59 protein-coding genes (2 of these 59 cut by a window edge) are annotated in these 55,582 nt (G+C 62.1%); 22 read left to right on the top strand and 37 right to left on the bottom strand.

The genetic code is table 11. The features are described 5' to 3' along the window. The 5 genes from Q0X62_RS08920 to Q0X62_RS08900 form a co-directional block, all read right to left on the bottom strand. Nucleotides 1–321 carry the 5' portion of a MerR family transcriptional regulator gene (locus tag Q0X62_RS08920; RefSeq protein ID WP_297734321.1) on the bottom strand. It extends 132 nt beyond the left edge of the window, so 321 of the gene's 453 nt are visible here — the first part of the coding sequence; it begins with the start codon at nt 319–321; its stop codon lies off the left edge, out of view. Between the two features lie 29 nt (nt 322–350). Continuing rightward, nucleotides 351–656: an integration host factor subunit alpha gene (locus tag Q0X62_RS08915; RefSeq protein ID WP_297734319.1), complete on the bottom strand. Its 306-nt coding sequence runs from the start codon at nt 654–656 to the stop codon at nt 351–353. A 97-nt stretch (nt 657–753) separates the two neighbouring features. Beyond that, the gene (locus Q0X62_RS08910; protein ID WP_297734316.1) at nt 754–1,731 is read right to left on the bottom strand and encodes a beta-ketoacyl-ACP synthase III; all 978 of its coding nucleotides are present in this window, start codon (nt 1,729–1,731) and stop codon (nt 754–756) included. After that, complete coding sequence (gene plsX, locus Q0X62_RS08905; RefSeq protein ID WP_297734313.1) at nt 1,728–2,786, bottom strand: phosphate acyltransferase PlsX; 1,059 nt, start codon at nt 2,784–2,786, stop codon at nt 1,728–1,730. Before plsX ends, Q0X62_RS08910 begins: the two co-directional genes overlap by 4 nt. Nucleotides 2,787–2,882: 96 nt before the next feature. Beyond that, a complete protein-coding gene (locus tag Q0X62_RS08900; RefSeq protein ID WP_297734310.1) occupies nt 2,883–3,416 on the bottom strand; it encodes a ubiquinol-cytochrome C chaperone family protein in 534 nt (177 codons plus the stop codon). A 117-nt stretch (nt 3,417–3,533) separates the two neighbouring features. Here Q0X62_RS08900 and bamE point away from each other — a divergent pair, with 117 nt between their 5' ends. After that, the gene (bamE, locus tag Q0X62_RS08895; RefSeq protein ID WP_297734308.1) at nt 3,534–4,028 is read left to right on the top strand and encodes an outer membrane protein assembly factor BamE; all 495 of its coding nucleotides are present in this window, start codon (nt 3,534–3,536) and stop codon (nt 4,026–4,028) included. An 841-nt stretch (nt 4,029–4,869) separates the two neighbouring features. Continuing rightward, entirely contained in the window at nt 4,870–5,271 is a 402-nt protein-coding gene (locus tag Q0X62_RS08890; protein ID WP_297734305.1) for a hypothetical protein, read from the top strand. 6 nt (nt 5,272–5,277) lie between these two features. Here the strand turns inward: Q0X62_RS08890 and Q0X62_RS08885 are convergent, their stop codons facing one another. The 10 genes from Q0X62_RS08885 to glyA form a co-directional block, all read right to left on the bottom strand. Further along, nucleotides 5,278–7,371, bottom strand: a complete 2,094-nt coding sequence (locus Q0X62_RS08885) for a sodium-translocating pyrophosphatase (RefSeq protein ID WP_297734299.1) — start codon at nt 7,369–7,371, stop codon at nt 5,278–5,280. A 199-nt stretch (nt 7,372–7,570) separates the two neighbouring features. Further along, a complete protein-coding gene (locus Q0X62_RS08880) occupies nt 7,571–8,092 on the bottom strand; it encodes a hypothetical protein (protein ID WP_297734296.1) in 522 nt (173 codons plus the stop codon). Between the two features lie 39 nt (nt 8,093–8,131). Continuing rightward, nucleotides 8,132–9,097 (bottom strand): thiamine-phosphate kinase, encoded by a 966-nt coding sequence (gene thiL, locus Q0X62_RS08875; RefSeq protein WP_297734293.1) that lies wholly within the window; start codon nt 9,095–9,097, stop codon nt 8,132–8,134. A 3-nt stretch (nt 9,098–9,100) separates the two neighbouring features. Then, nucleotides 9,101–9,583 carry a transcription antitermination factor NusB gene (gene nusB, locus Q0X62_RS08870; protein WP_297734290.1) on the bottom strand — a complete coding sequence of 161 codons (483 nt, stop codon included), beginning with the start codon at nt 9,581–9,583 and terminating at the stop codon, nt 9,101–9,103. Nucleotides 9,584–9,585: 2 nt separating this feature from the next. Then, a complete protein-coding gene (gene ribH / locus Q0X62_RS08865; protein ID WP_297734288.1) occupies nt 9,586–10,014 on the bottom strand; it encodes a 6,7-dimethyl-8-ribityllumazine synthase in 429 nt (142 codons plus the stop codon). Further along, nucleotides 10,011–11,132 carry a 3,4-dihydroxy-2-butanone-4-phosphate synthase gene (ribB, locus tag Q0X62_RS08860; RefSeq protein ID WP_297734286.1) on the bottom strand — a complete coding sequence of 374 codons (1,122 nt, stop codon included), beginning with the start codon at nt 11,130–11,132 and terminating at the stop codon, nt 10,011–10,013. The genes ribH and ribB overlap by 4 nt, the downstream gene beginning before the upstream one ends. A 15-nt stretch (nt 11,133–11,147) precedes the next feature. Next, a complete protein-coding gene (locus tag Q0X62_RS08855) occupies nt 11,148–11,753 on the bottom strand; it encodes a riboflavin synthase (protein WP_297734283.1) in 606 nt (201 codons plus the stop codon). Further along, nucleotides 11,753–12,328: a RibD family protein gene (locus tag Q0X62_RS08850; RefSeq protein WP_297734280.1), complete on the bottom strand. Its 576-nt coding sequence runs from the start codon at nt 12,326–12,328 to the stop codon at nt 11,753–11,755. The genes Q0X62_RS08855 and Q0X62_RS08850 overlap by 1 nt, the downstream gene beginning before the upstream one ends. Further along, nucleotides 12,325–12,810, bottom strand: coding sequence for a transcriptional regulator NrdR (nrdR, locus tag Q0X62_RS08845; RefSeq protein WP_297734277.1), 486 nt, complete (start codon nt 12,808–12,810; stop codon nt 12,325–12,327). The genes Q0X62_RS08850 and nrdR overlap by 4 nt, the downstream gene beginning before the upstream one ends. A gap of 9 nt (nt 12,811–12,819) precedes the next feature. After that, complete coding sequence (gene glyA / locus Q0X62_RS08840) at nt 12,820–14,127, bottom strand: serine hydroxymethyltransferase (protein WP_297734274.1); 1,308 nt, start codon at nt 14,125–14,127, stop codon at nt 12,820–12,822. A gap of 270 nt (nt 14,128–14,397) precedes the next feature. Here glyA and Q0X62_RS08835 point away from each other — a divergent pair, with 270 nt between their 5' ends. Then, nucleotides 14,398–14,820 carry a MucR family transcriptional regulator gene (locus tag Q0X62_RS08835; RefSeq protein ID WP_297734271.1) on the top strand — a complete coding sequence of 141 codons (423 nt, stop codon included), beginning with the start codon at nt 14,398–14,400 and terminating at the stop codon, nt 14,818–14,820. A gap of 10 nt (nt 14,821–14,830) precedes the next feature. Here the strand turns inward: Q0X62_RS08835 and Q0X62_RS08830 are convergent, their stop codons facing one another. From Q0X62_RS08830 to Q0X62_RS08805, 6 genes are all read right to left on the bottom strand, one after another. Next, on the bottom strand, nt 14,831–15,058 hold the full coding sequence (locus tag Q0X62_RS08830; RefSeq protein WP_297734268.1) for a hypothetical protein: 228 nt from the start codon (nt 15,056–15,058) through the stop codon (nt 14,831–14,833). Between the two features lie 28 nt (nt 15,059–15,086). Further along, nucleotides 15,087–16,310: a 5-aminolevulinate synthase gene (gene hemA / locus Q0X62_RS08825; RefSeq protein ID WP_297734265.1), complete on the bottom strand. Its 1,224-nt coding sequence runs from the start codon at nt 16,308–16,310 to the stop codon at nt 15,087–15,089. A 132-nt stretch (nt 16,311–16,442) separates the two neighbouring features. Further along, nucleotides 16,443–16,934: a MarR family transcriptional regulator gene (locus Q0X62_RS08820; protein WP_297734262.1), complete on the bottom strand. Its 492-nt coding sequence runs from the start codon at nt 16,932–16,934 to the stop codon at nt 16,443–16,445. A gap of 102 nt (nt 16,935–17,036) precedes the next feature. Next, complete coding sequence (gene mmsB, locus Q0X62_RS08815; RefSeq protein WP_297734260.1) at nt 17,037–17,930, bottom strand: 3-hydroxyisobutyrate dehydrogenase; 894 nt, start codon at nt 17,928–17,930, stop codon at nt 17,037–17,039. 63 nt (nt 17,931–17,993) lie between these two features. Continuing rightward, nucleotides 17,994–19,052 (bottom strand): enoyl-CoA hydratase/isomerase family protein, encoded by a 1,059-nt coding sequence (locus Q0X62_RS08810; RefSeq protein ID WP_297734257.1) that lies wholly within the window; start codon nt 19,050–19,052, stop codon nt 17,994–17,996. Nucleotides 19,053–19,106: 54 nt separating this feature from the next. Further along, complete coding sequence (locus tag Q0X62_RS08805) at nt 19,107–20,243, bottom strand: isobutyryl-CoA dehydrogenase (RefSeq protein ID WP_297734254.1); 1,137 nt, start codon at nt 20,241–20,243, stop codon at nt 19,107–19,109. A gap of 134 nt (nt 20,244–20,377) precedes the next feature. On the opposite strand from Q0X62_RS08805, the gene hemB reads away from it, so the two are divergent. The 6 genes from hemB to Q0X62_RS08775 all read left to right on the top strand — a co-directional run bounded on the left by hemB (nt 20,378) and on the right by Q0X62_RS08775 (nt 25,079). Continuing rightward, the gene (gene hemB, locus Q0X62_RS08800; protein WP_297734251.1) at nt 20,378–21,358 is read left to right on the top strand and encodes a porphobilinogen synthase; all 981 of its coding nucleotides are present in this window, start codon (nt 20,378–20,380) and stop codon (nt 21,356–21,358) included. A 672-nt stretch (nt 21,359–22,030) separates the two neighbouring features. Next, nucleotides 22,031–22,357 carry a hypothetical protein gene (locus tag Q0X62_RS08795; RefSeq protein WP_297734248.1) on the top strand — a complete coding sequence of 109 codons (327 nt, stop codon included), beginning with the start codon at nt 22,031–22,033 and terminating at the stop codon, nt 22,355–22,357. 130 nt (nt 22,358–22,487) lie between these two features. Then, complete coding sequence (locus Q0X62_RS08790; protein WP_297734245.1) at nt 22,488–23,636, top strand: PLP-dependent transferase; 1,149 nt, start codon at nt 22,488–22,490, stop codon at nt 23,634–23,636. Between the two features lie 164 nt (nt 23,637–23,800). Then, nucleotides 23,801–24,289: a GNAT family N-acetyltransferase gene (locus tag Q0X62_RS08785; protein WP_297734242.1), complete on the top strand. Its 489-nt coding sequence runs from the start codon at nt 23,801–23,803 to the stop codon at nt 24,287–24,289. 132 nt (nt 24,290–24,421) lie between these two features. Continuing rightward, complete coding sequence (locus tag Q0X62_RS08780; protein ID WP_297734239.1) at nt 24,422–24,772, top strand: hypothetical protein; 351 nt, start codon at nt 24,422–24,424, stop codon at nt 24,770–24,772. 16 nt (nt 24,773–24,788) lie between these two features. Then, entirely contained in the window at nt 24,789–25,079 is a 291-nt protein-coding gene (locus tag Q0X62_RS08775) for a hypothetical protein (RefSeq protein WP_297734236.1), read from the top strand. Here Q0X62_RS08775 and Q0X62_RS08770 read toward each other — a convergent pair. Genes Q0X62_RS08770 through Q0X62_RS08760 form a run of 3 tightly spaced genes read right to left on the bottom strand, consistent with a single transcriptional unit; the run spans nt 25,063 to nt 27,091 of the window. Then, the gene (locus Q0X62_RS08770; protein ID WP_297734232.1) at nt 25,063–25,692 is read right to left on the bottom strand and encodes a trimeric intracellular cation channel family protein; all 630 of its coding nucleotides are present in this window, start codon (nt 25,690–25,692) and stop codon (nt 25,063–25,065) included. The genes Q0X62_RS08775 and Q0X62_RS08770 overlap by 17 nt on opposite strands. Continuing rightward, nucleotides 25,689–26,216 carry a hypothetical protein gene (locus Q0X62_RS08765; RefSeq protein ID WP_297734229.1) on the bottom strand — a complete coding sequence of 176 codons (528 nt, stop codon included), beginning with the start codon at nt 26,214–26,216 and terminating at the stop codon, nt 25,689–25,691. The genes Q0X62_RS08770 and Q0X62_RS08765 overlap by 4 nt, the downstream gene beginning before the upstream one ends. Further along, nucleotides 26,213–27,091, bottom strand: coding sequence for an NAD(P)-dependent oxidoreductase (locus tag Q0X62_RS08760; protein WP_297734226.1), 879 nt, complete (start codon nt 27,089–27,091; stop codon nt 26,213–26,215). Before Q0X62_RS08760 ends, Q0X62_RS08765 begins: the two co-directional genes overlap by 4 nt. Before the next feature lie 61 nt (nt 27,092–27,152). On the opposite strand from Q0X62_RS08760, the gene Q0X62_RS08755 reads away from it, so the two are divergent. Then, a complete protein-coding gene (locus tag Q0X62_RS08755; protein WP_297734223.1) occupies nt 27,153–29,477 on the top strand; it encodes a penicillin acylase family protein in 2,325 nt (774 codons plus the stop codon). On the opposite strand, the gene Q0X62_RS08750 is transcribed toward Q0X62_RS08755, so the two are convergent. After that, the gene (locus tag Q0X62_RS08750; protein ID WP_297734220.1) at nt 29,459–29,923 is read right to left on the bottom strand and encodes a flavin reductase family protein; all 465 of its coding nucleotides are present in this window, start codon (nt 29,921–29,923) and stop codon (nt 29,459–29,461) included. The two genes, Q0X62_RS08755 and Q0X62_RS08750, sit on opposite strands and share 19 nt — an antisense overlap. 101 nt (nt 29,924–30,024) lie before the next feature. Here Q0X62_RS08750 and Q0X62_RS08745 point away from each other — a divergent pair, with 101 nt between their 5' ends. From Q0X62_RS08745 to Q0X62_RS08710, 8 genes are all read left to right on the top strand, one after another. Next, complete coding sequence (locus tag Q0X62_RS08745) at nt 30,025–30,948, top strand: flagellar motor protein MotB (RefSeq protein WP_297734217.1); 924 nt, start codon at nt 30,025–30,027, stop codon at nt 30,946–30,948. Between the two features lie 308 nt (nt 30,949–31,256). Continuing rightward, nucleotides 31,257–33,098, top strand: coding sequence for an SLC13 family permease (locus Q0X62_RS08740; RefSeq protein ID WP_297734215.1), 1,842 nt, complete (start codon nt 31,257–31,259; stop codon nt 33,096–33,098). A 43-nt stretch (nt 33,099–33,141) separates the two neighbouring features. Then, on the top strand, nt 33,142–33,906 hold the full coding sequence (locus tag Q0X62_RS08735) for an arginyltransferase (protein WP_297734212.1): 765 nt from the start codon (nt 33,142–33,144) through the stop codon (nt 33,904–33,906). 35 nt (nt 33,907–33,941) lie between these two features. After that, complete coding sequence (locus Q0X62_RS08730; RefSeq protein ID WP_297734209.1) at nt 33,942–35,063, top strand: TRAP transporter substrate-binding protein; 1,122 nt, start codon at nt 33,942–33,944, stop codon at nt 35,061–35,063. Between the two features lie 2 nt (nt 35,064–35,065). Then, nucleotides 35,066–35,845, top strand: a complete 780-nt coding sequence (locus Q0X62_RS08725; RefSeq protein WP_297734207.1) for a TRAP transporter small permease subunit — start codon at nt 35,066–35,068, stop codon at nt 35,843–35,845. A 3-nt stretch (nt 35,846–35,848) separates the two neighbouring features. Continuing rightward, complete coding sequence (locus Q0X62_RS08720) at nt 35,849–37,441, top strand: TRAP transporter large permease subunit (protein WP_297734204.1); 1,593 nt, start codon at nt 35,849–35,851, stop codon at nt 37,439–37,441. Between the two features lie 9 nt (nt 37,442–37,450). Continuing rightward, nucleotides 37,451–38,572 (top strand): AI-2E family transporter, encoded by a 1,122-nt coding sequence (locus tag Q0X62_RS08715; protein ID WP_297734201.1) that lies wholly within the window; start codon nt 37,451–37,453, stop codon nt 38,570–38,572. A gap of 104 nt (nt 38,573–38,676) precedes the next feature. Further along, nucleotides 38,677–39,078, top strand: a complete 402-nt coding sequence (locus Q0X62_RS08710; protein WP_297734198.1) for a hypothetical protein — start codon at nt 38,677–38,679, stop codon at nt 39,076–39,078. Nucleotides 39,079–39,214: 136 nt separating this feature from the next. On the opposite strand, the gene Q0X62_RS08705 is transcribed toward Q0X62_RS08710, so the two are convergent. Continuing rightward, on the bottom strand, nt 39,215–39,949 hold the full coding sequence (locus Q0X62_RS08705) for a WYL domain-containing protein (protein WP_297734196.1): 735 nt from the start codon (nt 39,947–39,949) through the stop codon (nt 39,215–39,217). An 88-nt stretch (nt 39,950–40,037) separates the two neighbouring features. Between Q0X62_RS08705 and Q0X62_RS08700 the strand changes: the two genes are divergently transcribed. Continuing rightward, entirely contained in the window at nt 40,038–40,397 is a 360-nt protein-coding gene (locus Q0X62_RS08700; RefSeq protein WP_297734193.1) for a VOC family protein, read from the top strand. A gap of 8 nt (nt 40,398–40,405) precedes the next feature. Here Q0X62_RS08700 and Q0X62_RS08695 read toward each other — a convergent pair whose 3' ends face one another. The 3 genes from Q0X62_RS08695 to parC form a co-directional block, all read right to left on the bottom strand. Further along, complete coding sequence (locus tag Q0X62_RS08695; protein ID WP_297734191.1) at nt 40,406–41,431, bottom strand: M48 family metallopeptidase; 1,026 nt, start codon at nt 41,429–41,431, stop codon at nt 40,406–40,408. A 3-nt stretch (nt 41,432–41,434) separates the two neighbouring features. Further along, nucleotides 41,435–41,986: a LemA family protein gene (locus Q0X62_RS08690; protein ID WP_297734187.1), complete on the bottom strand. Its 552-nt coding sequence runs from the start codon at nt 41,984–41,986 to the stop codon at nt 41,435–41,437. A 76-nt stretch (nt 41,987–42,062) separates the two neighbouring features. Beyond that, the gene (parC, locus tag Q0X62_RS08685) at nt 42,063–44,339 is read right to left on the bottom strand and encodes a DNA topoisomerase IV subunit A (protein ID WP_297734184.1); all 2,277 of its coding nucleotides are present in this window, start codon (nt 44,337–44,339) and stop codon (nt 42,063–42,065) included. 221 nt (nt 44,340–44,560) lie between these two features. Between parC and Q0X62_RS08680 the strand changes: the two genes are divergently transcribed. After that, complete coding sequence (locus tag Q0X62_RS08680; protein ID WP_297734180.1) at nt 44,561–45,892, top strand: S41 family peptidase; 1,332 nt, start codon at nt 44,561–44,563, stop codon at nt 45,890–45,892. A 426-nt stretch (nt 45,893–46,318) separates the two neighbouring features. On the opposite strand, the gene recO is transcribed toward Q0X62_RS08680, so the two are convergent. Next, nucleotides 46,319–47,047, bottom strand: coding sequence for a DNA repair protein RecO (recO, locus tag Q0X62_RS08675; RefSeq protein ID WP_297734178.1), 729 nt, complete (start codon nt 47,045–47,047; stop codon nt 46,319–46,321). 118 nt (nt 47,048–47,165) lie between these two features. Beyond that, a complete protein-coding gene (locus tag Q0X62_RS08670; protein WP_297734175.1) occupies nt 47,166–47,639 on the bottom strand; it encodes a hypothetical protein in 474 nt (157 codons plus the stop codon). A 258-nt stretch (nt 47,640–47,897) separates the two neighbouring features. Between Q0X62_RS08670 and Q0X62_RS08665 the strand changes: the two genes are divergently transcribed. Continuing rightward, entirely contained in the window at nt 47,898–48,455 is a 558-nt protein-coding gene (locus tag Q0X62_RS08665; RefSeq protein ID WP_297734172.1) for a hypothetical protein, read from the top strand. Further along, on the top strand, nt 48,452–51,898 hold the full coding sequence (locus Q0X62_RS08660) for a hypothetical protein (protein ID WP_297734169.1): 3,447 nt from the start codon (nt 48,452–48,454) through the stop codon (nt 51,896–51,898). The genes Q0X62_RS08665 and Q0X62_RS08660 overlap by 4 nt, the downstream gene beginning before the upstream one ends. A 19-nt stretch (nt 51,899–51,917) precedes the next feature. Here the strand turns inward: Q0X62_RS08660 and era are convergent, their stop codons facing one another. The 6 genes in view from era to Q0X62_RS08630 are tightly spaced (each overlapping or abutting the next) and all read right to left on the bottom strand, a layout consistent with a single transcriptional unit that may run on beyond the window. Next, nucleotides 51,918–52,862, bottom strand: a complete 945-nt coding sequence (era, locus tag Q0X62_RS08655) for a GTPase Era (RefSeq protein WP_297734166.1) — start codon at nt 52,860–52,862, stop codon at nt 51,918–51,920. Further along, a complete protein-coding gene (gene rnc, locus Q0X62_RS08650; protein ID WP_297734163.1) occupies nt 52,855–53,541 on the bottom strand; it encodes a ribonuclease III in 687 nt (228 codons plus the stop codon). Before rnc ends, era begins: the two co-directional genes overlap by 8 nt. Continuing rightward, entirely contained in the window at nt 53,534–53,962 is a 429-nt protein-coding gene (gene acpS / locus Q0X62_RS08645) for a holo-ACP synthase (protein ID WP_297734160.1), read from the bottom strand. The genes rnc and acpS overlap by 8 nt, the downstream gene beginning before the upstream one ends. Then, a complete protein-coding gene (locus Q0X62_RS08640) occupies nt 53,959–54,702 on the bottom strand; it encodes a pyridoxine 5'-phosphate synthase (protein ID WP_297734157.1) in 744 nt (247 codons plus the stop codon). The genes acpS and Q0X62_RS08640 overlap by 4 nt, the downstream gene beginning before the upstream one ends. Continuing rightward, a complete protein-coding gene (pyrE, locus tag Q0X62_RS08635) occupies nt 54,699–55,283 on the bottom strand; it encodes an orotate phosphoribosyltransferase (protein WP_297734154.1) in 585 nt (194 codons plus the stop codon). The genes Q0X62_RS08640 and pyrE overlap by 4 nt, the downstream gene beginning before the upstream one ends. Next, on the bottom strand, nt 55,280–55,582 hold the end of the coding sequence (locus Q0X62_RS08630) for a bifunctional (p)ppGpp synthetase/guanosine-3',5'-bis(diphosphate) 3'-pyrophosphohydrolase (protein ID WP_297734151.1). The gene runs 1,929 nt beyond the window's last position; 303 of the gene's 2,232 nt are visible here — the last part of the coding sequence; its start codon lies off the right edge, out of view — the gene reads right to left on this strand; it ends in the stop codon at nt 55,280–55,282. The genes pyrE and Q0X62_RS08630 overlap by 4 nt, the downstream gene beginning before the upstream one ends.

The following is a 55,582-nucleotide window of genomic DNA, read 5'->3' as shown; positions in this document are numbered from 1 at the left end:
CGCAGCGTCAATGGCAAGGGCATCGCGAGGCTGAACGGCCTCGCCCACACCCATCGACATCACCGCAGCGACCCCGTGATCCTTGAAGTATTTGCGGGCGCCCTTGATCGTGTAGCCATCCTCATAGAGGAGGCGTTTCACACCGCGCAGCAATTGCAAATCCTGGGGCCGATAGAAACGACGACCGCCCGCACGCTTGAGCGGACTGATCTGGGCAAATTTGCTTTCCCAGAAACGCAGGACATGCGCCGGGATTTCCAGTTCCTCAGCAGCTTCGCTGATGGTCCGGAATGCGTCTGCAGACTTTTTGGTGACCGACATGCGCCCTTCGCGTCAGCCTGCGGGCTGCCCTAATCCTTGGACAGAGCCGAGTCGACGCGCTCCTTGAGAACTTGCGACGGTTTGAACACCAGAACGCGACGCGCCTCAATCGGCACCTCCACCCCGGTCTTCGGATTACGTCCGACACGTCCACGCTTGTCCCGCAACAGGAAGGAGCCGAACGAGGAGAGCTTGACAGACTCACCTCTGGCCAGCGTATCCGACACCATGCCCAGCACGGACTGCACGAGATCGGCCGATTCCTGACGTGACAGCCCCACCTCTCGGTAGACCGCTTCCGCCAGATCTGCTCGCGTCAAGGTTTTGTCTGACATAGCTATCCCCACAAAGACGAGATCAGGCTACGCCCCACAGGCGGGTCAGGTCAACGCCAAGGTCTTGGTTAAGTGCGAGAAACCGGTCGCGACCTGTTCAAAATCGTGCGAGCGCCGCTCCCCAGGTGAATCCGCCGCCCAGTGCTTCCATCAAAACCAGGTCGCCGCGCTTGATGCGCCCGTCCTGCACGGCACGGTCGAAAGCCAGCGGCACCGAGGCCGCAGATGTATTGCCGTGATCGGCAACGGTCGAAATGACTTTTTCCGTTGGAATAGAAAGCTTTCTCGCCACACCTTCAAGAATTCGCTGATTGGCCTGATGGGGTACGAACCAGTCAATGTCCTCGATCGAGACGCCGGAACGCTTGGCGATCGTGGTCATGGATTCAGAAATATTCGTGATCGCGTGACGGAAGACCTGATTGCCGACCATGCGCAAATGTCCGACCGTCCCGGTCGATGATGGGCCGCCATCGACATGGAGCAAATCCTTGAAGCGACCATCCGAACGCAGATAGGTGCCCAGGATTCCCGAACGCTCGGCGCCCTCACCCGTGTCGGCCGCCTGCAAGACCATCGCGCCAGCGCCATCACCAAAGAGCACGCAGGTTGAGCGATCCGTCCAGTCGAGAATGCGCGACATGGTCTCTGCGCCAACCACCAGAGCGGTCTTGGCCTGGCCGCGGGCCAGCATATTGTCGGCCATGGCGAGCGCGTACACAAAGCCTGTGCAGACCGCCTGGACGTCGAACGCCGCCCCCTTCATCGCCCCGAGCCGGGCTTGCAGCATGGTGCCAACCGAAGGGAAGGTGAAATCCGGCGTGGTGGTGGCGACCACGATCAGGTCAAGATCGTCAGCCTCCAGTCCGGCGTCTTCGAGGGCCCGCCGCGCGGCGCGCTCGGCCAGGTCACAGGTCGTGATGCCCTCACCTGCGATATGGCGCTGACGAATACCCGTCCGCTCGCGAATCCAGCTGTCACTGGTATCCACCATGGCGGAGATCTCATCATTGGTGAGGATCCGCTCGGGCAGATAAGAACCGATTCCGGCGATACGCGTACTCAACTCGGTCATGAGGCTGCCGCGACTTCCTGCTCTTCTTCAAAACTGGCGAATTTGTCGAGATTGGCGCGGATCTGGGCCATGAAATCGCTTTGGGCCATCACATAAGCCAGGCCGAGCGCGGAGGCGAAACCCTCACCGTCCGCGCCACCATGTGATTTCACCACAATCCCCTTGAGACCCAGCAGCACACCGCCATTGATATAGCGCGGATCCATGCGCTGCCGCAGGCGCTCAAGCGCCCCGAGCGAGAGCAGTCCGGCTGCAAGCTTGGCCAGAAGCGAGCTGGTCAGCGCTTCACGCACCCAGCCGGCGACCAGTCGAGCAGTGCCTTCAGCCGTTTTCAGCGCAATATTGCCGGTAAAACCGTCGGTGACGACGACATCAATGCCCCCGGCCGAGATGTCATTGCCTTCGATGAAACCCTTGTAAGCGATATCCAGGCCCGATTTGCGGATCAGCTGATCTGCTTCACGAACCGTGTCATTTCCCTTGAGTTCTTCCTGGCCAACATTGAGCAGACCAACCGACGGCGAATCCCCGCCGAACACAGCACTGTGATAGGCCTCGCCCATGATGGCGAACTCGACCAGCTGGGTGGCGCCGCACTGCACATTGGCGCCCACATCGAGCACGACGGTATGCCCTTTCGGCGTCGGCCAGTTAGCCGAGATGGCCGGGCGATGGACGCCCTTCTTCATGCGCAGGATCACCTTCCCGATCGCCATGAGCGCACCGGTATTGCCGGACGACACAATGGCCCCCGCCTCGCCCGCCTTCACACTCTGGATCGCATTCCACATCGAGGACCCGCGCGCCCGGCGCACGGCTTCACTCGGCTTGTCCGTCATCTGGACCAGCGTGTCAGTGTGTCGCAATTCGCAGACGGCGGCGACCTTCGGATGCTTCGCCAGAAGTGGCGCCAGCTGCGCCTCGTCGCCATGAAGCAGATAGTTCGCCTTGCGGTCCGGCCAGCGTTTGAGCGCATGGCCGATACCCTCGACGACCGCCTCGGGTCCGAGATCTCCGCCCATGGCGTCGACCGAAATCGTGGGGATAGCTGTCATGAGTAGCGGTGCAATGTCCCTCGCAAAGGCGCGCTGCGCCGAAAGCCCGCGGAACTTAGACCATGACTCAAGCAATGCAAGGCAGCAAGACGGCGATCAGACCGCCGGAAAGACAGGAGAGAGGCCGCCGATCAACGCTGCCCCGCCTTGTGCCTGCAAGGCTTGAAACGCCGAGTTGACGTATAGGGCAAGGGCTGGCGCCCGCGGATCATCGGGCTCGGCATTGAAAACATTGCGCGCAAGCACCGCCTGCAATTCATCCGGCTGGTCATGGCGCGCGGCCTCGCGCAGTGCTTCGGCACGACCATAGAACCCCTCGGCCATAAAGCGTATTTTCTTGCCAACACCCGAGTCGCCCACCCCCATCTCGCGCATGGCCGCATCGAAATCGTCAAACATCGTGTCGAAAAGCGCCTGGCTCAGCCGGGTCGGGTCCTCACCCTCTTCCGATTTCAAGGTCAGCACGACGAGCGCGCAGTGCAGGATAATCATCTCGAACCGGCCTTCGACTGTGTCCGGAACGCCCAGCCGGGCATAAAAACCCGGCCTGCGGGCCGCCGCCACCACATCGCGATAAAGCGCTTCAGCGCGCAGCTTCTCCGGCTTGCGGCCGAAAAGACGGTTCAACATGCGATCCGCTCTCCCAAGAATTGGCGCTTGAAGCTAAGCTCGCCCTTGGTTAGGTCAAGACAACGCCGCACGCGTCATCAAGTCGCGCGTGGCAGACCCATCTCGCAGGAGTTCCTGATGAAGCGTCGCGTTAGCCTTACAGTCCTGATTGCCGCCTGTGCAATCGGCGCCTCGGCCTGCAATCCCGTCCTGCGTTCGCATGGCTATCGCTACACCACCCAGGACGTCCCGGAGATCCTGGTCGCTGAAGACACCGAGTCCTCAGTCCTGTCGCGCCTTGGCAATCCGTCGACGCGCGGAACCTTTGAGGACAATACCTGGTATTACATCTCCGCCACTCGCGAGAGCCTCGCCTATCTGCGGCCGGCCACTCGTGATCGCCGCATCATTGCCGTCACCTTCGACGCGAATGGCGTGGTCTCCGAGGTGTCCGAATACGGGCTGGAAGACGGCCGCGTCGTCGCCTATGCCGACCGCGAGACGCCGACGCGGGGCCGCGAACTCACCTTCCTGGAACAGCTTCTCGGCAATGTCGGACGCCTGCCGTCCGAACAATTCGGCGGCGAGCAGAACCTGCCTGGCGGCGCCGGTGGACCGCGTCGCGATCAGTAGATCGGCAAGCAAGTATCATCGCAACAAAAGCCCTGACCAATCGGTCGGGGTTTTTTGTGGGTGGATGTATTCACTCCGACTCCAGGCAGAGCGGTCGCCTGGATGACTGGACGCCATGCGCCGATAACCGATCGCCCCCTCGAGACGGCGCATTTCCCAACACCCCGTCATCCCCCGGATCGCGGCCCTGCCGCGACCGGAGAATGACGGTAATTTAGGATTTCGTGTATCTTTGTCATCCCGGGCGAATGAGGTGCGAAAGCAGGCCGCAGAGCCGGGATGACCAATACGCCTGAAGTCAAAACTTATCCCCGCCCTACGCCCCCATAACCGTCATCCTGACGAAAGTCAGGACCCAGTCTCGCAGGCGCGATTTCGCCCAGCATGGCAACAGCTTGCGTCGCAGTCTGGGTCCCGATTGCCATCGGGATGACGGTGTGTGGGGTGGGGATAGGGATAAACCTTATCCACCCTCCTTCCGCCCCATCACATAATCCTCCCGTTCCCAGGCCATCTTGAGGCTCGGACCGGTTATCCGGGGGTTTGGGAATAGCGGAGCGCATCCGGTTTGGCGGGGCTGACCACCATCAGACCCGGTGCGGCCGCCGATGGGACTCGCGGCACAACGATTGACCGCCCTGATCCCGTCGGCTTCGATTCGGGGGCTGGAAGGCAACCCGGGAAAACTCCGCGTGCGGGATGCTTGTCGTGGCTACCGTTATCAAATCAGCGCTTTATCGGCCTCGGCCGGTATCCCGCACTCCCTCTCTACCCAAAACGCCAGGCGGTGACGCCGTGGCGACCAGACGCTCGTCCACACACCGGAAAAGAAGGAGTGAGCATGCGCAATCGCAGGCATACACGGCGCCGCAAGGCACGTCACAACACAGGAAGGTCAACACCCTGCGGGGTCACACGGCCCGCTGCCGATTCCGCGAGGGATGTCGATCCGGATGACCATCCATTGTGGGAGCGCGATGAGGTTGGCGAGGATTGTACCGCCATTGAGTTCGCCCGCACCGTTGGACAGGCTCTACCCGCGCCACGCAGCGTCATTAGCTGGGCGCTTGCCGGCCAGGCAGAGCCACACGAGGCGGTCATACCACGCGAGGAAAGCCTGATCTGGCGGGCCTGTCAGGCCGCCTTTGACAATGCCGAAGCACTCTGGCTGGCACGCCGTGCAGAGCGCGCAAAAAGAAAGAGCCCCGGCCAGAGGCCGGAGCTCTTCCCGGATCAGAATTGATCCTGCCTAGTGAGCCAGCACGGCCAACAGGAGCAGGGCCACGATATTCGTGATCTTGATCATCGGGTTCACGGCCGGACCAGCGGTATCCTTGTAGGGGTCACCGACGGTGTCGCCGGTCACGGAGGCCTTGTGGGCTTCCGAGCCCTTGCCGCCGTGATGGCCGTCTTCGATATACTTCTTGGCATTGTCCCAGGCACCGCCGCCGACAGTCATGGAGACCGCGACGAAGAGACCATTGACGATCACGCCCAGCAGCATCGCACCGACCGCGGCCAGGGCTTGCGACTGGCCGGCAATCAGGTCGATCGCGAAGTAGAGCACGATCGGGGACAGAACGGGCAGAAGCGACGGCACGATCATCTCGCGGATCGCCGCCTTGGTCAGAATGTCCACGGCGCGGCCATAATCCGGCTTCGCCTTGTACTCCATGATGCCCGGGATTTCCTTGAACTGCCGGCGAACCTCAGTCACCACGGCGGTCGCCGCACGCCCCACCGCCATCATCGACATGCCGCCGAAGAGGTAAGGCAGAAGGCCACCAAAAAGCAGACCGACGATCACATAGGGATTTTCCAGCGAGAAGTCCGGCTGGATACCCAGAAGGTGCTCAACATCCGTCGTATAGGCCGCAAACAGGACCAAGGCGCCCAGACCGGCCGATCCAATGGCATAACCCTTGGTGACAGCCTTGGTCGTATTGCCCACGGCATCCAGCGTGTCGGTCGTATTGCGCACGCTTTCGTCGAGCCCGGCCATTTCCGCAATGCCGCCGGCATTGTCGGTCACCGGACCGAAGGCATCGAGCGCCACGATCAGACCGGCCAGGGCCAGCATGGTCGTCACCGAGATGGCAATGCCGAACAGGCCCGCCAAGGCATAGGTACCCAGGATGCCACCGATGATGATCAGGGCCGGCAAGGCCGTCGATTCCAGCGAAACCGCGAGGCCCTGGATGACATTCGTGCCGTGTCCGGACTCGGACGCCAGGGCGACCGACTTCACCGGACGATAGCCCGTCCCGGTATAGTATTCGGTGACCCAGATAATCGCGGCTGTGACGACCAGACCAATCAGGCCGGACCAGAACAGGTTCATCCCGGTAATCATCTTGCCGTTCACTTCAGCGATATCGCCCATGCCGATCGTGAAATCGGTGACGAAGTAGAGCGCACCGATCGACAACACACCGGCAACGATCAGCCCCTTGTAGAGCGCCCCCATCACATTGGTGCCCTTGCCAAGGCTGACAAAGAAGGTGCCGATGATCGAGGTCACGATACAGGCTGCTGCAATCATCAGCGGATAGAGGACCATCGTCGTGGCCAGCCCGCCGGTGAAGAAGATTGCTGCCAGCACCATGGTGGCAACGACGGTCACCGCATAGGTCTCGAACAGGTCAGCCGCCATGCCGGCACAATCACCGACATTGTCGCCGACATTGTCAGCGATCGTGGCCGCATTGCGCGGGTCGTCTTCGGGAATGCCGGCCTCGATCTTGCCGACCATGTCGCCCCCGACATCCGCACCCTTGGTGAAGATACCGCCACCAAGACGGGCAAAGATCGAGATCAGCGAAGCGCCGAAACCGAGCGCGACCAGCGAATCGATAATGATCCGACCGTTCTCTTCACTGCCGAGCACCAGTCCCATCGGACCGGTGAGCACCCAGTAATAGCCCGCCACACCCAGCAGGGCGAGACCGGCAACAAGCATGCCCGTGACCGCACCGGAGCGGAAGGCGACCGCAAGCCCGGCCGCCAGGCTCGTGCTGGCAGCCTGGGTCGTGCGCACATTGGCGCGGACCGAGACCAGCATGCCGATAAAGCCGGCAGCGCCGGACAGAACGGCCCCGATGGCGAAACCGAGTGCAACCTGCCAGCCAAGGAATACGGCAATCAGGATACAGACGACGACGCCGACAATGGCAATGGTGGTGTATTGACGTTTGAGGTAGGCGTTCGCGCCTTCCTGAATGGCCGATGCGATCTCCTGCATCTTCTCCGTGCCTGCGCTCGCACTCATCAGACGCTGGGTCTGAACGACCCCGTAGATGATGGCGAGAACAGCTGCCGCAATGGCCAAAAAAAGCATGTTCATGGATTCCAGCCCCGTTTGTTCACTTCGTTGTGGTCTCGGAAGGAATACGGGAAAGCACGCGCGTGTGACCACGCCGACCTTAGACAACTTCCCCGCATTTGTTCTTATTGTTGGGGAGACTATGCCCAAAGCATTGGGGCGGTGCAACACGCACTCTTTATCAAGTCAAAACATTGACTTGCTGCGCTGCAATACAGAATTATCGGCGAAAAAGCCGGGTATCGGCCTGGCGAATCTCGATGCGCTCGATCGCACTCGCGCCATAGTGCTCACCGAGCGCAGCCAGCCAGACCTCGACAGCGCGGTCATTATCAAGACCGGTGCCCTCTTCGTTGGAGACAGGCGTGCGGTAGGCCGCCCGCACCGCAGCGTCCAGCGCGTAATGCGCATCATCACGGACGTCCCAGAGATTGTGGCCGGCCGCGACGCGAACCCGGATCTGCACATAGGCGTATCCGGTGAGGTGCCCGTGACTGGACAAGGGGGCAACTACCGTCGGCATGGTGAAGCTTCGTGGATCGTCTTCCTCCACCTCATCCTCTTCCGGCTCGTCCTCTTCGGACCCGGCGCGGTTGAAAAGGGTCAGGAAGCGATTGCCTCGACTGCCTTCATCGTTGGATCCGCCTCCGGATTCCGCAGGCGGTGCGACGAGGCTGAAAGCCGGTGCGGGCAACAAGCCTGCCAGAAAAATTACAGCCACAAGGGCGACGACATTACGCATGAAAGCCTCTCAGTCCGCGGGCAGACTGCCAGCTTTGCCTCAAAAATGCGTAAATCCGCCGCGGTCAGGCGCGACAACCTCGCCCAACCCATTCCGCAGCTGGATACCACTCCCCTCCGCAACGCGGCCGATCCGGGTCAGGGGGAGATCGAGACCAGCGCCGATTGCGTCAATTCGGGCCCGGTCGCCGGGCGCCGCCGTGAAGGCGAGCTCGTAATCGTCTCCACCAGCAAGCAGGCGCAGGACATCACCCTCCGGCGATGCCAGCCAGGCCGAGCCCGCGCTTGACAGCGGAACGGCATCGATCTCGATGTCCAGCCCGCATCCACTCGTCCGGGCGATGTGGCCGAGGTCGGCAATCAGCCCGTCTGAAATGTCGATAGCACTACTGGCCACTCCGCGCAGGGCCTCACCAAGTGCCAGGCGCGGCTCGGGCGCCGTATAGCGGATTAGACACTCCGCCAGCGACTCAGCCCCTGTCTCCGCTGCCATGAGACCGAGAAAGCCATCGCCGATCTGTCCGGAAATCCAGACATCCTCACCGGCACATGCACCACTGCGGGTTAGCGCGGCGCCGCTCGGCACGGCGCCAATCAGCGTGAGGCTGATGGTGAGTGGCCCCGGCGTTGCGGTGGTGTCACCGCCGACAAGAGCGAGCCCGAAACGCGATTGCTCCCGGTGCAAGCCCGCCAGGAAAGCTTCGCGCCATTTGGCATCGAGCGAGCGCGGCCAGGACAGGGCTGCCAAATAGTGGCGCGGCGAGGCACCCATGGCAGCCAGATCGGAGAGATTGCTGCGCAAGGCCCGGCTGGCAACGGTTTGGGGTGTGTCCTTGTCGCGAAAATGAACGCCCGCGATCAGGGTGTCACAGGCCAGGACCAGGCTCTCACCCGGCGCCGGGTCCAGCAGGGCCGCGTCATCTGTGAGACCAAGGGCAACGGGATCGCCCTCACTCAGCGGCACGAGATGCCGCCGGATGAAGTCGAATTCGCCGTCGCCGGCCATGGCTCAGAATTCGTCCGGGCGCGCGTCGCGAGCCGCCCGGTCAAAGGCGGCATTGATGAATTTCGGCTCGGAGCCCTCGAAAAAAGCATTGGCGATCTCGATATATTCATCAATCACCACGCGGGCCGGAACATCCTTGCGATGCAGCAGCTCAAACCCGCCGACACGCAGAATGGCCCGGACCGTCGAGTCGAGACGCTCGAGGCGCCAGCCTTCAGCCAGCAAGGCATCCATGGCCGGATCGACCTTGGCCTGCTTTTCGACAACACCGCTCACCAGACTCTCGAAGAAATCCTCATCCGCCTCGACATATTCCGCTGCTTCATGATCACCGCCGAAACGATGATCACGAAATTCGCGGATGACGGCCGACGCACCTTGACCACTGATCTCCATCTGATAGAGCGCCTGGACAGCCGAAAGGCGGGCAGCCCGACGAAGACGGGCCCGGTTTTCCGATGCGGATTCCTTGCTGGCTGCAGCCATGGTCATGCGCTCCTGAAGCGGTTGCGCAGCTCGATCAGCATCATTGCTGCATTGGCTGCATCCGCGCCTTTATTCTTGTCGATCGCGCGCTTCAAGGCCTGGGCGCGGTTCTCGACGGTCAGGATACCATTACCAACCGGGATGGCCCGCAGGTTCAAATCCATGATTCCACGCGCCGATTCACCGCAGACATAGTCGTAGTGCGAGGTCTCGCCACGAATGACACAACCCAGCGCGACATAGCCGTCATAGCCGGCGCCAGCCTTCTCGGCCTGGGCAATCGTGCCGGGGATTTCCAGCGCACCGGGAACCTCGACGACGTCGAAAGCAAAACCCTTGGCTTCGATGGCCTCCTGCGCGCCCTTGATCAGCGCGTCGGCGATGTCGCGGTAGAATGTGCCCGCGATGATCAGATATTTCGGCGCGCTCATGCGTCACCCTCCGGAAAATGCCGCTCTTCGCGGATGGACAGACCATAGCCCTCAAGCCCGACAATCGTTTGCGGCTTGGTGGTCAGGAGAATCATGTCGCGCACGCCAAGATCCAGCAGGATCTGCGCTCCCACACCGTACTCACGCAGACGCCGCGCCTCGCGCTCATTCTGCGGCAGGCTGGGATGGGCGCCCAAGCGTTCGATGATCGCCGTGTGCGAGGTCTCGCGGATGAAGACCATGACCGCCGGGCCCTCCGCCTCGGAGATCGCGCGAATCCCGGCTTCAACTTTCTCGCCGCGTGGGCCGCTTTCATGCAGGACATCGTCGACGAAGCTCACCTTGTGCATGCGCACAGTGGTTGGCTCGTCTGTGTTCGGCTCACCCTTCACGAGGGCAACATGCTCGGATCCATCCAGCGTATTACGGAAGACGACGAGCTTGAACGGGCCGCCGAATTGCGAGGAGAATTCGCTCTCCAGACGGCGTTCGATAAAGCGGTCATTCTTGCGACGATAGGCAATCAGATCAGCAATCGTTCCGATCTTGAGGCCATGCAATTGGGCGAAAGCAACGAGATCGGGCAGGCGCGCCATCGACCCGTCCTCATTCATGATTTCGCAGATTACCCCAGCCGAACCGGCGCCGGCCAGGCGCGCAACGTCAACGGAGGCCTCGGTATGGCCCGCCCGCACAAGTACCCCGCCATCACGCGCCACCAGCGGGAAGACATGACCCGGCGTCGCGATGTCATCAGCGCCTTTGGACGGGTCGGTCGCGACTTCAATCGTGCGGGCCCGGTCATGGGCGGAAATACCGGTTGTCACACCCTCACGCGCCTCGATCGAGGTGGTGAAGGCCGTCTGGTGACGCGAGCGATTATCGCTCGCCATCAATTTCAGGTCGAGTTGGTCGACACGTTCCTGGCTCATGGCGAGACAGATCAGGCCACGGCCATGCTTGGCCATGAAATTGACCGCATCCGGTGTGGCAAACTTGGCCGGTATGACCAGATCACCTTCATTCTCGCGGTCCTCGGCGTCGACGAGGATGAACATGCGCCCATTGCGCGCATCCTCGATAACGTCCTCGATAGGGGAAAGTGGGATGTCGCTCACGCGCGTCTCCAAATATCAGGCCGGCGAGAATTCGCTCAGACGGGCGGCGTAGCGCGCCATGAGGTCAACCTCAAGATTGACGTGTGCGCCAATTTGCAGCGCGCCGAGTGTGGTGACCTCCGCCGTATGCGGGATGATCATCAAATCAAACGTGTCGCGGGTGACCGTATTGACGGTCAGCGAGACCCCGTCGACCGTGATCGAGCCCTTGCGGGCTATGAATCGATTGAGATCCGATGGCGGCCGGACGGAAAGAATGAGCCATTCCCCCTCCTCGCGCCGATCTACCACCTCTCCGACGCCGTCGACATGACCGGTGACGAGGTGCCCGCCAAGCTCCTCGCCCATCGCCAGGGCGCGCTCGAGATTGACCGGGTCGCCAACCTTCCATTTGCCCAGCGTGGTCAGGCGCAACGTCTCCGGGGACACCTCAACGGCGAACCTGCAACCATCTGTCGTCCGGCGCTTCTCCACAACGGTAAGGCACGCACCGGCATGGGCGATCGAGGCTCCCAGCGCGATTCCATCAGGCTCGTAGGGCGCGTCGATCTCGAAGCGGCGCACGCCCTCCCCGGAGATGGCGCAAATGCAGCCTTTGGCAGTAACGATTCCGGTAAACATCAACCCGTCCGTTCGTAGGTTTCCTGCAGATCGACGCCGCGCTCCACGACGCTTGTCCGCCTGAAAATGGGGGCTGCGTCGAGTGTCTCAAGGCCAAGAGCTGCGAGAACCGGTAATCCGTCACCGCCCAGCACTATTGGCGCCCGAAACCATTCGATACAATCCACCAGTCCGTCGCGCACGGCAGAGGCCGCAATCGCCGCGCCCGCCTCGATCATCACGCGCTCACGGCCAGCCATGGCCCGAGCGAGATCTCTGTACGGAACCAATGTGACGGACCGGTCTCCCCCCTTGAAGACCCGCGCGGTCGCCGGCGTCCGCCCCTGACTGTCCATGATGATGATATCGGGTTGACGCTCGCACCCGCCTTCGGGGCGCGCCGTCAATTGTGGGTCATCCGCGAGGATGGTGCCAATCCCCGTGAGAATTGCGTCATGCGCCGCACGCATGCGATGCACCACGGCGCGACTCTCGGGCCCCGTGATCCATTGCGAGGCGCCGTTCGCCAGTGCGATCTTGCCGTCGAGCGAAGTCGCCAGCTTCAATGTGACACGCGGACGCGCCGCGGCGCTCATTCGTTGTCGTCTTCGCTTGTACCGAAATGCGCGCTCAGCGCTTCATCGGTGATGAATTCACGGAAGTCCTCGACCTTGTGGAAATCCTTGTAGACCGACGCGTATCGGACATAGGCGACCGCATCAAGATTCTTCAGGCCTTCCATGACCAGCTCGCCAACCCGGTCAGAGGTCACATCGGTCTCACCGGTCGACTCCAACCGCCGGACAATGCCTGAAATCATCTGGTCGATCCGGTCCGGCTCGATATTGCGCTTTTGCATCGCCAGCTGGATGGACCGGTTCAGCTTGTCACGGTCAAACGGGACCCGCCGCCCGGACTTCTTCATTACGGTCAGCTCACGCAATTGCACGCGCTCGAACGTGGTGAAACGGGCGGCACAGGACGGACATTGCCGCCGACGACGAATGGCATTCCCGTCCTCTGCCGGACGGGAATCCTTCACTTGGGTATCGGGATGACCGCAAAAAGGACAACGCATGCGGGTATCTTAGGCCAGTTCTGGATAGATGGGGAAGCGCGCAGTGAGCGCTTTCACCGTCTCGCGAACCTCGGCCTCTATTTCCGCATTGCCCTCGGGCTGATCCACAAGTGCATCAAGCACCTTCACCATCAGCTCACCAATCTGCGCGAACTCCGCCTCGCCAAAGCCGCGCGTCGTGCCGGCCGGCGAGCCGACGCGCAGGCCGGATGTCACCGTCGGCTTTTCAGGATCAAAGGGCACGCCGTTCTTGTTGCAGGTGATATAGGCTCGCTCGAGGGCTTCTTCGGCGATATTGCCCTTGAGCCCCTTCGGGCGCAGGTCAACCAGGGCCAGATGGCTGTCAGTCCCGCCCGAGACGATGGCATAGCCCCCATCGGTTATCGCCTTGGCCATCGCCTGACAATTGGCGACCACCTGTTTGACATAATCCTTGAACTCGGGTTGCAGGGCTTCGCCGAATGCGACCGCCTTGCCGGCGATGACATGCATGAGCGGACCGCCCTGCAGGCCGGGGAAAATAGCCGAGTTGAACTTCTTGCCGAGGTCGAGATCGTTGGACAGGATCATGCCGCCTCGCGGGCCGCGCAAGGTTTTGTGGGTCGTGGTCGTGCAGACATGGGCGTGCGGCATCGGATTGGGATAGACCCCACCGGCCACCAGGCCCGCGACATGCGCCATATCGACCATGAGATAGGCCCCGACCTCGTCGGCGATCTTGCGGAATTCGGCAAAATCGATCTCGCGCGGATAGGCCGACCCACCGGCTATGATCAGCTGCGGCTTGACCTCATGCGCCTTGGCGCGAACCGCATCATAGTCGATGCGCGCATCACGCTCGCGCACGCCATAGCTCTCCGCCTTGAACCATTTGCCCGACATGTTGGGGCGTGCGCCATGCGTCAGGTGACCGCCGGCATCAAGGGACATGCCGAGAATCGTGTCGCCCGGCTTGAGCAGAGCGAGAAAGACGCCCTGGTTGGCCTGACTGCCGGAATTCGGCTGGACATTGGCATACTGGGCCCCGAAGAGCGCTTTGGCGCGCTCGATGGCAAGTGTCTCGACAACATCGACATGCTCGCAGCCACCATAATAGCGGCGGCCCGGATAGCCTTCGGCGTATTTGTTCGTGAGCGGCGAGCCTTGCGCTTCAAGAACCGCCCGAGAGACGATGTTCTCAGACGCAATCAGCTCAATCTGGCTTTGCTGGCGTTGAATTTCCTCATGGATCGCGTGGGCGACATCGCGATCGCTCTCAACGATTGATCGGGTGAAGAACGGGTTTTGCTGTCCGGCTTCGCGCTGGGTATCGGGCATGACGCTTCCTCATCACATTTGCCTCGTGTGATAAGGTGCTGCTCGGACTGGGGCAAGCGGACAATTGGCGTGTCTGCAGACCAGATCACCCCCACATGCCCCCAATCGAATTACTTGAGCAATTCTACCTGCGCTGTCACAACTGAAATATATTCAACCGCACTCTCTTGAACTCGACATCAAGTCATAATATCGATCGTTCATTGCAATAATGAATGAAGTCACTACGTGTGACGAAAGCAAGACAGTGTTTCCGGAAAGGTTCTGTAAATGGCCGATGACATGCTCCCCGATATCGACAAGGAAGAGTTGCTGAGGATGACCACCGATGTCGTCGCATCCTACCTCTCACACAATTCCATGCCGGCCGATAACGTGCCTGATCTGATCAAGTCAGTGCATGCGACAATGAAGGAAGTCTCCGAGTCGGAAGTCAAACCGGAGCCGAAGACCAAGCCGGCGATTGCCGTATCCAAATCGGTTGCTGACGACTACATCGTTTGCTTGGAAGACGGCAAAAAACTCAAGATGCTCAAGCGCTATCTGCGCTCCCAGTACAATATGTCGCCAGATGATTACCGCCGAAAATGGGGCCTGCCATCGGATTACCCGATGGTCGCGCCAGCCTATTCGCGCAAACGCTCACAATTCGCCAAGGATATTGGCCTGGGACGCGGCAAGAAAGACGGCTAGCTGGCCCGACCTAGACTTCAATGCCGCGACGGCCGGACCCTGGGTCCGGCCGTTTCTTGTTGACCGCTTCCCGCTTGAGCTTCCAGGCCAGCTTCGCCCGCGCGAGGACATCAATGTCCGCGCGCGGGGTCTTGGCGGGCACCTGGAAAACGACCTCCTCGGCAGTGGCACCGTCAATGGCCGCCACGCGCAAGGCATTTCCAACTCGCTGGATTTCGACGAATATTTCGCCGGCCATTGTCCGACCTCGCTCGGGCAGACTGAATTCAGGCCCGGGCCACCCCGGTCTGTTCGCACGCCCGCTCCCAGACATCATCCAGTGCCTCGATGAGCTGGTCAAACATTCCATCGTCGTGTAGCGGGCTGGGCGTCAAGCGGAGGCGCTCCGTTCCCCGGGGCACAGTCGGATAATTGATCGGCTGGACGTAGACACCATGCTCTTCGAGCAGCATGTCGGAAATGCGTTTGCAAAGCACCGGATCGCCCACCTTGATGGGAACGATATGGGTCTCGGATTCCATCACCGGGTAACCGGCCTCGGCGAGGCGCGCCTTCAAGGTCGCAGCGCGCTCCTGGTGCGACTCGCGCAGATGATGCGCGGCCTTGAGGTATTCGACGCTGGCCCGCGCACCGGCGGCCAGGGCCGGTGGAAGGGCGGTGGTGAATATGAAACCGGGCGCCATGGAGCGGATAGCGTCGACAATCGCGCCGTCAGCAGCGATATAGCCCCCCATCACGCCAAACGCCTTGCCCAGCGTGCCTTCAATAATGTCGATCCGGTCCATCAGGCCTTCACGTTCGGCAATGCCGGCGCCGCGAAGACCGTACAGGCCAACGGCGTGGACTTCGTCGAGATAGGTCAGCGCGCCATATTTGTCGGCGAGGTCGCAGACGGCTTCCAGAGGGCCGATATCGCCGTCCATGGAATAGACCGACTCGAAAGCAATGACTTTCGGCGCATCGGCCGGTGCGGCGGCCAGCAATTCTTCCAGATGTTCGAGATCATTGTGACGCCAGATGCGCTTTTCGCAGCGCGCCCCTTTCACGCCCTCAATCATGGAGGCGTGGTTGAGCTCGTCGGAGAACATGATCAGGCCGGGCAGGATCTTTCCCAGGGTCGACAGCGTCGCCTCATTCGCAATGTAACCGGAGGTGAAGAGCAGCGCCGCATCTTTCTGGTGCAGATCGGCGAGCGAGCGCTCAAGCTCGACATGATAATGGGTGGTACCGGAGATATTGCGCGTGCCGCCGGCACCTGAGCCAACATCATCGATCGCCTTTTTCATCGACTCCACGACGCAAGGCACCTGGCCCATGCCAAGATAATCATTGGAACACCAGACCGTAACGTCGCGGACCTTGCCCTCGTCAGAGCGCCAACGCGCGACGGGGAACTCACCCTTGCGCCGCAGAAGATCGGCAAAGACGCGGTAGCGACCTTCAGCCTTCACACGACGGACGGCATCCTGAAACGCGGTTTGGTAATCCATGGGGCGGGCCTTTCACGACGATCACTACATGCCAACCGGACGGTGAGTCGACGTATAGTCCGTAATCACCCGTCCGTATAATGGACGAAGCGCCGCACCCAATGGATTTTTTCATGAACAGTTGGACAGGCCCTACATCCGGAAACGGATGTGATCAGCCCAGAAGCGTTCGATCCGTGCCAATACCGTATTCATGGCCGGCAATTGCTCGACATCAACACCGCCGACCGGGTTCAGCGACGTTCCCTGCCGCTCGAAAAGCTTGTTCAAATGAGCACAGACAGCGAAACCGCTATCGGTCAGGCTGACCCGCACGGCACGGCGGTCCACCGCCGACCGCTCATGACGGATATAGCCGGCATCGACGAGCTTCTTGAGATTGTAGGACACGTTGGAGCCCAGATAATGGCCCCGCGTCCGCAGCTCACCTGCCGTCAATTCCTGGTCGCCGATATTGAACAGGAGCAGGGCCTGCACACTGTTCAGATCGTCCAGCCCCTCACGGTCGAGCTCATCCTTGACCACATCAAGCAGCTGTCGGTGGAGGCGTTCCACCAGTTGAAGAAGCTCAAGATAATCGGAACTCGGCGCCGCTTCCGGTGCCACGCTTTCTGCCATCGCCATCACACACACTCCACCCGATCTTTGATGATCGTTTTTTACGTTCAGTGCGGACTGTAATGTGAAAGCGCAAAAATCCCCTTAACAGGGCCGTTCAAATTGAAATCAGCGGTTTTCCCAGCTTCCATCCAACAGCTTGTAGATGCCGGAAAAGTCTGACGGACCGCCGCCCAGATTGTCGAACATGGCGTAGAGCGCTTCAGCCTGGGCGCCCAGCGGCGTGGTCGCTCCGGCGCTTTGTGCCGCGTCCTGCGCAAGCTTGAGATCCTTGAGCATCATGGCCGTGGCGAAGCCCGGCTTGTAGCCGTTATTGGCCGGTGTGGTCGGGATCGGGCCCGGGACCGGGCAGTAGGAGGTCATCGACCAGGACTGGCCGGACGCCTTGGACGCGATGTCGAAGAAATTCTGTTGGTCCAGGCCCAGCTTCTCGGCCAGGGCAAAGGCTTCGCAGGTGCCGATCATGGTGATCGCCAGCAGCATGTTGTTGCAGATCTTGGCCGCCTGGCCGGCCCCGACTTCACCGGCGCGGATGACCGCCTTGCCCATCGCGTCGAGAATGGGTTCCGCCGCTGCGAAATCGCCTTCACTGCCACCGACCATGAAGGTCAGCGTGCCGCCCTGGGCCGCTGCGACGCCTCCGGAGACCGGGGCATCGACAAAGCGGAAACCCTTCTCCACGGCCAGACCGCCGACATGGCGGGCACTGTCGACATCAATGGTCGAGCAATCGAGGAAGAGCGTGCCCGGTGCCGCAGCGTCAAAGATCTGGCCTTCATAAACAGCGCGTACATGCTTGCCGGCGGGCAGCATGGTGACCACGGCCTCGCTGCCGGTCACCGCATCAATGGCGGAGTTGGCTGGCTTGGCGCCCTGCTCCACGGCCTGAGCTATGGCGGCGGCGCTGAGATCGAAGGCGTGCACCTCATGCCCGGCCTTGACCAGATTGGCGGCCATGCCGGAGCCCATGTTTCCAAGTCCGATAAAGGCGATGCGGGCCATGTTTTCTCTCCCCGGGGATCGTGGTGTTCTTTGTGATGTCTTTGTAGTGATATTTGTCAGCGTCTAGGCCGTGTCTTCGAGAAAGCTCATCTCGTGAGCGTCATCGAGTGGCGCGAAGGCTTGCTCGATCTCGCTATCATCCGCGGCCGGCGACCAGTTCGGCGACTGGTCCTTGTCGATGATCACCGCGCGGACACCCTCGTAGAAATCCGTCCCCGTCAGGCACCAGCTCGACACGCGCAAATCCTGACGCATCACATCCTCGAAAGAGAGATCGCCGCCCTTGCGCAAACAAGCCAAGGTAAGCTTGAGCGCCGTCGGGGATTTGCTTGCCAGGATTTTTGCCTGCTTGGCCGACCAGCCATCCCCAGCCCCGTCGATGCGCGCCGTGATCTCGTCGACACTGTCACCGGCAAAGGCTGCATCGATGAGACCGCGTGTGACCGACAGATCGCTGTCACCGGGATCACCGGAGAATTCCTCCAGCAGGACTTCCAGCGATTCTTCGCCGGTCAGATCCGCGTTTTCGAGCGCTTCGACAAGCGCGTCATACTGGCCCGACGGGCAGTAATGCGTGGCCAGACCGGCGGCGACACAATCGGGGGCTTTCAGGCGGGCGCCGGTCAGGCCCATCCAGGTGCCGATCTCGCCGGCAAGGCGCGGCAGGAAATAGGCGCCGCCGACATCGGGGTGAAAACCGATCCCGGTTTCGGGCATGGCGAACATCGTGCGATCACCGGCGACCCGGTGCGAGCCGTGCACCGAAACCCCGACGCCGCCGCCCATGGTGATGCCGTCGATCAGCGCGACATAGGGTTTGGGATAGTGGTGGATCAGCGTGTTGAGCCGATACTCGTCGCGCCAGAACAGCCAGGCCTGGTCGTCGCCCGCCTTGCCACTGTCATGCAGTTTGAGAATGTCCCCGCCGGCACAAAACCCCTTCTCGCCAGCCCCGTCGACCACGATGACCTGCACGCTGTCATCATCACGCCAGGCCTCCAGCGCCTCGATCATCGACAGGCACATGCCATGGGTCAGCGCATTGAGCGCCTTGGGACGATTGAGCGTGATCCGGCCAACCTGGCCAATCTTGCGGGCGATGATTTCGGGTTCGTCGGTCATGGTGATCCCTGATGTCCTGGCAATACAAATGTCACGGAGCGGCTTTGCCACCCCCTACTTCATCACATCCTTGGCAATAATCACGCGCATGATCTCATTCGTACCTTCCAGGATCTGGTGGACGCGGAGATCGCGGACGATGCGCTCAAGCGGGTAGTCCTTGAGATAGCCATAGCCGCCATGCAGCTGCAGCGCCTGGTTGGCGACGTCGAAACACGTATCGGTCGCGAACCGCTTGGCCATGGCGCAATACTTGGCCGCGGACGGGTCGCCGGCATCAATGGCAGCAGCGCCGCGATAGAGCATCATGCGTGAGGCTTCCAGCTCGGTCGCCATGTCGGCCAGCTTGAACTGGGTGACCTGGAATTGACCGATCTCACGACCGAACTGTTTGCGCGTGCCGACATACGCCTTGGCCAGCTCGAAGGCCTCGGTCGCCCCGCCCAGCGAGCAGGCACCGATATTGATGCGGCCGCCATTGAGGCCCTTCATCGCCAGGGTGAAACCCATCCCCTCTTCCGCCAGCAAATTCGCGGCGGGAACACGGCAGTCCTCGAAGGTGACGACGCGGGTCGGCTGGGCATTCCAGCCCATCTTCTTTTCATTGGCCCCAAAGGAGAGGCCCGGCGTGTCCTTCTCGACCACAATGGTCGAGATGCCTTTCGGTCCGTCACCGCCCGTGCGGCACATGACGACATAATAATCCGACGTGCCGGCGCCCGAAATGAAGGCCTTCGAACCATTGAGCACATAATCATCACCATCGCGCACGGCCTTGGTGCGCAGTTGGGCCGCATCCGACCCCGCACCCGGCTCGGTCAGGCAATAGGAGGCGATCTTCTCCATCGTCATCATGCCGGGCAGGAGGCGCTGGCGCTGCTCCTCATTGCCCCAGCTATCGATCATCCAGGCGCACATATTGTGGATCGACAGGAAGGCCGCCGTCGGCACACAGCCACGCGACAGCTCTTCAAAGATGATCGCGGCATCAAGGCGCGACAGGGCCGATCCACCGACGTCTTCGCGGGTATAAATACCGGCAAAACCGAGCTCGGCCGCCTCGCGCATCACCTCGACGGGGAAGTGTTTTTCCTCGTCCCACCGGGCCGCATTCGGCTTCAAGCGGTCATCGGCGAATTTTTTCGCCATGTCGCGGATCAGGGTCTGATCTTCTGTGAGAGCGAAATCCACAGCAGCGCTCCTGTTGCTAATCGGATGTTTGACGGACAAATCTTGCCTGACGGCCTTGGCCGGAGCCGTAACGCGGGTTTGCCGCGGCGGCAAGTTTGATATGTCATTGAAAAGCGCAAAGACCAGAGGCCGCCATGTATCCCAATACCCGCCTTCGCCGCACCCGCCAGGCTGACTGGTCCCGTCGCCTCGTGCGCGAAAATGCCCTGTCGGTGAATGACCTGATCTGGTCGGTCGTGGTCTCCGACACGGCAGACCCGGTCGAGCCGGTGGCGGCGATGCCGGGCGTGGAACGCCTCTCCCTTGCTGCACTGGCGAAGGCGGCGAAGGAGGCCCAGGCCTTGGGCATTCCGGCGATGGCCATCTTCCCGCATATCGATCCGGGCAAGAAGGATGATGGCGGCAGCGAGGCCCTGAACCCTGACGGTCTGGTCCCCAATGCCATCAAGACCATCAAGGATGCCGCGCCCAATCTCGGCGTGATCTGCGATGTCGCGCTGGACCCCTTCACCACCCATGGCCATGACGGCATTCTCGACGGCGACCGCATCGCCAATGACGCCACCGTCGAGCGCCTGATCGAGCAGGCCCTGCTCCAGGCCGCGGCCGGCTGCGATGTCGTCGCCCCGTCAGACATGATGGATGGCCGTATCGGCGCCATTCGCGAGGCGCTGGAATCCGCCGGCCATCACGACACGATGATCCTCTCCTATGCCGCCAAATACGCCTCGGGCTTCTACGGTCCCTATCGCGAGGCGATCGGCTCGGCCGCGGCGCTCAAGGGCGACAAACAGACCTACCAGATGGACCCGTCCAATCGCGATGAATGCCTGCGCGAGGTCGAGCTCGACATCGCCGAGGGCGCCGACATGGTCATGGTCAAGCCCGGCCTGCCCTATCTCGACATTGTCCGTGCCCTCTCCGACACCTTCCCCGTCCCGGTCTATGCCTTCCAGGTCTCCGGCGAGTACGCCATGATCGAGGCAGCCGCCGCCAATGGCTGGATCGATGGCGACCGGGTGATGATGGAGAGCCTGCTGGCCTTCAAGCGAGCAGGTGCGGCGGGTGTGGTGACGTATTTTGCGAAGCGGGCGGCGATGACGCTGGGCGGTTAGCCACTTACGAAGCCCCGGTTTCAACCGTCATCGCCGGGATGCCTTTCCGGCCTCGTGGGATGTCGGCGGTGTCAGTGCGAGCAGCGGCTGAACTGGGCAGTCAGGTCCCCTAAAAACCGCGCCTTTGGCGCTCACCCCGCCCTAAACCACTTGCCGAGAGACAGCCGTATCCGGTTCTTGAGCTCAAGGGGCTTGCTCGCAAAGCGGCGCCTGCGGCGCCCTTGACCTCAAGAACCGGATACGGCCCGCTGACCTACAAGTGATTTATGGTCGCCTCCGCGCGAGGCGCCGCCTATTTCTACACATCGAGCTTTCCCGGCGATTGTCATCCCTAATGAACGCCCCGCGAACGCGGGGCGAAAGTCAGGGACCCAGCTGGTCGTCACCACATCGGCCCCCGCCTTGCGTCCGGCCTTCGCGGGACATTCGGCGGGGATGATACGTGTACCGGGAAGAAAGGATTTCGCATGCCGTGCTCACCCCGAGACAAACAACTTGCCGAGAGATAACCGTCTCTGGCCTTGCCAGCACTCAATATAATGTAGAACGAATTCCAGTAATCCACAAAATATAGCGTGGTGACGCTTGCGTCACCTGAAGCACAAGCCTACCCTCCGACTTGTGTTGTGGTTCACGGGCGTTGTTTCAAACAAACACTCTGGGGAGACACACATGTCGCTGGACAAGATCATCTATGCCGTCGCCGCGCTCGCCGCGGTGATTTTCGCTTTCGTCACCTTCGAATTCACGGGCCTCATCCTGGTCGTTCTCGGCCTGGCCTGCGGCTTCTTCGTGAAGGGTGACCACCGCCGCGGTCTGCTCATCGCCGCGATCTTCCTTATGGCTGGCGGGGCTGGCGCCCTCGGTGGCATTCCGGCTGCCGGCGACTATCTGACAGCCATCTTTACCAATTACGGGGCCGTGCTCAGCGCCGCATCCATCATGGTCATCGTGATGGCCACGGCCGAGCGCCTCGTGCCGGGCATGTCGGGCGACTGAGACCCGTCAGCCGACCTGATATCCACAGAGCTCCGGGCCCTTCGCCCGGGGCTCTTTTCGTTTGGCGCTGATTGACCTGGCGCCCAGGCCTGCCTAGTCAGCCTGCATAACTCCGGATCAGGCAAGCCCCATGTCCAACACCCCCACTCGCACCACATTCACCGTCCAGGCAATGCATGCCATCGACCAGATCACCGGTGCGGTCATTCCGCCCATCCAACCGGCGACGACCTATGCCCGTGGTTCAGACAATCAGCTGATCGGTGAACAGGATTACCGCCGCCCGTCCGGTCCGACCGAAAAGCAGGCCGCAAAGGTACTGGCCATGCTGGAGGACGCGCCGGAAGCGAAGCTCTTCTCCTCCGGCATGGCAGCAATCGCTGCCGTGATCGAAAGCGTGCCGACGGGCGGGCATGTGATCGCCCAGACCGAGATGTATTACGGCGCTAAATTGCTGATGCAGCGCGCCGCTGCAAAAAAGCGCATCACGCTCAATCTTGTCCCGCCCGGCGATCTGCACGCCCTCACCGCGGCCGCTCGGCCCGACACGAATCTGATTTGGATCGAGAGCCCGGCCAATCCGTCCTGGGCCATCGTCGACATCGCCAAGACAGCGGATATCGCTCATGCGGTCGGCGCGACACTGGGCGTCGATTCCACCTGCGCCCCGCCCTGCACCACCCAGGCCCTGACACTGGGGGCCGACATCGTCATGCATTCGGCGACCAAATACCTCAACGGCCATTCCGACGTTCTGGCCGGCGTTCTGGCAACGCGGGAGGTCAATGCGCGTTGGGAGGAGATCGGCGAGATCCACTCCAAGACCGGTGCTGTCCCGGGCGCCTTCGAGACGTGGCTCCTGATGCGCGGCCTGCGCACGCTCTGGGTCCGCTTCGAGCGCCAAAGCGCCAGCGCGCTCACCCTCGCCGAAGCGCTTCAGGGCGAAAAAGGTCTGGAGGCTGTGCTTTATCCCGGCCTGCCCGGTCATCCGGGCCATGGCGTCGCAACGCTCCAGATGAGCAATGGCTTTGGCGGCATGCTGTCCGTCCACATAGCCGGTGGCTATGACGCCGCAGCCCGATTTGCCGCCGCCACTCGCCTTTTCACCCAAGCAACCTCGCTCGGCGGGGTGGAGAGCCTGATTGAGCATCGCAAGCCAATCGAGGGGCCTGACAGTCCGGTCGCCGATAATCTGGTGCGCCTGTCCGTGGGTCTGGAAGACCCGGCCGACCTGCTCGCCGATCTCCGACAGGCGCTTCAGGCTTGCCGGGCGGCGTAAACCGCTATAGCGCTGAAGGCTTCATTGTCTGGAGCGTTTATGCGCCACCTTCTTGAGTCCTGATACGGCCAGCCCGCCCTTCTACGCGGGTCGGCTGGTTTGATTGAAGACCGTCTGCGATACGCGTCGCAAGCGAACAATACTTCTTTATCAGGAACAAGACATTGCAAGACCTTTCTAAAGTAATACTTCGGCCCGCAATTCTGGCCGATGCCGAGCCGCTTGAAGCGCTGTCTGCGCGCACCATCCGGGTCAAATATCCCGACATTATCGGCGCCGAGACTGTCGAGGGGTATATCGCCTCCGGCGCCATCGCCGCCTATTATCGCGAGAATGTCGCCACGCTGACCGTCGCCGAGTGCGATGGCGTGCGGGTCGGAGCCTGTGCCATCAAACCGGGACGGATCGATCTGATGATGGTCGATCTGGAGCACCACCGGTCCGGCATCGGCGAAACCCTCCTCGCCCATGGCGAGATGGCGCTTTTTGCGGCCACCGATCACATCGTCCTCGACTGCTTCCGGGACAATGATCAGGCGCGACGCTTCTATGCCAAGCATGGCTGGAAGGATGGTCGCCTCTTCACGGACGCGGACAGCGGCATCGCGATGATCGAACTGACCAAGGCCAAACCGCCTCACCTGGCAATCTAGGCTGCGGTTACACCCGACCTCACGCGGCGCGCGAATGCGCCGCGTGAGGCTCGTCTGACCCGGGAACGCGTTGGAAGTCATCCACGATTGCGCTAAGGTTGCAGGCCACAACCGGCTTCGGGGGAGGCTTACATGCTCGCAATCGAGAAATCATGCCCATCCTGTGAACACCGCCTGCCAAGCGGCGAGCTGTTGAATGTCAAACGCGAGACGCTGACCAGTTGCGAGTATTGCGGCGCCTATCACCGCTGGCGCCCGACCGCGCTGATCGGATTCACCGCCGCCCTCGCCGCCGTGAAAATCCTCGTCGCCATCGCGCTGGGCATGATGGGTCTGTGGGCCTTTTTCGCCCTCTTCGTGGTGGTGTCCATCCCGGTTTTGACCTTCCTGACCCTGCAGGGCCTGGAACCGGTACCCGCGGATTTCGGTGGCGTTGCCCAGGACAGGCTCAGCCCGCGCGACAAGCAGTCGACGCTGCACTGAGACAAGAGGAGCCCCCATGTTCAATTGCCCAAATTGCCAGACTGAGCTGCCGGACAGGCAGGCCCTGCTTCGCAATGCCAACCGCGACGTCCCCTGCCCGCATTGCGCGGCCCGCATCGGCTGGCGCTATAACAGCCGGATGGCAGCCATGCTGGTACTGGTTGTAGCGGGTACGGCCTTGCTGGCCATGAGCGCCAGCACGCTGCCCGCCGTCGGTCTGCTCAGTGCAGCCTTGCTTCTGGTTGGAGCGTCCGTCTGGCTTGGATGGACCGGCCTGAGACTGGTTGTGGTCACTCCCCCAGCTTGATCGCCGGCAAGGACCATTTGAACTGGATCGCGCAGCCGCGCAGGACCAGAGCCAGAAGCGCCGAGCCCAGCGTGACAAGGCTGGGATTGAAACCCAGCGTCATCCCGCCGACATAGGCGGCGGCGCCCGCGAGCGCGGCCAGGGCATAAATGTCCTCGCGCAGAACCAGCGGCACATCATTGACGATGATATCGCGCATCAGGCCACCAAAGGCGGCGCTCATCATCCCGGTCAAAAGCGCGATCGTCCAATGCGCTCCCGCGGCCAGACCGGCCTGGGCGCCAAGGACACAGAAGACAGACAGCCCGATCGCATCGGCCCAGATCAACGCCGCACGGCGGGTGGCGATCGCCTGCGCCCAGGGCGAAGTGAAATAGCCCAGCAACGCGCCAAAGACCGCGACCAGCAAGTATTTGGGCTCGACGATCCAGTAAACTGGCAGAGAGCCGAGCAGAATGTCGCGCAGTGTCCCGCCGCCCATGCCGGTAACCGCGCCAATGATCGCCGCACCAAAGGGATCCAGTGCCTTGCGCGCCGCGAGCATGCCCCCGGAATAGGCGAAAAACCCGATCCCGGCATAATCCAGCAGGATGAAGAGGGCTTCGATGCTCACGCTTGATCCGTGTCGGATTGCGCGCGCTTGAGCGCCCGGCGAGCCTGCTCCAGTGCCAGCAGGTCGGCGAGGTCCCTGGCGCGCCAGGCAGCCCCCATCATCAAACCGCTGATCAACATCCAGATTGCCAACATGATCACCACGGTATCGAAACGTTCGAAACCGAGCCGGGTCCAAAAGTCCGGATCAATTTCGGATATCCCGAAAACAGCCGCAACCGGGATGGTAACCATCATGAGCGCGACCGTGCGAAATATGCGTTCGGTGCGTTCGGCATTGAGACGCGCCCACTCGGCCAGAAAGATGACCTGCGCTTCATCAAGGCCGCCCAGCAGGCCGAGCCCCAGCTTCCAGTGCCGCGAGCGCACAAGCATGGACATCTGGTCATTCGAGACCTGATAGAGCATCCGCTTGGTGAAGCTCGCAAATACGAGCAGCCGCCAAACAGCGAACAGCTGGGTCAACCGCTTCCAAACGCCCATCACGACCGGGTCATTGGCGATATAGCCCTTCGGTTCGCTCATGTGTCTGACTTCGTATCCGGACGCTCAAGGCGCGCAATCAGGCTGGACGTGTCCCAGCGATTACCGCCCATGGCCTGGACGTCGGCGTAGAATTGATCGACCTGGGCGGTGACCGGCAGGGTGGCACCATTGCGACGGGCCTCGTCCAGCGTGATCCGGAGGTCCTTGCGCATCCAGTCAATCGCGAAACCATAATCGAACTTGCCGGCGACCATGGTTTCCCAGCGATTCTCCATCTGCCAGGACTGGGCGGCGCCCTTCGAGATGGCGCCGATCACCAGTTCCGGGTCGAGCCCGGCGCGCTGGGCAAAATGCAGGCCTTCCGACAGGCCCTGGACGATGCCGGCAATGCAGATCTGGTTGACCATCTTGGCCAGCTGGCCGGACCCGGCCGGTCCGATCAGGGAGATCGCCTTGGCATAACTGTCCATGACCGGCTCGGCGGCGGCAAATGTATCCGCCTCGCCGCCGCACATGATGGTGAGCTGGCCATTCTCGGCGCCCGCCTGGCCACCAGAGACCGGCGCGTCGAGAAAGCCGATACCGGCATCACGCGCCTCGATATCCAGCTCGCGCGCGAGTTCGGCAGACGCGGTTGTGTGATCGACCAATACGGAGCCCGGCTTCATGGCGGGGATCGCCTGCTCGGCGACACGGCGCACATCAGGATCATCGCCCAGGCACATCAACACGAAATCCGCATCGCCGACAGCCGTTTCGACCGTCTCGGCAGCCTTGCCGGCATGCCGTCCGGCCCAGTCGGCCGTTTTGCTCGCCGTGCGATTCCACACAGTGATCTCATGGCCAGCAGCGGCCAGATGGCCCGCCATCGGGAAACCCATCACACCGAGACCCAGAAATGTGCAGATTGCCATTGCGCTCTCCCCAATCGCTTCACCCCTTGCTAGTCTTGTCGCGAATGGGGAGCAAGTCATCATGATCAAACGTGTTCTGAGCTATCTCGGCTGGGCCGTGGGAGGACTGGTTGCGCTGGTCCTGGTCGCCGCCCTGATCATCGGCAACCGGCTCTATGCCTCCCTGCCCCAGACCCGCGGGACAATCGAGTTGGCCGGACTCGAGGCCGAGGCCAGCATCGTGCGCGATACCCATGGCGTCCCCCACATCTTCGCCCAGAGCGACCATGACGGTTTTTACGCCATGGGCGTCGCCCACGCCCAGGACCGGCTCTGGCAGATGGAGATCACCCGACGCGCCCTGCGCGGTCGCCTCGCCGAAATCCTCGGTGAACCCGGCCTCGACACGGATATCTTCTTTCGCACCATGGGTCTGGGAGACGCCGCCGATACCGCGGTGGAAAACCTGCCCGCCGACGTCCAGGGCGCGCTTGAAGCCTATGCCGCCGGCGTCAATGCGGTGATGGCCGCGCCCGGCTTCGTACCGCCGCCGGAATTCCAGATCCTGATGTTTGACCCCGAACCCTGGCAGCCGGCTGACACGGTCGTGGTCTACAAGGCCATTGCCCTCGACCTGTTCGGCAATGCCTTCCAGGAGCCACGCATGGCCGAGCTTGTCGCCCGGCTGGGTGAGCAGCGCGCCGCCGAATTCATCGGTCGCTATCCCGATGACGCCCCGCGTTCGCTGACCATGGCCGATATCGGCATCGAAGCGACACCCCTGCCTCCGGTTGACGAGCCAGCTCCCGTTATGGGTCCGGAAGACACCGGCCGCGATGGATCGAACAACTGGGTCCTGTCGGGTTCGCGCACAACAAGCGGCCTGCCGATTCTCGCCAATGATCCGCACCTCGGACTCGCGGCACCGGCGATCTGGTATCTGGCGCGCCTGACCACGCCGGACGGCTCCGTGGTCGGTGCGACCTTGCCCGGCACGCCCTTCGTGACGCTGGGGCGGACGGACGAGATCGCCTGGGGCTTTACCAATACCGGGCCCGATGTCGGCGATCTGCATGCCGTGACCGAGGCCGATGTGACCGGTCAGCGCGAGGAGCATATCCGCGTACGTTTCAGCGAAGACGTCATCATCCAGCGCCGGGAAACGGCCACCGGCCCGGTCCTCGACCCGAAGCATTTCGACTACCCGGTGCCAGAGGGCAGCGACTTCTTCGCCCTGCAATGGATGCTGGACGAGCCTGATGACGCCACCACGGGTGTCGGTCTGCACATCATCGAAGCCGATGGCTGGGATGATTTCGTCAATGCCATTCGCGGTTTCGTGGCACCCCAACAAAGCATGGTCTTCGCCGATCGCGACGGTGATATCGGCTTTTACGCCCCGGCCCGCATTCCCGTCCGCGACGCGGACGGCAATTGGGTCTCAACCATTCCCTTCGAGGACTTGCCCCATACTCTCAATCCGGATCGCGGCTTTGTCGCGACCGCCAACAACAAGATCGTGCCGGACAACTATCCCCATTACCTGACCTCGGAATGGTATGGCGTCTCGCGCATTCGCCGTATCTATGACGGCATCAATGCCCAACCCGTCCATGATCTGGACAGCCTGCAAGCTTTGCAGGTCGATACGGTCAATGACACGGCCTTGCGCCTGCTGCCGGTTCTGCTGGAAGCCGAGCCGCGTACAGAAGCCGGCCAGGCCGCCCTCGCCCTGCTGGCCGATTGGGATGCAGACATGGCCGTCGACCGGGCCGAGCCACTCATCTACTCAGCCTGGATGCGTCAGCTCAGCCGCGACATCTATGGCGACGAGCTCGATGACCTGTTCTCCAGCTGGCATGGTGACCGGCGGATTTTCATGATGGATGTGCTGACCGGCGATCTGGGCCATTGGTGTGACAATGTCGCGGTGGCCCGCACCGTGACCTGTCGCGATCTGACCGGCCCGGCGCTTGACCAGGCCATGGCGTCCGCGATCGAGGCCTACGGCCAAGACTTCACAAGCTGGCGCTGGGGCGATGTCCACTATGCTCGTCATGCCCACCGGCCCTTCTCCGATTTCCCGGTCCTGTCAGACTGGTTCACCATCGAGACGCCGGTTCCCGGCGATGGCTCAACGGTCAATGTCGCGCATTATTCCTATCGTACACCGGGCTATGATGTATTTCACGGCGCCTCCTACCGGGCGCTCTACGACATGGCCGATCCGGACACGTCGCGCTTCATGATCACCACCGGCCAGTCCGGCAATGTCATGTCGCGGCATTATGACGATCTGGCGCCGCTTTGGGGACGTGGCGAATATATCGAGATCCCGACCGGCTGGACGCTGGAGACCCGCCCGGAAGGCGTGTCGGTCCTGACGCTTCAGCCCGGCTCGCAGTAGGTCGAGCGATAAAAGACCAGGGCAGGCGCATCACGCGGCGTGTCGAAATCGATCACGCGGCCGACGAGAATGTCATGGTCACCGCCCGGGTGGATCGCCTCTGCCTGACAGGTAAAGCGCGCCACGGCGCCCTCGATCAGCGGTACCGTATCGCCCTCCCAGCCCGTGCGGCATTTAGCCAGATCCGCTTCCAGTGCACAGGCATGGGCCAGGCCGGCCTGGTCGGCGGCCAGCACATTCACGCCCCAATGCCTGGCATGCTCGAAAATGCCGTAGCGCTCTGTGGAGCGTTCGATCGACCACAGCACAAGCGGCGGATCGAGTGAGACCGAGGCGAAGGAGTTCACCGTCATGCCCAGCGCCTTGCCATCGGCAAAGGCCGTCACCACGGCGACGCCGGTAGGGTAGCGCCCGAGGGCATCGCGGAATGAGCGGCTGTCGGCCAAGGGATGTCCTTTTGTCTGCACGAACCGGTTCGGCTTTCGAAACCGGACCTTAACGCTAACGGTCTACAAGACGGGAAGGTAAATAAACAAGGCGGGTGGACATGGCAGCCTCGGATCAGCCGATTGTCATAAAGAAAGTCATCAAACGCGGCGGAGGCGGACACCATGGTGGCGCCTGGAAAGTCGCCTATGCCGACTTCGTCACTGCCATGATGGCCTTCTTCCTGTTGATGTGGCTGATCAACACCACAGATCCCGATCAGAAGCGGGGCATTGCCGACTATTTTGCCCCGGCCAGCGTGTCCCCGTCCAACTCCGGATCAGGCGCACCCCTGGCGGGCACAGCCCCTGGCGATGATGGCGTGCAAGGCGCGGGCGAAACGTCACCGCGGGAGCTGCTCGCACCCAGCGCGCCACAACTCAATGACCGCGACCGGCAACAAGTCCCGGAAGGTTCGCCGCAAGCCGTCGATTCAGTCAATGAAATTTCCTCCTCGGCAATGGTCGAGGCACGACAGCGCCGGGATGCAGCCGAGCTGCATTCCGCAGCCGAGTCCTTGCGTCAAGCGATGCAGGACCTGCCCGAACTGGCCGAGCTCTCAAACCATGTGCTGATTGACGAGACGCCCGAAGGCCTGCGCATCCAGCTGGTCGACCAGGAGGGGCGTCCCATGTTCGAGCCGGGGGCGGTCGTACCGAATGAGCGTGCGATAACACTTCTGCGCGCGGTCGCCCGGATCGCCGAGCGTCTGCCGAACCGGCTTTCCATTGCCGGTCATACGGATAGCGCGCCATCCGCGCCTGGCGCGGACTATACGAATTGGGAGCTCTCCGCCGACCGTGCCAATGCAGCTCGCGCGGTCCTGCAACGCACCGGTATCACGGATGACCGCATTTACGAGGTGCGCGGCAAGGCCGGGTCTGAACCGCTCTATCCGGATGATCCCTACATGCCCGGAAATCGCCGAATCTCGGTCGTCCTGCTGCGTGAAGCGCCCGTCATGCCGAGCGGTCACGAGCTATAGCACCGATCATGAACAGTTCCGGATACTTCCGCCACGGTGCGCCAGGACACGACGGCGCAGCCCCCGCTCCTAGGGCAGAGACCCCTTCACGCTACCTTCTGGAATCGCTCCGCTGTCGCCTAAGCGGAACAAAGAGAAATGCTGTTCTGGCGGTCACGACGGACTCTGTCGCACCACGCGGTCACTCGCTCGGCACACCGTCCCTCCGACGCCTGCACAAGCACTCACGAAAGACTTCGCAAGCGCGTGGGACGCGTGCTAGCGTTCCGCCTTGGACATAGCGGGTCCATGGCTTCCAGAAATTCGCGATGATTGAATCAACGTCACTCGATGTGTGGCAAATGTGGGCAATTCTCGGCGGGCTATCGCTGGCGATTGTCTTTTATGTCTGGGACCGGGTGCCGATCGAGATTGTTTCAGCCTCGATTGTGGCTGTTCTCATGGCCTTCTTCCACATCTTCCCGCTCGCGACGGGCAATCCGAGTGCGGCCGACCTACTGGCCGGTTTCGCCAATCCTGCACTGTTCACGATTTTATGCCTGCTCATCGTTGGTCAGGGCATTTTCCAGACCGGCGCGATGGAAGGCCCGACCCAGCGCCTGCTTGATTCCTTCGACCAACACCCCAAGGCGACCCTGGTGGGGATGTTCGCCTTCGTGTTCGTAATCTCCGCCTTCATCAACAACACGCCTGTTGTGGTGATGTTCGTGCCGATCCTGGTTGCGATCGCCAAGCGGATGGAAAAAAGCCCGTCAAAACTGCTCATTCCACTGAGTTATGTCTGCATCCTGGCGGGCATGACGACCTTGATCGGCTCTTCAACCAACCTGCTGGTTGCCGACACACTGATGAATGCGACCGGCGAACGGCTGGCCTTCTTCAGTCCGTTCATACCCGGCATTTTCCTCGCCGCTGTCGGGGTGGTCTACATTATCTTCATCCTGCCCTATCTGCTGCCCGACCGCGCCTCGATGGAGAGCGAAATCGCCGGCGCCGGAGGCAAGCAATTCATCGCCCAGCTGGAAGTCACCAGCGACCATCCGCTGGTTGGCAAGAAGCCTGTCGCTGGCATGTTCGCCGACCTCCCGGACATGACCGTACGAATGATCCAGCGCGGCGAGCACGCCCTGTTGCCGCCCTTCGACCAGGTAGAGCTTAAACCCGGCGATCTCGTCATCGTTGCTGCGACACGGCAAACCCTGACCAATCTCCTGGCCAAGCGCGCGGATTTCCTGCGCGGGATGCTGGAGGCCTCAGGGCCAGGCGAAAACCCCAATCCCGGCGAAAATCTCGTTATGGCAGAAGCCGTTGTGGCCCCGGGCTCACGCGTGATTGGCCGCACCATCCGGCAGATCGGATTTCGCCACGCGACCGGCTGCATCGTCCTTGGCATTCAGCGGCGATCCCGGATGATCCGCTCCCGCATGGGTGAGATTCGCCTGGAAGCCGGCGATACCCTGCTGCTCTTCGGATCCTCGACCTCATTGCGCGGATTGCGGGCCGATCGCGACCTCCTGATCATGGAATGGGCAACAACATCGATCGCCGACCCGAGGCGGGCCAATCTCGCCCGGGTGATCTTCGGCGGTGTTGTGCTGACGGCCGCGACCGGAATATTGCCGATCGTTTTGGCGTCCTTCCTGGGGGCCGTGGCGATGATCCTGGCCGGCTGCCTGAATACGCGTCAGGCCGCGCGGGCCTTCGACATGAAAGTCTATCTCCTGATCGGGTCGGCAATCGCCCTGGGAACCGCGATGCAAGTGACCGGCGCCGCCGACCTCATGGCGACCGCTGTGGTCGTGGCCTTCTCGCCTTTCGGTCCTGTCGTGCTGATGTCGGCGCTCTTCCTGCTGGTTGCGGTGCTCACCAACGTCCTCTCCAACAGCGCAACCGCCATCTTGTTCACGCCGATCGCGGTGGGGGCTGCCAACCAGATAGGCGCGGACCCAACACTCTTCGCCCTGACAGTACTTTTCGCTGCAAACACCTGTTTTGCAACGCCGATTGGCTACCAGACAAATTTGCTCGTGATGGGCCCCGGTCATTATCGTTTCGCAGATTACCTGCGTGCCGGTGCGCCCATGGTGGTTCTCTTCTGGATTGCCTTCACGGTCTATGTCAGCCTGCTCGACATGTTCGGCATGGTCTGATCGGACCGGAACAGCCACTCACCGCCAGCAAGAGGCGATCGGCGTGACCCACCCGTTTGCAACCCGGCAGATTCCCTTCTTTCTCACGGCCTCCGCGCCCTGCCCCTACCTGCCCGGGCGTTTCGAGCGGAAAGTGTTTACGCGCGTCGAGATAGGCGAAGGCCCCGCGCTCAATGACGCGCTCACCCATGCCGGTTTCCGGCGGTCCCAGGGCGTCCTCTATCGTCCGGCCTGTGAAGCCTGCGACGCCTGTAAATCCGTTCGTGTGGATGCCGAAGCTTTCGCGTGGAAGCGACGTTGGCGCAAAATACTCAATCGCAATGACGAATTGCGTGTCTCGGTCGAGACCCAGACCGCGACGATGGAACAATTCGACCTCCTCTCGCGCTATCTCGACAGTCGACATGGCGATGGCGACATGGCCGGCATGTCGTTCGGCGAATACGTCATGATGGTCGAGGAAGGTGCCCAGCGCACCCATGTCACCGAATACCGCGACCGCGACGGCGTGCTGCGCGCGGCGGCCCTGACCGATGTGCTCAAGGACGGCTTGTCGCTGATCTACAGCTATTTCGATCCCGATTGGGACCGCCGCAGCCTGGGCGTCTACATCATCCTCGATGCGGTCCGTCAGGCCGAATTGGCCGGTCTGCCATTCGTCTATCTGGGCTATTGGGTGCGCGACAGCCGCAAGATGAGCTACAAGGCGCAATTCCAGCCGCTGCAAGTTTTGACGCCCTCGGGCTGGCAGCCGCATGCCGAACTCGCTAACCATGAGGACGAGGACGAGCACGACGGTTTCGACTGAGCGATAACGCGCGGCGAAACCCGGGGGAGACAGACATGGATCGACGCACATTCATCAGCGGCGGCGCCGTCGCTGCGGCCACAGTTGCCACCGCTTGCGGGGAAACCGGGCAGGACACTTCCGCCGGTCCGGCAGCCCCCAATATCAATCGCGGAGTCACCCGCCTGCGCATGGTCACGACCTGGCCGGCCAATTTCCCGGGCCTTGGGACGGCCGCCAACAATGTCGCCGATTACATCAACCGCATGTCCGGCGGGTCGCTGGAAGTCCGGGTCTATGCCGCCGGCGAAATCGTCTCGGCCTTTGAGGCCTTTGACGCAGTCTCCGAAGGCACGGCGGACATGTATCATGGCGCCGAATACTACTGGCAGGGCAAGTCGCCGGCCTTCAACTTCTTCACGGCCGTGCCCATGGGCATGACCGCCTACGAGATCATGGGCTGGGTCGAGGCCGGTGGCGGCCAGGCCCTGTGGGACGAGCTGTCCGCGCAATTCAATATCAAACCCTTCCAGGCCGGCAATTCCGGCCATCAGATGGGTGGCTGGTTCAAGCGCGAGATCAATACGCTGGAAGATTTCCGCGGCCTGCGCATGCGGATTCCCGGCCTGGGCGGCAATGTCCTGCGCGAGCTTGGCGGCGCGGCCGTGACCCTGTCTGGCGGCGAAATCTACCCGGCGCTGCAATCGGGCGCGATCGACGGCACGGAATGGGTCGGCCCGTGGAATGATCTCGCTTTCGGTTTCTATCGTGAAGCGCCCTATTATTACGGCCCGGGCTTCCACGAGCCGGGCTCCTGCCTGGGTGTCGGGATCAACAAGACGGTCTGGGACAATCTGGCCAGCGACCACCAGGCGATCATTGCTTCAGCCTGTCGCACGGCAAACAATATCTCCATCGCGGAATTCCAGTACCAGAACGGCCTCGCGCTCGATGTGCTGGTCAATGAGCACGGCGTCGAGCTGCGGCGCTTCTCCGACGAAATCTGGACCCAGATCGGTCAGATCTCCGAACAAGTCGTCGCCGAAACCGGAAATGCGGACGCGATGACCCGCCGCGTCTATGAAAGCTATCTGGCTGCCCGCGATACGATGCGCGGCTGGGGCCGGATCTCGGAGATGCCCTATATGGTCCAGCGCGAACGCGTTCTGGGCGGCTGATCATGCGCTCCGGGGACAGGCTATTTCTGGTCCTGATCGGACTGTCACTCGTCCTGCTGGGTGTGGACGTGGCAAGCAGCGGCGGCGTCGCGGCATTTTCCGGTGCACACCTGCCCGGCCTGGCCCAGACAATCGGCGGGTGGATCGGGCGGATTGGCCTCTGGCTCTCCCCGCTCCTTCTGCTTCCGCTTCTCAGCGGTATCGGCGGGCGCTTTGTCGGCCTGCCTGAACCTGTCTGGTCGGTCCAACGCCGCGCCGTGGGCGTGATCGACACAATCACGTTGAGCATTGGCGGTGGCGCCCGCTGGTTTGCGCTCGGCCTGGTCCTTGCGACCGCCCTGATCGTCATACAGCGCTATGTCTTCGGCTATGCCTCGACCAAGCTCGCCGAGAGCGTGATCTACATGCATGCCGGTCTTTTCCTTTTCGCCTCGGCCAGTACGCTGCTCCAGGGCGGTCATGTGCGGGTGGATGTCTTCTTTGCCAGGATGAGCGCGCGCGGACGGGCCTGGGTAGACCTGCTGGGCACCTATCTCGCCCTCATCCCGATGAGCGCCCTCATCCTGTGGTCCTCCACGGGCTATCTCAATTCGACCTGGCGGATACTCGAAAGCTCACGTGAAAGCGACGGCCTCGCCTTTGTCTTCCTGCTCAAGACCGCCATCCCGGTCTTTGCCATCCTGATGATCCTCCAGGGCGCCTCCATGGCGGCCCGGGCGGCGATGACGCTGGCCAACCAGCCCTCCCCCGCCCTGCCTGACACGATCGAGGGAGAGGTCTAGATCATGAGCCTCTTCATCGAGCTGCTGCCCTTCCTGATGTTCATTGCGGCCTTCGCGGCGCTTCTGCGCGGCTATCCGGTCGCCTTCACCCTGGCTGGCGTCGCCCTGGCCTTCGCCCTGATCGGCATGGCAATCGGCGAATTCGACCCGATCCATTTCCGCGCCTTCCCGCAGCGCATCTACGGCAATCTGATGGAGATGGACCGCTCCATCCTCGTCGCCGTCCCGCTCTTTGTCTTCATGGGCGTGATGCTGGAGAAGTCGAAGATTGCCGAGGAACTCCTGGAAGCCATGGGCGCGCTGTTCGGAACGATGCGCGGCGGGCTGGGGATCTCGGTCGTGATTGTCGGCGGACTGCTCGCCGCCTCGACCGGGATTGTCGGTGCGACCGTGGTGACGATGGGCCTCCTCTCCCTGCCGACCATGCTCAAGCGCGGTTACGACCCGGCGCTGGCGACCGGAACGATCGCGGCTTCAGGTACGCTTGGGCAGATCATTCCGCCCTCCATCGTGCTGGTCCTGCTGGGTGATCAGATTTCCAATGCCTATCAGGAAGCCCAGCGCGCCCAGGGCATTTTCTCACCGGACATTGTCTCGGTCGGTGACCTCTTCGCCGGCGCGCTCATCCCCGGCATCCTGCTGGTCGGGCTCTATATCGGCTACCAGATCGTCATGGCGATCTTCAGACCGGAGAGTGCGCCGGCCGCACCGGCCGACAGCCAGGTCTCGATCGGCAAACTCCTGCATGCCCTCATTCCCCCGCTGGCGCTGATTATCGGCGTGCTGGGTTCCATCCTGACCGGACTGGCGACACCAACGGAAGCGGCCGGTGTCGGGGCGGTTGGCGCGACTTTCATCGCGGGCGCCCGCAATGCCGGCACGGCATCCAATCCCCGACTGGGTCAGCTTGCCAGCTATCTCGGCCTCGCCGCCCTGCTTGGCCTGATCGCCCTCGTGGTCGTTGCCAATATCGGGGCAGACCGGAGGCTCTATGTCACGGATCTGGGGACGCTTGGCGGCCTGGTGACCGGCGCCCTGGTGGCCCTGACTGTGCTGGGCGCGGGCTGGAGCCTTTTCCGCCTGAAGCGGTCCGGCGTGCTGGATGAGGTCATGAGTTCCACCGGCATGATCTCGGCCATGGTTTTCGTGATCCTGATCGGCGCGTCCCTGTTCTCACTGATCTTCCGAGAGCTTGGCGGAGACGACACGGTTGCTGCGGCCCTGCAGGCGGTTCCGGGCGGTGTGTTCGGGGCGGTCGCCGTGGTCATGCTGGTGATGTTCATCCTCCGCTTCTTCCTTGATTTCATCGAAATCACTTTCGTCGTCGTGCCGATCGTTGCGCCGATCCTGCTGATGATGGGCGTAGACCCGGTCTGGCTCGGCGTCCTGATGGCGATGAACCTTCAGACCAGCTTCCTGACCCCGCCCTTCGGATTTGCGCTTTTCTATCTGCGGGGCGTGGCGCCGAAGTCGGTAAAGACGACGGACATCTATCGCGGCGCGATTCCCTTCGTCATCATTCAGCTACTGGCCATCATCGCGGTTGCCGCCCTGCCCTGGCTGGCGACCGGTCTTCCGGACTGGCTGTACGGATAGGAGGCGCCCGTGTCACCGCATCGCAAGCTGGAACTCCAGCGCGCCTTTGTCGCCGCGCTGGCACTGATCATCTCCGGCATCTTCCTGTGGATGATCCGCGACTATCTCGCCGCGCTCTTCCTCGCTGGCGTGATCACGCTATTCCTCGCCGGGCCGCATGACTGGCTCACCCGCAAATTGGGCAACCGGCGCGGGCTAGCGGCCGGCCTGCTGGTCACGGGGGCGGTCCTGGCCTTTGTGATTCCTGCCGCAATATTGATGGGCATCGTCGCCGAGCAGGCGATCGATGTGACCGGCATGGTCACGCCCTGGGTGCAGAGCCAGGTCAGTCAGATCCGCCAGGACGGGTTGGATGGCCTGCCTGACTGGTTACCTTTCCGCGACGAAATGATCGAGTATCAGGCCTCCATCACCGCCCAGATCGGCAATCTCGCCGGCACAGTCGGACGCGTCCTGGTCAATTCACTGCGCGCCGGGACGGGCGGCTTCCTGATCGCGACCCTGAACTTCTTCATCCTGGTTTATGCGCTCTTCTTCTTCCTGATGAGCGGTCGCCAGGCGGCACGGTCCGCAGTCACCCTCCTCCCGATGACGGTGGAGGCACGTGACCTGATGGCCGAACGCACGACCTCGACCATCCGCGCCACGGTAAAAGGGTCCTTCCTGATCGCATTGGTGCAAGGCGCCCTGACCGGAATCGGCCTGTTCTCCGCGGGTGTCCCCGGGTCGATCTTCTGGGCCGCCGTGGCCGCCTTGCTGTCCATCATACCGATGATCGGACCGCCGCTGATCTGGGTCCCGGCCGCGATCTGGCTGTTTGCCACCGGCCAACCCATTGCGGGCGCGGCCCTGGTCGCCTGGGGCGCGGTCGTGGTCTCGACATCGGACAATCTCCTGCGTCCCATCCTGGTCGGCAAGGACGCCAAGATGTCCGACTTGATGGTGCTGATATCGACCCTGGGCGGGCTGACCCTGTTCGGCGCCGTCGGCATTATCATCGGGCCGGTCATAGCCGCCTTATTCACCTCTGTTTGGTTCATTTTCCGCGAGAGCTTTGCCGGCTTGCTCGAGGAGGATGAAAACGGACCGGCCCCTGCCAGCGCAGAGCGCTCGGACGACAGCGAGCGCTGAGCTTCCTAAGGTGAGCGGGAAGCACGGCGATTCCGATACGACAGCTTTTGACCCATCTGCTTCCGGTACGCTAGGCTTGCGACCGGCGTGACCGGGGAGTGCGCATGTCTACCGAGAGTCGGCTCATTGCCATCATTCTGGCTGGTCTGATTGCGCTTCCGCTTTTCTTTACGGTTCAGATCGGACTGGCTGCGCTCGGCCTGACCCAATTCACGCTCGACCCACAGAATGCAGACTATGTCCTGCGCGCCACGCCATTATGGGCCCTGATCGCTCCGCCGCTACGCGTCCTCATCCTGTGCATTGCATTCCTGCTACTGGCCCGCCGATCGCGTTGGCTGGCGACGATCGCGCTGATTGATGTGGTCGTACACACAACGGGCTGGTTGACCATTATATCCAATGCCAGTTTCACCCTGCCAACCGGATTCATATCGTTCGGACTGCAAGGTGCTCTGATCTATGTCTTGATTCAGGCTGGCTATTTCCGCCCACGACAGTCCTGACGACCGCCGGACCGCCCGACACCCCGCTCCGGTACGCGAGAAGACGACGGGCGCACGCTTGCCCAGGAATTTCCCCGACACCCGGCGGCAGGAGACCCCGGAAAGGCAGGTTCAGGGCCGATGACCGCCCTGCCAATCAAAGCACCAGATCATCCCCGTCAAGGGATGGCGCGAAAACCGATTTGGGCAAAAGCCTAAAAGGCCTACCGGTTCGGCGAACATGCGACATCCGATCACATCGGAATGTCCGCGGGGCATCCCGCAGCCGATCGAAGGCGATGACGTACCAGACCGGATATTTGAGCAGGAGATAATGTGGCTCAATCCGACGCTCTGACCGGACGCCGTCTTCCCGCGCGTAATGGATAGTCAGGCATTCCTGGTCGATGAAGGCCTGGTGCAGCGTCTGCACAAGCATCTTCGCCGGCGACGCAATACCGGCCTGGACATGGGTCGATGCTGTGCTCCCGATCAGGATACGCGATTTCAGCCGCTTCACACGGTCGCGCTTTTCAGGAGAGAAAGAGGCGATCAACTGGCGCCGCACCGACGCCAGATTGGCCAGAAAGAGGGGCGATCCCATTTTTTCGGCGACATCAATACTGATCAGCAAATCAACCGCTTCCGGGTAGGCCAGATTCAGTCGGCCCACGCCCCAATTGCGATCCAGCCTCACCCCGCCACCCCGGCCGCGATCGGCGTCGATGGGCAGGCCCTGCTCGCGCATCAGGTCGAGATCCCGGGACACGGTCCGGACACTCACCCCGAGCTCGGATGCGAGGCCCTGAACCGTACACAACTCATCCTGCTTGAGCTGGGCCGCCAGCAATTCCAGCCGCCGGAGCCTGTCGATTGATCGGGTGCGCGCCATCTCACAAATAGGACATTGAATGACCTATTTGTCGATAGTCTGGATTTGTCGCCGGGAAAACTTCCCGGTCCAAGCGGGAGAGACACGCATGAGAATGAGCTATTTCGTTCTGGGCACAAACAACATCGACGCATCCACGAAATTCTATGACGCCCTTTTCGCGCAATCCGAAGTCGCACCGGCCATGCCCGCCGGGCGCATGACCTATTGGGTCGGCAAGGACTTCGCCTTTGCGATTGCGCGTCCCTTCAACGAAGAACCCGCCACGCCGGGAAATGGCACAATGCTGGGCCTGGATGTGGGCTCGCATGAGGCAGTTCATCGCCTACACAAGCTGGCGATCGAACTGGGCGGGACCTGTGAGGGCGAACCCGGCCAACGCGGCCCTTATTATTCCGGCTATGTCCGCGATCTGGACCGGAACAAGCTCTGCCTGTTCAGCCAATAGGGCGTGTCCTAAATCTCGGGTATGGCGCTTGTCGGGACCCGGCGCTTTCCGCCGGCGTGCTCGACCAGCATCTCGATCCGCTTCTCGATCGGCGGATGGGTGGCAAACACACCCATGAAGCCGGTCTTGGGGTTTTCAATGAACATTTCCCGGACTTCTTCCGGCGAGTCCTCGACCTCGGCATTGCCGGAGATTTTCTCCAGCGCCGAGATCATGGCGTCGGGATTGCGGGTCAGCTCGACAGCGCCGGCATCGGCCATGTATTCGCGGCGACGTGACAGGGAAAAGCGGATCACGATGGCGAGCAGATAGGCGATAGCGATGATGGCGAGGCCAATCACGATCACGAGCCCGCCGCCGCGCCCGCCCGACCGCCGGTCACCACCGGCACGCAGGCCCAGCCAGAAAATCCGCCGGAAGACGATCTCCGCAGCAAAGGAGATGATGCCGACAAAGATAATCGAGATGACCAGAAGTCGCACATCCTTGTGACGGATATGGGAAAGCTCGTGGGCCAGCACGGCTTCCAGCTCTGACTTGTTCAAACGTTGCATCAAGCCGCGCGTGACCGTGACAGTCGCCTGGCTCTCCGAGAGACCGGAGGCATAGGCATTGAGCGCGCCGCTTTCGATCACAGCCAGTTTCGGCATGGTCAGGCCGCGCGAAATACAGAGATTTTCCAGAAGGTTGTAGAGTTCCGGCTCGTCCTTGCGGGTAACCGGACGGGCGCCTGTGGCGGCATTGATCATCGACTGGTGAAAGAACCAGGCAATGACAAACCAGACCGCCGCGATACCCAGCGACCAGGCGCCGATCATCGGCAGACGGGCCAACTCGCTTGACCAGAGACTGGCCATCTCGCCCGCGGCCTTTCCCGAACCCGCGGACTGCCCCGGATCCAGGAAGCCGGTCATCAAAATGGTGAGGGCATAGCCGAGTGCGACCAGCAAAACCGGAAAGGCAGCCAGCAGGAAAACCGACCGCAGATTATTATTCCAGATATGGGTGCGGAGCCCGGCCGTGCCCCAGACCATGACCTAGAACTGCACCTTCGGGGCGCCGCGCTCGGCCTCGGCCACCTCGAAATATTCGCGCATCTTGAAGCCCATCGAATTGGCAATCACGACCGCCGGGAATTGCTCGGTCGAGGTGTTGTACTCATTGACCGCATTATTGAAGAAGCGGCGCGCGGCCGCGATCTTGTTTTCCAGATCGGCGAGCTCGGCCTGCAATTGCATGAAGTTCTGATTGGCCTTGAGGTCGGGATAGGCCTCCGACAGGGCAAAGAGCTGGCGCAAGGCACCGGAGAGCATGTTTTCCGCCCCGGCCAGATCCTTCACCGAGGTCGCATCAATCGCCGTCTGGCGCGCCTTGATGACATTTTCCAGCGTCTCCTTCTCGTGGCTGGCATAGCCTTTCACGGTCTCGACCAGATTGGGCACGAGATCATGGCGCTGCTTCAGCTGGACATCGATATCGCCCCAGGCCTGGTTGCAGGTCTGCCGCAGCGCGACCAGCCGGTTGTAGACCATGACCAAAAATACGCCGAGGGCGATGATCACGAGCAAAAGAATGATGCCGGTATCCATGCCTGTCTCTCCTTGAGCGGGCAAAACTGAAGATGTCACACCGGCCTGCGCGGTCGGTGCACGTTCAAATCACTACCTATTCCGCTTTCGCCTGGGAAGCGAGGAATTCCGAACCTCGCGGCGAGAAGCGCAGGGAACGTGGGAATCCGCGCGGCGCCATCTTGCCGGCCTGGGCCCGTTTTGCCGTCCACAAATGCCAGTCATCGAGGCTGAATCGACGCCCCGCCCCATCAAGCCAGGTCAGGCCGTCCTCGGCATTGAAAACGGTTGCATCGGCCAGCTTGGCCCCCTTGCCGCCGAGCAGCTTGACGCCCTTGCCGCGACTCATCACCGGGATGTCCTCGAGCTCGAAAACCAGCAGCTTCTTGTTCTCGCCGATCAGGGCACAGCGATCGCCCGTTGCCGGAATACACAGGAACGCCTCATCGCCTTCGGCGAGGTTGAGAATCTGCTTGCCGCCCTTCTTCATGGCGACGCAATCGCTTTCCTTGATGCGGAAACCGGAATTGCCGTCTGACGCGACAAGGAGTGTGCGCTCCGGATCGTATTTGAACAGACCGATCGGCGCCGCGTCGTCCGGCAGATCGACATGCAGGCGCACCGGTTCGCCATGGCCGCGGCCACCCGGGAGTTTCGAGGCTTCCAGCGTGTAGAACTTCCCGTCCGTGGCGAACATGAGGAGCTTGTCGGTGGTCTCGCATTTGACTGCGAAGGCCGACTTGTCGCCCTCCTTGAACTTGAGCTCGGTGACGTCGTTGATATGACCCTTCAACGCCCGCACCCAGCCGCGTTCGGACAGGACAGCGGTGATGGGCTCGCGCACCACGAAGGCCTCGATGGGCGCATCGCCGGAGATGTCAGGCGCCTTGTCGAAGACGGTGCGGCGTTTGCCGAGCGGGGTGGTTTCGGCATAAAGCTCGCCGAGTCTGGTGACTTCGCCACGCACCTTGTCCCATTGCAGGGCCGTAGAACCGATCAGCTCCTGGAGGCTCTTGCGCTCGACGCGCAGACTCTTGTCTTCCTTGCGGATTTCAAGTTCTTCCAGCTTGCGCAAGGCCCGCAGGCGCATATTGAGAATGGCTTCCGCCTGACGCTCGGTCAGTTCGAAATGCGCCATCAGCTTGGCCTTCGGCTCATCCTCGAAGCGGATGATGCGGATCACCTCGTCCAGATCGGCATAGACGATGAGATAACCGGCCAGCACTTCCAGCCGGTCCTCGACCTTGGCCAGACGCGTCGTGGCCCGCCGCACCGCGACCTCGCGGCGATGCTCGAGCCAGATCTGCAAGACTTCGCGCAGGCTCATCACCCGCGGCACGCCCTTCGGGTCGAGCACATTGAGGTTCAGCGAGACCCGGGTTTCCAGATCGGTCAGCTTGAACAAGCTCTCCATGAGCATGTCCGGATCGACCAGTTTGGATTTCGGCTCCAGTATCAGGCGGATATCTTCGGTACTCTCATCAAGGACATCATCCAGCAGCGGCAGTTTCTTGGCATCCATCAGCTGGGCGATGCGTTCAACCAGTTTGGATTTTTGCACAAGGTACGGGATCTCTGTGACCACGATGCGCCACATGCCGCGACCGATATCTTCCTTCTCCCACTTGGCCCGCACCCGGAAACCACCGCGTCCCGTCTCATAGGCCGAGCGGATCGCTTCGGGCGGTTCGACAATCGTGCCGCCGGTGGGCAGGTCGGGCCCCTTGATGTGCTTGAGGAGCGCTTCGGTTTCGGTTTCGGGGTTGTCGATCAGCGCCATGGCCGCGGCGCAAATCTCGGCGACATTGTGAGGCGGCACCGAGGTGGCCATGCCGACGGCGATACCGGTCGAGCCATTGGCCAGAAGATTGGGAAAGGCACCGGGCAGGACCAGGGGTTCACGCTCGGACCCGTCATAGGTTTCCTCGAAATCGACCGTGCCCTGGTCGATATCCTGCAGCAGCAGCTCCGCCGCTTTGGTCAGGCGCGCTTCGGTGTAACGCATGGCGGCAGCACCATCGCCGTCGATATTGCCGAAATTGCCCTGCCCCTCGACCAGCGGATAGCGCGAGGCGAAATCCTGGGCCAGACGGACCAGCGCCTCATAGACCGACTGGTCGCCATGCGGGTGGTATTTACCGATCACATCACCGACCACACGGGCCGATTTCTTGAACGCCTGGTCCGGGTTCAGCTTCAGCTCGCGCATCGCATAGAGGAGACGGCGATGAACCGGCTTCAGACCATCGCGGGCATCAGGCAAGGCCCGCTGGGTGATCGTCGAAAGCGCATAGGCGAGATATCGCCGCGACAGCGCCTCGTCGAACTTCTCCTCGATGATATGCCCGCCGTCGGGATCAAAATGATCGCCCATGAAGCCCACCTGACTGATTCGTGTTTGTCCCAGTATAGGCAGGGCTGACGGGCAAGGCAGGGTCCGGACGCAGGATTAGCTGTGGGGAAGGTCCCGCACTCCGGCACCAGATCCCGAGCACTGCCCGATCAGATCTGCTTCGTGACCCAACCGTCAGCTAGTGCCCATATTGCGGTGATAGGGCGCGCGGTAATTCAGGCTGCCAAGGCTTGGAGGGCAGAATGAAAACCGTGATTTCAATAATCGCTGCGGCATGTCTCGGCACAGCCGCCTTGGCGCAGGACGACATGATCGACAGCGCACAGCGTACAGCCGCCATCGACGAACTGGGACGCCTGATTGCGGACCAGTATTATGACGCCGAGGCAGGCGCACGGATCCAGGATACTCTCCTGAGCTTCGCCGAGACCCGCGAAGCAGGCGAAATCGGTCATGGCGGCGAGCTCGCAGCTGTGCTGACCGAACGCCTGCAGGCACTCGATCGACATTTTGACATTCAATGGCGCGGCGTTGAGGAGATTGCCAGGACGCGCGCCGAGTGGGCGCAGGCGGACGTGGCCAGCGCCGAGACTGAAGCCGAACCGGACCCCGACAGATGGGCATCCCTGCGCCGACGCAATTTCGCCTTCGCGGATGTCAGCGTGCTCGACGGCAATATCGGCTATCTCAACCTGACGGGCTTCGCGCCGATCGAGGTCGCCGAGCCGACCGCGCATGCCGCGCTCGACTTCATCGCCCACACGGATTCGGTGATCATCGACCTGCGCGAAAACGGCGGCGGCGCACCGGACATGGTGCAATACCTGCTCAGCCACTTCCTGCCTGAAGGCGAGGCATTGCACTACAACACATTCCGGACCCGCGTCGGCGAGGTCATGGACATGCGCACCCTGCCCCGTCACCCGGCCGGCCACCGGCCTGAAGTACCACTCTACATCCTCGTCAGCCCGGACACGCTGTCAGCCGCCGAGGCGCTGGCCTATCACCTTCAGGCCATGGGTCGGGCCGTCATTGTCGGGGACGTCACAGCGGGCGGCGGCAATCCCGGCGACTTCTTCCTCGCCTCGACGGGCTATTCCATCTTTATCCCGACGGCGACCTCCATCAGCCCGTTCACCGGGACGAACTGGGACGGGACCGGCGTCGTACCGGATATCGAGATCGACGCGGACGACGCCATGGACCGCGGGCTTTTCGAAATCTATCAGCGCATCGTCGAGACGTCCGATGACGGCAATGCCGCGATGATAGCGGATTGGCTCCTGGCGCCCCTGTCGGCCCGCTTCTCGCCCTGGACCCCCGACACACACGCACTCATGGCCTTTGTCGGACAGTACGGTCCCCGCCGCGTCTGGCTGGAAGGCGAGCGCCTGATGTATCAGCGCGATGATCGCGATCCGACGGAGCTCTTGCCGATCATGCCGGGCACCTTCCGCTTTGCCGACAGCGAGGACTATCTGATCGACTTCCTGGGGTATGAAACGGGACGCGCCGAAGCGCTTGCCCTGCGGGTCGAGGGCGGCATGACAGCTCCCGCGCCGCGTTCGGATTGAGCGCGTCGACTGGAGCCGAATTCATCAATGCCTGACCGGTTTCAGGAGCACGGAACGGGCAGATCGTCGAGCGCGCAGAGGCGAAGTATCGCCGCGGCAACGCCTCCTTGGATCTCTCCTCGATGCTATGCCCGCTGCCGGCATCAAAATGATCGCCCATGAAACCCACTTGGCTGATTCGTGTCTGGGTCAGTAAATTCAGGGCTGGCGAGCAAGGAAGGCGCCGGACGCTGGATTAGCTGTGGGGGAGTAAGGGACGGGCGACCGACGCGTCCCCCTAGTCGAAACAAGCGCGGTTGGTGATCCTCTCACGCATCTGACGGAGGATTATTCCATGGAAACGCTTTGGTCTGATTTCTGGTGGGTGGTGATTTTGCTTGTGCTCATTGTCGCCGGTGGTGGCATTCAGTGGTCACGCAGAAAGCGCTAAAGCCGCCCCACCCGCTCCAGCTCCGCCATCAACCTTCCCCGCGCCTCGGGCAATTGCTTGTCGATCGGCCATAACACGCGGCGTTCCAGGAAATAGCCGGTCAGGGCGAGGCCACGTGCGATATCGCCCTCGGCGATCTTGCCCGAGCCGGCCATGAAGGGCGGGAGTTCGAGGAGCTTGGGGGCGTAGGGGGCGGCTTCCTCGCGGCAGACGGCACGGCCGGTGCGCGGCGAGATATGGGTGAGGTCCTCGGTCACGCCCGTCACCGCGCAAGCCGACATGTCGAGCCCATAGCCCAGGTCTGACAACAGGCCTGCCTCCCAACGCACATAGAGTGCCGGCCAGATATCGGGGTTGTCGAAGGCGCCCAGAAGCAGCTGGAAGCCCTGGTGGACGCGCGGATGGGCTTCGCGTTCGGGCAAGCACATCACGGCAACCGCACACGCGGAATTGAGAGCGGCCAGCGCAGTGCGATCCTCCATCACCATGCCGGCGGTGAGGTCATCCGCCTCGATCTGGAACATGCCGAGATGTTCCGACAGGCGGGCGCGCCAATTGACATTGATCTGATTGCCCGGCTGCAGGATCGGCCGCATGGAGCGCGAACGCGCTCCGCGCACCAGCCCGGCATGACGCCCCTGCTCCGCCGTCAAAACCTCGACGATTGCCGACGTCTCGCCATGCGGCCGAACCGCCAGCACTATACCCTGATCACGCCATTCCATGGAGTGGTTGTAGGTGACTCGTCACCAAGCAGCATCCAGCAAATGCCGGAATACACGCGAAACGATCCATTGGCGCTCCACCCCGACCGGCAAAAAACTGGCATGATCGCGTGAAAATCTAACCCGCGAGATCAAGCCGCACCGGTACGGTCGGCGCCAGACGGCCGTCAATGAGCTCGAATGTCAGGATGACCGCCGACTCGGATCTCTCGCCATCGAACATGTCCACATAGAGGACGCTCAGCGTGCACGCCTCGGAGGCGCTCACACAGCTATCCATCAATTCCGCGTGGTTGGGACCGCCGACATCCTCATTGGCCGTCGGCAGTGAACCGAAAAGACTCGCCAGGACACCCGGCAAGTTGTGTGACAGGCCCTGCGCATCGAGCACACCGACATAATCTGAACCTTCCAGGTCGATGGGATGGTCCGGGCCCGCGAGGATCAGTGCTTCGAGCACCTGAGCGCTCAAAAATTCATCCAAAGGCGCTTTCGGATCTGCACGCTGAGCGGCAACCGACGTGGTGATTATCAAGGCAACAAGTACAGAAGCCGCGGTCTTGAGCGCTTCCCGAACAGGCAAGTAGGGCATGGGTTTTTTCCGTGTCTTTGATCGAGGTCAGTCGTCAGGATGTTCGCGACAGGCCAAGACCTGGCCCACGGCAGCCGTCAGCTATCCAGCAAGTCTAAGCAGCGCGACACCCGCTCTGCAAGCGCGTTAAATTCATTGGCGTCGCCCCACCCTCGCCTCTGGCTTGTATGGCGCCCCCCTGCTGCTAGTGTTTGGTCCTCAAATGGGGAAATGCAGATGGCGGCATCGGGTAGAATGCGGTTCGGGCTCGCCGGATTAATGGCGGTTGTCCTGACGGCTTGCAGCGGGGGTGATGACTCGGCCGAGCTCGAAACGACGGACCCCATTGCGCCCCCGGTGATCGAGACCCAGCCTGACATCTCACAGGTCGCAGAGCCGCAATCAGCCGCTGAACCGGCGACGCAGCCGGCGCCTGACAAATCTCCTGACCGCCCCGAGACCGAGACGCCGGCCGCCCCTCAAGGCGTGACGGTGGACACCCTCGCTGCCACGGAATCACGCCCGCCCTGCGGCGGGTCGTCGACCTGCGTGCATGCCGGGTCCATCTCCGGCGGCCATGGAGAACCGGGGATCGAGGTGCATTACGACCCGGAACGCAATGACGCGATTGTCCGGTGGGGCCATGCCCTGGGCGACGTTATCGCCTGCGCGGATGGCGGCGATACGATCACCGCCTGTGTCGCGGACGCGCCGTTCGACCAGTCCTGCAAGGATGAATTTGACCGCTTGTCCGGGCTGGCCGACGAGCTGGCCGCCTTTGATGCCGTATTCCTGAGCGCAGGAAGTCCGTGTCGCCCGCAGGAGGGTCAGCCATGAACCGCAAGCTTGCCGCCCTGACCGTCCCGGTCGCCGTCGGACTGGCGCTGACGGCCTGGGATACCCGCGTCATCACCGGCGACCCCTGGATGTCGATCTATCAGGAGGCACCATCTGCCAGCCTGCCTGAACACAGCCATGTCAGCGACGACACCTTTGATTATCTCGACCCTTCAGGCGATTTGCGTCGGCTGTTCGGACGCGGTGGCAGCGCGACCCTGGATGTCGTCGATCTGAACGCCAGTCATTTCCGGGCCGATGAAATGGCCGAGACGGCCCGTGCGGGAGATGACCCGGACACCGATGTCGAAGAACGCCGCATCCCACCACCGGGGCATTTTGCCGGCCTACCAGATTATAGCTATGCGATGTATGACTGGCTCAACAAGAATACGACTTGTCCAGCTTTTAGGGATTCCGCCTATACGTGGCGCTGCCATGAGTTTTTCGGCTGGCTGGGAGGCCTGAACTCGGTCCATTTCGGATCGCAGGCGACCGAGATGTACGCGCATCATCACCGCAATGCGCTTGCCCTCGCCGGTCGCGCCCGCGAGATGCGCGATGCGATGACGGAGCCCGAACGCGAACTCTATGCGGACGAATTGAAAGAGGCCGAATTGCTGGCGCTTGCCTATGAAGGCTACGCCCAGCATTTCCTTCAGGACCGGTGGGCGATCGGCCATATGTGGGAGCGCTGGGACGCGCCCGACCCACAGCAGATGCCGGTCAGCCTGCCTCAGCACATCCTGATCGGCGGCCTTGCCGGGCTCATCCACGGCTCGGAATCCCTGATCAATCAACATCGCTGGATGCAAATTCTCCTGACCCGGGCCGACCCGATGTCGTCTCCTGTGCCCGGGCCGGACAATGTCGCCATCCCGATGGAATATCGCCATGTTCGGGCGGACGGCGCCGGACCAGCCACCCCCGCAATCGGGGATGAACGCTTCCAGGACGCCTTGGACAATAATTTCAGCCTGAGCAGCTATTACTCTGACGCTGCCGATCAGGCGCTTCATGTCCCGACCCAGCTGGCGGGCCTGAGACAATGCGCGGGCGCGGGCTGGTCCGAGGTCATCCGTGCGCTGGGCCCGAATGATGCGGGAGGCTTTGGCATTTATCAGGCCCCGCTCTCCGCTTCCGCGCCGGACTTTGCTGTCATCGACAGGGATGATTGCTGGAATATGTGGGCGACCAATGAGTCGATGATGACCGGTCTGCTGGGCCCCAACCCCGAACGATCAATCGCCTTGATTGCGGCGGTGGACTTCACTGTTCCCGGGGATAGCCCGACCCTTGCCGAATATCAGTTCTCCAGTGCCACCCAGGTTGTCGGCGACCGGGCAGAACTGGTCGCCTATGCGGCCCGGCTTTGGCTTTATGGCCGCGATGAGCCCGAAGGCACGCAGGTCGCGCGCGGCGAGATGATTTCATTCGCCCACAGCGTCGCGAGTCTCTTCGGCTTCGAAAATCTGGCCAATCCCAATACGATCTGGGACTTCCAGGAAGGCGGTTCCTATGGTTTGCCCAGCTATGTCGAACCGGTCGGACTGGTCACCGAGGGTGCTGGCGGAACCGTCGCGACCCTGCCTGAAACAGATGTGCGCGGCCGGGATATCGAGACCCTATACGGCGCATTCACCGGCGCACAATCCGATTACTGGTGCGAGAATCGTGACGTGCTGCAGGACCTGCGTGCCGAGCCGACAACCCGCAATCGCCAATTATGCGAAGACATTGCGGGGCGGATGTATCAGGGGACGCACCCCGGCTATGGCGGCCCCAACACGCAAGAGCGCTTGTTTCAATCCAGCCCCGTGCGCTCGATCTGCCAGATCCGAGATGTCGGTGTGGAGTCAGACCAGATCGATGACCCGGACAATCCCTACTGGCTCGATCAGGGATATGTGCCATCAAACCCGGCACGGCCGGGCCACCGCCCCCGCTTCACGGATCAGGCGGCCGTTGCCAATTGGTGTGCTCGGGTCCCCGTCATCACCCTGGTGGATGAGCCTGAACTGCGCGACCAGAACATCGTCGCCCTCCTCTCGATTGACGACGATCAGCTGATCCTGAATGGCCAGGATTTTGGCGATCAGCCGGGCCTGGTTATGGCAAAACCGACCGGAATCGGTCGCGCTCGCCCCCTGGAGACTGTCATCAGCTGGAGCGATACCCAGGTCGTATTGGATGTCTCAGAATATGACTGGGATGCCGGCGATGACTACGCCGTGACGCTCCGTCCCGCCTACGAAACCAGTCTTTGGACGCGCGGTCCGACGGTCAGCGACTATTATGTGCGGGTTCGTGAACCGATCGAGATCGAGACAGTTGAGCTGGATCTCGGAGGGGCCGGGCCGTGCATGACGCCCGTACCGAACTTCGAGATCGTCAATCTGCGGCAATCCATCAATCCCACAATGACGTCCGACGCGCTCACCGAGCTCGCTGGAGAGTTCTCCTCTGACGTCGATCAGGTGCGGGGGTATTACGCGGCTCAACTGGTCTGCATGCAACAACTCGCCAGCGAGCGCACCCAGACCTTGCGGGACGGGGCCGATCTGGGGGTCGACCTGATCGAGGCAAGGCGCGGCCAATACTATTATCTGACCCGACTGAACGCTCCGCTCGGCGTTGAGATGATGGTCAATTCTCCGCCCCATGACCAGACCGATGCCTATTTGTGGCAAGATCTCTACACGACCTATATCGAGCAGTTGCAGGGCTCGATCCGATTCCTTGAAGGCACTGACCGGGTGGTGCAGGCATGGGCGCAGGCTCAGGCTTCCGATCCGCCATTGACCCGCGGCAATGTGGACCTTTCCGACTTGATCTGGTCGTCCGGCAGCGTTCAGGACGTGCTCGAGCAAGGCTTTCAGCCAAGCCCGACAAGCCCGTCCTCAGCCTCTCCCAATATGCCGCGGGAGGTCATGGCGGCCTTGCAGCAAATGTCATTTGTTGGCGTGGGCCTTGACCTGGAAATGCTCGGTGACGGCGCGCTGGCAAATGCGGAAGAAACACTCAGAGGCCTGCGCACATGGACACAGGTGCAGCACTCCCTGACCCAAAGCGCCATTCCGCAACTCAGAAATGAGATGAACCATCTTCAAAACGAGACCGAGCGCCTGCTGGATGAATCGCTGAGCGCGCATACCCCGGAGGACTGCACCAGCCTGATGAATATACCGGGCTGCCTGGTTTACGGCAATGACGCTGATCTCGATGGTTACTACGAGACAGCCAACTGGATCGACGCCCTCACAGGCGGAATCGCTCGACCTGAACCCCAATATCTCAGCTCATTGAGTGGCCTGTTCCAAACGCCGGACGGGTATCAGCGAAGCCTGCTCACCTGGCCGTCCGAAGATTCGTACCAGGCTTCGATTGCCGGGCCGCGCGGTGCGGGTACGCAGATCGTCAGGCCGACTGGCTCGCCGAAATAGGGAGAGGCCAGAACCGTCCCTAGACGTCAAAATCCAGACCCACATCCTTGTAGTGCGAGCGACGGGCCATCCATTTGGCGTCGACCTTCACATTGAGGAAGAGGTGAACCTTGCAGCCCAGCACGGTCTCCAGCTCCTTGCGGGAGGCTTCTCCGATCGCCTTAACGGCGCTGCCGCCCTTGCCCAGCACGATGGGTTTCTGGGTTTCGCGCTCGACGATGATGGATTGCTCGATGCGCAGCGAACCATCGCGCAGCTTCTTCCACACCTCGGTCTCGACCATGGAGGCGTAGGGCAATTCCTCGTGCAGGCGCAGATAGACTTTCTCGCGCGTGATTTCGGCAGCGAGGATGCGGGCCGGCAGATCGGCGACCTGGTCTGCGGGGTAGTGCCAGACGCCTTCCGGCATCAGGCCGGCGATGAACTCGCGCAGCTGCGGCACGCCCGACCCGGTCTTGGCCGAGATCATGAAGACCTCGGAATAAACCCCGGTCTCGTAGAGCTCTTGCGAGATCGCCAGAAGCTGGTCGCGCGGCATGAGATCGACCTTGTTGAGGACAAGGATGGCCTTCTGCTCGGTCTTCTTCAGGCCCTCGGTGACGCGGTCATCATCCTCGACCATGCGGCTGTCACCGCTCTTGGAACCGCCATGAACCATGCGGGCGCGGGCACCGGCATCGACGACATGCATGATAGCATCGGCCTCACCGGCGCCGGACCAGGCCGCCGCGACCATCGACTTGTCGAGCCGCGTCTTGGGCGCAAAAACGCCGGGCGTGTCGACGAGGACGATCTGGGTCTGGCCGGCCAGCGCCACGCCGCGCACGGCGAAACGCGTCGTCTGCACCTTGTGGGTGACGATGGTGACCTTCTCGCCGACCAGCGCGTTCACAAGGGTGGACTTGCCGGCATTGGGCGAACCGATGACCGCGGCAAAACCGCAGCGTTGGGGAGTGTCAGACATGCTGTCCTTCGCGTTTCAGGAGCGCTTCCGCGGCGGCCCGTTCGGCCGCCTGCTTGGAACCGCCCTCGCCCACAGCGGGCGTGAGAGATGAAAGTGTGACTTCCACGGTAAAGACCGGCTTGTGATCCGGTCCGGAGCGTTCGGTGAGCGTATAGCGTGGCGCGCCGAAGCCGACGCGCGCGGCCCATTCCTGCAGCGCCGACTTGGCATCGGCCGGCTTGGTCTTGAGCGCGTCGATCCGCGGGCCCCAGTGATGATCGAAAAAGACCTGCACGGCCGCCCGTCCACCATCGAGATAAATCGCTGCCATCAGGGACTCGCAAGCATCGCCAAGGATGGAATTCTTGTTTCGACCGCCGCCTTTTTCCTCGGATTTGCCAATCCGCAGGGCGGCGCCGAGATCGACCTCGCGGGCGACATCGGCGCAGGTTTCCTTGCGCACCATGGAATTGAGCCGCGGCGCCAGCGCGCCTTCATCGGCCTTGTCGAAGGCCTTGAACAGGGCTTCCGCCGTCATCAGGCCCAGCACGCGGTCGCCGAGAAACTCCAGGCGCTCATAGGTCGGAATGGTCCGGCGCCCTTCGGCGAAACTGCCATGGGTCAGGGCGCGCTCGATCAGGCTCTTGTCGGTGAAAACATAGCCGATGCGCTGCTCCAGCTGGGCGATCGGGTCAGCCATGGGCGAGCCCGTCAAAATGATGACCCAGCGGCCGGGCTTCCAGCACGACAAAGGCCTGGGCCCAGGGATGGTCATCGGTGATGGTGATATGGGCAAAAGGCTCATGCCCGTGCGGGGTCAGTGCCAGGGCGCGCTCCAGGGCTCGGCCCTTGAACTCCAGCGTCGGTTTGCCGCCCGGCAGATTCACCACGCCGATCTCCTTCCAGGAAACTCCGCGCGCAATCCCGGTGCCGAGCGCCTTGGCACCGGCCTCCTTGGCCGCAAAGCGCTTGGCATAGCTCGCCGCCCGCATCCGCCGCTTGTCGGACTTGGCCTGCTCGATCTCGGTGAAGACACGCTGGATGAAGCGATCACCAAAACGCTCGATCGACTTCTCGATACGCCGGATATCCATCAGGTCGGATCCAAGGCCGATGATCATGAGCCCGCCCGCGCTTCCTCAATCAGCCCGCGCATCGTTCCCACCGCCTCGCGCAGGCCGCGGAAGATGGCTTCGCCGATCAGGAAATGGCCGATATTGAGTTCGATCACTTCCGGGATGGCGGCGATGGGTTTGACGGTGTCATAGGTCAGCCCGTGACCGGCATGGACTTCCAGACCGCGCTCATGGGCAATCGTGGATGCCGCCTGCAGACGTTTGAGGTGATGCTCGACCTTGGCCGTGTCGCCTGCGAGGAAAGCCTCGCAATAGGCGCCGGTGTGGAGCTCCACCACGGCAGCCCCCATGGCTTCGGCGACGGCGATCTGGACCGGGTCGGGCTCGATGAAGAGCGAGACGCGGCTGCCGCCTTCGCGGAGCTGGCGAACATAGGGCGCGATCACATTGTGGCCGGCGGCGACATCAAGACCGCCCTCGGTGGTGCGTTCCTCACGCTTTTCCGGGACAAGGCAGACCGCGTGCGGCTTGTGGCGCAGGGCGATGTCCAGCATTTCCGGCGTGGCCGCCATTTCCAGATTGAGCGGCAGATCGATCTCGGCCATCAGCCGGTCGATATCGGTATCGGTGATATGGCGACGGTCTTCGCGCAGATGCGCGGTAATCCCGTCGGCACCGGCCTCGGAGGCCTGGCGCGCGGCGCGCACCGGATCAGGATGCTCGCCCCCGCGTGCATTCCGGATCGTCGCCACATGGTCGATATTGACGCCGAGACGAATACTCATGCCAGGCCGCGGCTCCCGGGCTTGATGGCCGGGATGGCTTCCAGTTCCGGCGGCAGCTGGTCGGCCGGATAGGCCGGCACCTTGTATTCGGTCAGCGCGATCAGCGGCACGCCGACATCAGCCTCACCGCCCGAGCGGTCCACCAGGCAAGCCTCGGCAATCACCGTGGCGCCGGTCTTGTTGATGGCCTCGATGCATTCACGCGAAGACAGGCCGGTCGAAACGATGTCCTCGACCACGAGGACCTTGTCGTCACTGGTCAGCTCGAAGCCGCGACGCAGGGTGAACTCGCCATTCTCGCGCTCGACATAAAGGCCCTTGAGGCCCATCTGACGGGCCATCTCATAGCCCGGCACAATCCCGCCGACCGCCGGCGAGACGATCACCGTCGGGGCGTCGCCCAGCTCGGCGCGCACTTTTTCGGCCAGGGCCTTGCACAGGCGCTCGGTTCGTTCCGGCTCGGAGAAGACACGCGCCTTCTGCAGAAAGACGGCGCTGCGCAGGCCGGAGGAGAGGATGAAATGGCCCTCGAGCAGGGCACCGGCGGCACGAAACTCGGCCAGGACTTCTTCGCGGGTCATTCTTCCTTGATCTCCTCGACTTCCGCGCGCGCCCGTTCGGCGGAGACAACAGTCTCGCACATGCGCACAGCGGCCAGAATATTTGCCAGATGGCGGGTATCGAACACTTCGACATCAAATTCCATGTCGAAGAAGTCGGCGGCCCGGTTTCGGGTGGTCACGCTGGCGATATTGCCGCGATTTTCCGATACGGTCATGGCGATTTCGGCCAGAGCGCCAGGCTCATTGTGCATGACGGCATTGATGCGGGCGATCGAGACGGCATTGCCCTCGGCCTCTGCCGTCCAGGCGAGATCGAG

This window comes from uncultured Maricaulis sp. (genome assembly GCF_947259345.1).
Classification (GTDB): Bacteria; Pseudomonadota; Alphaproteobacteria; order Caulobacterales; family Maricaulaceae; genus Maricaulis.
This window is presented reverse-complemented; position numbering and strand designations above follow the sequence as displayed.

What these genes read in the sequence shown, in the direction of transcription:
- mmsB (WP_297734260.1), bottom strand. Translation starts at nt 17,930, where the DNA reads ATGGCCCGCATCGCCTTTATCGGACTTGGAAACATGGGCTCCGGCATG.
- glyA (WP_297734274.1), bottom strand. Translation starts at nt 14,127, where the DNA reads ATGCCCGATACCCAGCGCGAAGCCGGACAGCAAAACCCGTTCTTCACC.
- Q0X62_RS08670 (WP_297734175.1), bottom strand. Translation starts at nt 47,639, where the DNA reads ATGCCCTACTTGCCTGTTCGGGAAGCGCTCAAGACCGCGGCTTCTGTA.
- nusB (WP_297734290.1), bottom strand. Translation starts at nt 9,583, where the DNA reads ATGGCTGCAGCCAGCAAGGAATCCGCATCGGAAAACCGGGCCCGTCTT.
- Q0X62_RS08760 (WP_297734226.1), bottom strand. Translation starts at nt 27,091, where the DNA reads ATGGCAATCTGCACATTTCTGGGTCTCGGTGTGATGGGTTTCCCGATG.
- Q0X62_RS08780 (WP_297734239.1), top strand. Translation starts at nt 24,422, where the DNA reads ATGCTCGCAATCGAGAAATCATGCCCATCCTGTGAACACCGCCTGCCA.
- Q0X62_RS08690 (WP_297734187.1), bottom strand. Translation starts at nt 41,986, where the DNA reads ATGGATACCGGCATCATTCTTTTGCTCGTGATCATCGCCCTCGGCGTA.
- Q0X62_RS08835 (WP_297734271.1), top strand. Translation starts at nt 14,398, where the DNA reads ATGGCCGATGACATGCTCCCCGATATCGACAAGGAAGAGTTGCTGAGG.
- Q0X62_RS08720 (WP_297734204.1), top strand. Translation starts at nt 35,849, where the DNA reads ATGAGCCTCTTCATCGAGCTGCTGCCCTTCCTGATGTTCATTGCGGCC.
- thiL (WP_297734293.1), bottom strand. Translation starts at nt 9,097, where the DNA reads ATGGCCGGCGACGGCGAATTCGACTTCATCCGGCGGCATCTCGTGCCG.
- pyrE (WP_297734154.1), bottom strand. Translation starts at nt 55,283, where the DNA reads ATGACCCGCGAAGAAGTCCTGGCCGAGTTTCGTGCCGCCGGTGCCCTG.
- hemA (WP_297734265.1), bottom strand. Translation starts at nt 16,310, where the DNA reads ATGGATTACCAAACCGCGTTTCAGGATGCCGTCCGTCGTGTGAAGGCT.
- Q0X62_RS08850 (WP_297734280.1), bottom strand. Translation starts at nt 12,328, where the DNA reads ATGAGCGCCGCGGCGCGTCCGCGTGTCACATTGAAGCTGGCGACTTCG.
- Q0X62_RS08705 (WP_297734196.1), bottom strand. Translation starts at nt 39,949, where the DNA reads ATGGCGCGCACCCGATCAATCGACAGGCTCCGGCGGCTGGAATTGCTG.
- Q0X62_RS08885 (WP_297734299.1), bottom strand. Translation starts at nt 7,371, where the DNA reads ATGAACATGCTTTTTTTGGCCATTGCGGCAGCTGTTCTCGCCATCATC.
- recO (WP_297734178.1), bottom strand. Translation starts at nt 47,047, where the DNA reads ATGGAATGGCGTGATCAGGGTATAGTGCTGGCGGTTCGGCCGCATGGC.
- nrdR (WP_297734277.1), bottom strand. Translation starts at nt 12,810, where the DNA reads ATGCGTTGTCCTTTTTGCGGTCATCCCGATACCCAAGTGAAGGATTCC.
- plsX (WP_297734313.1), bottom strand. Translation starts at nt 2,786, where the DNA reads ATGACAGCTATCCCCACGATTTCGGTCGACGCCATGGGCGGAGATCTC.
- Q0X62_RS08740 (WP_297734215.1), top strand. Translation starts at nt 31,257, where the DNA reads ATGATTGAATCAACGTCACTCGATGTGTGGCAAATGTGGGCAATTCTC.
- Q0X62_RS08755 (WP_297734223.1), top strand. Translation starts at nt 27,153, where the DNA reads ATGATCAAACGTGTTCTGAGCTATCTCGGCTGGGCCGTGGGAGGACTG.
- Q0X62_RS08695 (WP_297734191.1), bottom strand. Translation starts at nt 41,431, where the DNA reads ATGGTCTGGGGCACGGCCGGGCTCCGCACCCATATCTGGAATAATAAT.
- Q0X62_RS08810 (WP_297734257.1), bottom strand. Translation starts at nt 19,052, where the DNA reads ATGACCGACGAACCCGAAATCATCGCCCGCAAGATTGGCCAGGTTGGC.
- Q0X62_RS08795 (WP_297734248.1), top strand. Translation starts at nt 22,031, where the DNA reads ATGTCGCTGGACAAGATCATCTATGCCGTCGCCGCGCTCGCCGCGGTG.
- rnc (WP_297734163.1), bottom strand. Translation starts at nt 53,541, where the DNA reads ATGGCTGACCCGATCGCCCAGCTGGAGCAGCGCATCGGCTATGTTTTC.
- Q0X62_RS08700 (WP_297734193.1), top strand. Translation starts at nt 40,038, where the DNA reads ATGAGAATGAGCTATTTCGTTCTGGGCACAAACAACATCGACGCATCC.
- Q0X62_RS08745 (WP_297734217.1), top strand. Translation starts at nt 30,025, where the DNA reads ATGGCAGCCTCGGATCAGCCGATTGTCATAAAGAAAGTCATCAAACGC.
- acpS (WP_297734160.1), bottom strand. Translation starts at nt 53,962, where the DNA reads ATGATCATCGGCCTTGGATCCGACCTGATGGATATCCGGCGTATCGAG.
- Q0X62_RS08830 (WP_297734268.1), bottom strand. Translation starts at nt 15,058, where the DNA reads ATGGCCGGCGAAATATTCGTCGAAATCCAGCGAGTTGGAAATGCCTTG.
- Q0X62_RS08775 (WP_297734236.1), top strand. Translation starts at nt 24,789, where the DNA reads ATGTTCAATTGCCCAAATTGCCAGACTGAGCTGCCGGACAGGCAGGCC.
- Q0X62_RS08790 (WP_297734245.1), top strand. Translation starts at nt 22,488, where the DNA reads ATGTCCAACACCCCCACTCGCACCACATTCACCGTCCAGGCAATGCAT.
- Q0X62_RS08730 (WP_297734209.1), top strand. Translation starts at nt 33,942, where the DNA reads ATGGATCGACGCACATTCATCAGCGGCGGCGCCGTCGCTGCGGCCACA.
- Q0X62_RS08710 (WP_297734198.1), top strand. Translation starts at nt 38,677, where the DNA reads ATGTCTACCGAGAGTCGGCTCATTGCCATCATTCTGGCTGGTCTGATT.
- Q0X62_RS08660 (WP_297734169.1), top strand. Translation starts at nt 48,452, where the DNA reads ATGAACCGCAAGCTTGCCGCCCTGACCGTCCCGGTCGCCGTCGGACTG.
- Q0X62_RS08680 (WP_297734180.1), top strand. Translation starts at nt 44,561, where the DNA reads ATGAAAACCGTGATTTCAATAATCGCTGCGGCATGTCTCGGCACAGCC.
- Q0X62_RS08665 (WP_297734172.1), top strand. Translation starts at nt 47,898, where the DNA reads ATGGCGGTTGTCCTGACGGCTTGCAGCGGGGGTGATGACTCGGCCGAG.
- Q0X62_RS08725 (WP_297734207.1), top strand. Translation starts at nt 35,066, where the DNA reads ATGCGCTCCGGGGACAGGCTATTTCTGGTCCTGATCGGACTGTCACTC.
- bamE (WP_297734308.1), top strand. Translation starts at nt 3,534, where the DNA reads ATGAAGCGTCGCGTTAGCCTTACAGTCCTGATTGCCGCCTGTGCAATC.
- Q0X62_RS08855 (WP_297734283.1), bottom strand. Translation starts at nt 11,753, where the DNA reads ATGTTTACCGGAATCGTTACTGCCAAAGGCTGCATTTGCGCCATCTCC.
- Q0X62_RS08915 (WP_297734319.1), bottom strand. Translation starts at nt 656, where the DNA reads ATGTCAGACAAAACCTTGACGCGAGCAGATCTGGCGGAAGCGGTCTAC.
- Q0X62_RS08880 (WP_297734296.1), bottom strand. Translation starts at nt 8,092, where the DNA reads ATGCGTAATGTCGTCGCCCTTGTGGCTGTAATTTTTCTGGCAGGCTTG.
- ribH (WP_297734288.1), bottom strand. Translation starts at nt 10,014, where the DNA reads ATGAGCGCGCCGAAATATCTGATCATCGCGGGCACATTCTACCGCGAC.
- Q0X62_RS08900 (WP_297734310.1), bottom strand. Translation starts at nt 3,416, where the DNA reads ATGTTGAACCGTCTTTTCGGCCGCAAGCCGGAGAAGCTGCGCGCTGAA.
- parC (WP_297734184.1), bottom strand. Translation starts at nt 44,339, where the DNA reads ATGGGCGATCATTTTGATCCCGACGGCGGGCATATCATCGAGGAGAAG.
- Q0X62_RS08640 (WP_297734157.1), bottom strand. Translation starts at nt 54,702, where the DNA reads ATGAGTATTCGTCTCGGCGTCAATATCGACCATGTGGCGACGATCCGG.
- Q0X62_RS08820 (WP_297734262.1), bottom strand. Translation starts at nt 16,934, where the DNA reads ATGGCGATGGCAGAAAGCGTGGCACCGGAAGCGGCGCCGAGTTCCGAT.
- Q0X62_RS08890 (WP_297734305.1), top strand. Translation starts at nt 4,870, where the DNA reads ATGCGCAATCGCAGGCATACACGGCGCCGCAAGGCACGTCACAACACA.
- era (WP_297734166.1), bottom strand. Translation starts at nt 52,862, where the DNA reads ATGTCTGACACTCCCCAACGCTGCGGTTTTGCCGCGGTCATCGGTTCG.
- Q0X62_RS08910 (WP_297734316.1), bottom strand. Translation starts at nt 1,731, where the DNA reads ATGACCGAGTTGAGTACGCGTATCGCCGGAATCGGTTCTTATCTGCCC.
- Q0X62_RS08765 (WP_297734229.1), bottom strand. Translation starts at nt 26,216, where the DNA reads ATGAGCGAACCGAAGGGCTATATCGCCAATGACCCGGTCGTGATGGGC.
- hemB (WP_297734251.1), top strand. Translation starts at nt 20,378, where the DNA reads ATGTATCCCAATACCCGCCTTCGCCGCACCCGCCAGGCTGACTGGTCC.